Raw genomic sequence first — 45,295 nt, forward strand, 5'->3', positions numbered from 1 at the left:
CAGTGGCGGCCGGCAGCTTGAACGATGAAGGCGCCCGATCGGGCCCCTTCATCGTTCAAGCTGCCGGCCGCCACTGGCCTGGTTTTACTCCGCCACAGCGGCCTGGAATTGGTCCGCCCTTTACAATCTCGGGTGCCCGTCATGGCACCTGCCTCGGTGCGTGCCGATGGAATGCGGGAAACCTTCGGTATTCCGGGTTCGGCCGGCCATGACGGCTGCCCATCACCCCGCAACCCGCACGCTAGGGGGGCTTGCGTAGGCCTCGGAACGTCGTGCGAACCTCATCGACGAACGTGGCCGGCTGCTCCCAAGCAGCGAAGTGCCCGCCCCTGGCCGCTTCGTTGAAGTGTACGAGTTGCGCGAACCGAGGCTCGGCCCATCGCTTCGAGAGGCGCAGTGTCTCGCCCGGAAACATGCTGATCCCGGTGGGCGTCGGCATCGGCTCCTGGATCGTCGCCATCCGAGGGGTCTCGCGGGCCGTCTCCCAGTAGAGGCGCGCCGCGCTCGCCCCCGCGTTGGTCAACCAATAGAGCATGATGTTGTCGATCATTCCGTCGAGGGTAAAAACCCGCTCGGGATGGCCGGAGCTATCCGATACGTCCTGGAGCATCTGATAGATCCAGGCGGCGAGACCGGTAGGTGAGTCGGCCAAGCCGTAGGCGACGGATTGCGGATGCTTGCTCTGTATCTGGGAGTAACCGGAGAGATGATCGACGTATGATTGCAGGTCGGCAAGCATCTTCCGCTCGGCGACCGTGGGGTTCGCACGCTCCGCTTCGGTCAACTCGAACTCGACGAGGTTGAGGTGTATCCCGATCAGCCCGGGAGGCCTCATGAAGCCGAGCCTCGTCGCGATCTGGGCACCGCGGTCCCCGCCCTGCGCCGCCCACCGGTCGTAGCCGAGCCTCTTCATCAGGACGATCCAAGCCCTGGCGATACGCTCGTTGTTCCATCCGGTCTCGGTCGGCTTGCCGGAGAAGCCGTGCCCCGGGAGAGACGGGATCACGACGTGGAACGCATCCGATGCCTGGCCGCCGTGGGCGACCGGATCGGTCAGCGGCCCGATGACATCGCGGAACTCCAGTACCGAACCCGGCCATCCGTGGGTCAGGAGAAGCGGAACGGCACCGGGCTCCGGCGAGCGGACATGCAGGAAGTGGATGTCGAGGCCGTCGATCCTGGTAAGCGACTGGCCGGATGCGTTGAGGAACCGTTCGCAGGCTCTCCAGTCATAGCCATTCCTCCATCGCTCGACCAACGCTCGAACGTCCGCGAGTGGCGGTCCCTGGCTCGTGTCCTCGACGGTCTCGGCGTCCGGCCATCGCGTCACGGCAAGCCGAGCCTGCAGGGCGTCCAGGTCGGACTGGGGCACAGCCAGGTGGAAAGGGCGCACGAGGTCGCCGATTGGTCTTGGCGCATCGGACGCCGCGGGCGCTTGTCCGCCCGGCGTCGCCCCGCTGGCCATGGCGGGCAGCAGGGCGACGCTGGCGGCCGTGGTGAGCGAGTGGATGAACTGGCGACGATGCATGCCTCGGCCCTCGAACGATGTTCACGTCACGCAGGCTTCATCGCCCGACGCCCGCGTCGATCCGGATGTCTCCAGCAGCGCTACATGTTGATCGTACGGACCAAGCGGACGCCCCAATCCTCGTCAGGGTTCGTGGTGCCGTCTCCGAGACGCTCCTGCATCACGGCGACGCCCAGATCCCGGCGCTTGGGCAGGCGGGACCTGTCAGCCGCGGCGAGAGCCGCCCCGATCTCGTCACGCGACAGGTCGGTGCAGTAGACGGGTGCGCCAGGCTGTTGCCGCCAAGAATCCGCAAGGGTACCGGCGTCGAACGCATCCAATCCCGTGTCCTCGACAAGCGCCATGGCGACTTGCCGGTCCCGATCACGGTCGGCCGCCACGGGGATGGCGATGCGGCCGGGCGTTCCGGCAGGTTGCCCCTTCTTGGCGAAGGACGCCGATCCAATCGCGTTCCAGGCCTTGGCTATCGGACGACGAAGCTGCTGGGTGACCCAGACGCTCTCGATCTCACCGGCCTCTATCGCGTCGATCCGGTCGTCCCGGAACGGGTAGTAGTTCGAGGTGTCGATCACCACCGTCGCTTCGGGAAGCCGCGCAATACGAGGAGCGATCTCGGGAAGGCGATTGAGTGGAATGGAGAGAATGACGACCTCGACGTCGGCGAGCACATCCTCCGCCGTCACGGCCCGAGCGCCCGAGGTGAGGATCTCCGGGTCGATGGTCTCGGGGCCTCGGGAGTTGGCCACCTTCACATCGTGCCCTGCCTTGCTCAGCTGTCGAACCAACGTCTTGCCGATGTTTCCCGTGCCGAGGATGCCGATCTTCATGCCTTGAACCCAATCCGCTTGGTTGCTGTACGGCAGGAATTAGGGGTAGGTTGATTTATCGGCAAGAACCTACCGAAAGGTGGGGTACCCACCTGGAGGTAAGTATGACCGTGGTTCGGGATTGGCAGTGTGCGGACCCGAAGCAGCAGCTCGTCTGGGCCGCCGCGACGAGCGAGGCCCTGCGGGTGCTGGAGGGGAAGTGGAAGATCGTCATCATCTTCCAGCTCTTCGCCGCGAAGGGACCGCTCCGCTTCTCGGAGCTGGAACGACGTGTCGAAGGCGTGAACCAGAAGATGCTGATCCAGCAACTCAAGGAGCTGGAGAAGGACGGCATCGTCACCCGGACGATCTTTCCCCAGGTCCCGCCGAAGGTCGAGTACGCGCTCAGCCAGATGGGGGTGGCGCTCGGGCCCTCCATCGAGGCGCTGGTCGATTGGACCCTGATGCGGCGCGAGGCGTCGGAAGGTACCTCCCAACCCCTCTGATCGCCTCCACCAAAGGCCGCGGATCCGTCAGCCCTTCACGGCTTCAGCAGGATCGTCCCGGCCGAAGCGCCTTGCTCCAACGCGGTATGGGCGGCCACGACCTCGGAGAGAGGGTAGGTCTTCCAGATCGCCGGCTTGATGATGCCGTTCGCCACGGCGGAGAAGACGTCCGCCGCCCGCTGCTGGTACTCGGCGACATCGGTGGCGTGCGTCGCCAACGATGGCCGAGTCAGGAACAGGGAGCTCTTGCCGAGCGTCGAGATCTCGACCGGCGGAGGCGCGCCCGTCGAGGCGCCGAACGAAACGAAGACCCCGCGGGCTCCGAGGCTGTCCAGCGAAGCCTGGAAGGTGTCGCGCCCGACCGCGTCGTAGACCACGTTGGCCTTCCGGCCGTCCGTGATCCTGGTGACCTCCGCGGGCAGGTCGCACGCTCCCCACACCAGGACGGCGTCGCATCCGGATGCCTTGGCGCGCGCGACGCTGGCCTCCTTCGAGACGACCCCGATCACGGTCGCGCCGAGATGCTTGGCCCAGGGGGCCATCAGTTGCCCCACGCCGCCGCCGACGCCGTAGAGCAGGACGACGGTGCCGGCCCCCACCGGATAGGTCGTCTTCAGGAGGTACTGCGCCGTGATGCCCTTGAAGAGGATCGCGGCGGCGTCCTCGAAGGTGAGCGACTCCGGGATGGGTACCAGACGTTCGGCGGCGTAGAGCCGCCCGGTGGCGTAGCTGCCAGGCCCCCCGAGGATGTAGGCGACCCGGTCCCCGACGGCGACGTTGCCGACGCCCGGGCCGACCGCGCCGACACGTCCGGCTGCCTCAAGCCCAAGCCCGCCGGGGACAGGGAGTGGCACGGCGCCCTTGCGCTGCATGACGTCGAGGTAGTTGACCCCTATGGCCTCGTGATCGACCCAGACCTCGTTCGGACCGGGGGCGGCCTGATCGACATGTTCGAGGGCCATGACCTCGGGGGGGCCGGTGCGCGTGAGTCGTATTGCCGATGCCATGTGTGCTTTCCTCGTTGTCGTGTTGATTGCGTCGTTTCCGGACCCGTACCCCGCGATCCCGGTTCAGATCGCGGATACGCACAGGGTTTGGGCGACGCCCCAGTTCGTCGGTGCCGACGGATTGGGAAGGCACTTGTTCGCGTCCTCGTCCGTGGCCGGCGGGACGACGGGCCCAGCAGACTCGCCTGGCTTCCCGACTGCCGGCGGGCACGAGGCCGCGTCACGTCCTGGAACCGACCTCGGGCGACGGTCATCTCCGATAGCCACGAAGGTGAAGGTCGCCTCGGTCACCTTCATGGTCGCCTCGCCCGCTCGCTCGCGTCGCCAAACCTCGACCTGGATGCGCAACGACGTGCGGCCGACCTTCAGGAGCCACGCGTAGAGGCTCACCTCGTCCCCGACGAAGACCGGGTGGTGGAAGGTGATCGCGTCGACGGCGACGGTCGCGCAGCGCCCCCGTGACCGCCTGGCGGCGATGTTCCCGGCCGCAAGATCCATCTGGGCCATCAGCCAGCCGCCGAAGATGTCGCCGGCCGGGTTCGTGTCGGCGGGCATCGCGACCGTCCGGATGACCGGCGCGCCGCGATCCGTCGGCTGCGTCGACCGACTGCCCGCTTCGGTGTCGGTGACTTGCTCGCTGGCCATGACCCGCTTCCTCAAAAGATGGGGCGGCGCGAGCCGCCCCATCGAGACCTCAAGTCGAGGGGCTTTCCTTCCCGCCTAGACACGGTGGAGGGACAGGTTTTCAGGTCGTCTTGAACGTATCGATGTTCCGATCCTTGGTTTCCGGAAGGAACAGCAATCCGACGATGCCGGTCATGGCGGCGATCACAATCGGGTACCACAGGCCGAAATAGATGCTGCCGGTCTGAGCGTTCATCGCGAAGATGGTGGCCGGAAGCAGGCCGCCGAACCAGCCATTGCCGATGTTGTAGGGCAGGGACATCGCCGTGTAGCGGATACGAGTCGGGAAGAGTTCCACCAGCGCCGCGGCCATCGGGCCATAGACCATCGTGACGAAGATCAGCAGCACGCAAAGTGCGCCGATGATTCTGATCGATTGTGAGCCCAGGACGTCCAGGGGGCCCGAGATCTTGACCACGGACGGGTTGGACGCCGCCGGATATCCGACCGCCGTCAACGAGGAGGACAGATCGGAGGCGAAGGTCTGCGCCGTGGGATCAATCGTCCGGTCCCCGATCCTGACCTGCGCCTTCGAGCCCGGCGCGGCGTCTTCCTGGGTGTAGGTGACCGATGAGCGAGCGAGCGCGGCCTTCGCGATGTCGCAACTGCTCTTGAACTTGCTCACCCCGGTCGGATTGAACTGGAACGAGCAATCAGCCGGATCGGCGACCACCGCGACCTTCACGCTGTTCTGTGCGCGGTACAGGTCGGGGTTCGCGACCTCGGAGAGGTACTGGAAGATCGGGAAGTAGGTGACGGCCGCAAGAAGGCATCCTGCCATCATGATCGGCTTGCGCCCGACCTTGTCCGAGAGCCAACCGAAGAAGACGAAGCCCATGAAGCAGATCGCCAGCGACCAGACCACCAGGATGTTGGCGGTGAATCCGTCGACCTTGAGGACGCTGGTCAGAAAGAAGAGGGCGTAGAACTGGCCCGAGTACCAGATGACCGCCTCGCCGGCGACCATGCCGAACAGCGCCACGAGCGCCCATTTCAGGTTCTTCCACTGGCCGAAAGCTTCCGAGATCGGCGCCTTCGAGGTGGTGCCTTCGTCCTTCATCTTCTGGAAGGCCGGGCTCTCGCTGAGCTGCGTGCGTATCCAGACGGACACCGCGAGGAGCAGGATGGAGACGAGGAACGGGATGCGCCAACCGTACGCCTGAAAGTCGGCCGCGGTCATCGATGCCTGGACCCCGAGGATGACGAACAGCGAGAGGAAAAGCCCTAGCGTCGCGGTGGTCTGGATCCAGCTGGTGTAGAACCCGCGTCGGCCCGGCGGTGCATGTTCCGCCACGTAGGTGGCGGCTCCGCCATACTCGCCGCCGAGCGCGAGTCCCTGGAGGATGCGTAGGATGACCAACACGATGGCGGCGGTGATGCCGATGCTGTCGGAGGTCGGCAGGATGCCGACGATGAACGTCGAGGCTCCCATGAGCAGGATCGTGGCCAGGAACGTATACTTCCGGCCGATCTTGTCGCCGAGCCTGCCAAAGATTAGCGCACCAAGAGGGCGAACGATGAAGCCGGCGGCGAATGCCAGAAGCGCAAATATATTCCGCGTGACCTCATCGAACTGGCTGAAGAACTTGGCGCCGATGATGACCGCCAGCGACCCGTAAAGAAAAAAGTCATACCATTCGAAAACCGTCCCTAGGGACGAGGCGAAGACGATCTTTTTATCTTCCCGCGACATCGACCGTTGGGGCGGCGCCATGACGGCGACGTGCTGTTGGCCCACGTTCATCAGCTTCCTCCATGATATGACGACTGCTATGCTGCAGCTTTTCTCCGAAGGTCACTTTTTATAAGTCTACATCCGGAGCCTCTTTCTTATTGCTTCCCTGGCAACCGAACAGACGTTTCTATCGACATGCGTTGGGCATTAATCGACTAGCGCGGCGCAGCTTTTCCGTGAATTATTTCGCATCGCTTCGAACCGGGTACAAGCTGGCGAAACGTAGTGTTTCGAAGTCTCGATGCTCAAGCGCCGCGCTATAGCTTGAGTTATCGCCTGATATCGAAATCAAGCGAAACCAAAAACAAGATCATGCTCGACAAAGGAGAGGAAAATGGCGACCATAGCCTGGATCGGGCTTGGCCTCATGGGATATCCCATGACCAATCTGATGAAAGAAGCCGGTCATACCGTGATCGGCGTCGATATCGACCCGGCGGCGCAGAAGCGGGCCCGCGAAAACGGCATCATCGTCGTCGACACCATCGCCGAGGCGTGTTCCAACGCCGATGCGGTCCTGTCGATGCTGCCGACGGGTAAGGAAGTCCGCGAGGTCATGGCGGGCCACAACAGCGGTGTCTTCGCGAACCTGAAGGCCGGAGGCGTGGTCGTCGATTGTTCGACCATCGGCATCGACAATGCCCACGAGCTCCATGCCGCCGCGGAGAAGGCGGGCGTCGCGTTCGTCGAGGCCCCCGTCTCAGGCGGCACCGAAGGTGCCGCGGCCGGCACCCTGACCTTCATGCTGGGCGGCGCCGACGAGCACATCGAGCGCGTACGTGAACTGCTCAAGCCCCTCGCAGGGTACGTCGCCCATGTCGGCGGGCCCGGCGCGGGCCAGAGCGCCAAGGTAGTGAACAACCTCATCATGGGCGTCTGCGTCGCGGTGAACTGCGAGGCCACGGATCTCGCGACACGCCTCAACCTGGATCTGAAGGCTCTCTTCGAGATCGTGATCCGCTCGTCGGGTGACAACTGGGCCTTCCGACTGTGGAACCCCGCCCCCGGCATCGTGCCCGACTCGCCGGCGTCGAAGGAGTACAAGCCCGGCTTCAAGTCCTGGCTCCTGGCCAAGGATCTCAGCCTGGCCCTGGAGGCGGGACGCAGCGTCGGGGCGAACATCGCCACGGCGGGTGCCGCCCATGCCATCCTCGAACGCCACGTGAAGGATGGCGGCGCCGACATGGATGTCACATCGCTTCTGCTCTCGCTGGCGAAGCAGTGAGAAACACCGTTCCATAGGGATGCGGCATCCCGCCCGCGGCCGGCCGACCACACGCCGGCCTCGATGGTGGGATGCCGTCAGCAACAAGCGCGTCGATGATGGGGCGGCTTAGGCTTCGGACGTGTCTCGGACGCACGCGCCATGGGACGGCGTGCGCCCGGACATCCGATCCGGCCCGTGCTCAGTCACCGGACATAGGGAGACGGCCATGTCAGCATCCAAGATGAACGTTCCTCACGAGGTTCGCCGGCAGCCCATGCTGATCAACGGCGACTGGGTCTGGTCCGCATCCGGCGAGTCCCTGACCGTCGACAATCCCGGCCGCCGGACGGTCATCGCCGAGGTGCCGCGCGGCGGCGAGGCGGACGTCGACAACGCGGTCCGTGCGGCGGGCAAGGCCTTCACGACATGGAAGAAGGTCGCTCCCATCGAGCGCGGCCGGATGCTCCTGCGGATCGCCGACGAGATCGACCGGCGCAAGGAGGAACTCGCTCGCGCAATCGCCGAGGAAACCGGCAACGCGATCCGAACCCAGGCCCGGCCGGAGGTGCAGATCGCCTCCACCATGTTCCGCTACTTCGGCGGGCTCGCAGGAGAGCTGAAGGGCGAGACGCTCCCCCTCGGGCACGACCTGCTGAGCTTCACGCAGCGCGAGCCGCTCGGCGTGGTCGCGGCTGTCATTCCGTGGAACGCCCCGCTCATGCTGGCGAGCGTAAAGATCGCGCCCGCCCTGTGCGCCGGCAACACCATGGTGATGAAGACGGCCGAGGACGCGCCGCTCGCCGTGCTGCTGCTCGCCGAGATCTGCCAGAACCACCTTCCGCCGGGCGTCATCAACATGCTGTCCGGCACCGGCACCGAATGCGGCGCCCCGCTCCTGAACCATCCGGAGGTCGCCAAGCTGTCCTTCACCGGCTCATCCGGGGTCGGCAAGATCGTGATGGAGGCAGCCGCCAAGCGCATCCTGCCGGTCTCCCTCGAACTCGGGGGCAAGAGCCCGTCCATCGTCTACCCGGACGCGAACGAGGATTGGGTGGTCGACGGGATCGTCGCTGCGATGCGATTCACGCGTCAGAGCCAATCCTGCACGGCCGGTTCGCGGCTCTTCCTGCACCGGGACATCTATGACGATTTCCTGGAGCGCCTCGCGGCCAAGACCCGGGACCTGCGGGTCGGGGACCCGCTGGACGAGGAGACCGACATCGGCTCGATCATCAACGAGCGGCAGTTCCGCAAGGTCTGCGGCTACGTGCAGGACGGTCTCGACCAGCCCGGGTCCCGCCTCGTCATGGGTGGCCTTCCGGACTTCGACGGCCCCCTCGGCGAGGGCTACTACATGCGCCCGACCGCCTTCGCCCAGGCCGGCAACGACTGGCGGCTGGCGCGCGAGGAGATCTTCGGGCCGGTGCTGGTGGCCATCCCCTGGACCGACGAGGACGAGGTGATCCGGATGGCCAACGACAGCCATTACGGCCTCGCCGCCTATATCTGGACGCACGACATCGGCCGGGCGATGCGAGCCGCCCGCGACGTCGAGGCGGGATGGGTGCAGGTGAACCAGGGCGGCGGGCAGATCGCCGGCCAATCCTACGGCGGCTACAAGCAGAGCGGCCTGGGACGCGAGTTCTCCCTGGCGGCCATGCTCGACAGCTACACGCAGGTGAAGAACATCACCGTCAATCTCACCCGTTGATGGGCGAGTTGGCGGCGGCGGACCTGTCCCGCCACCGCCAGGGAACCCTCGAAACTCCCTCTCCGGATCGGACGATACCCATGCACTTCGCGATCCACTGTCTTGACGTCGCCGACCGCTCCGTCCGGCAAGCCCACTATCCGGAGCATCGGGCCTATCTCGCTTCCAGCCCCATAAAGATCCTCGTCGCGGGGCCGATCCTCGATGAGGATGGCGAAACGCCAATCGGGAGCGTCCTCATCGTCGAGGCAGAGGATATCGAGGCGGCGCGGGCGTTCGCAAAGAACGATCCGTTCGCGGTACACGGGGCTTGGGAAAGGATCCAAGTCTGGCCGTTCAAGAAGTCGGTCGACAATCGATGACGCCAGCCATACGGCACATCGACGGATTCGGGGGCCGCTTAGACAAGGCACCGGTGCGGAAATGGGCAATAGGCTCCTCGACAACAGTTGGGACGAATACCGGTATTTCCTCGCGGTCGCTCGGACGGGGACGCTGTCCGCCGCCGCAGCGCTGCTCGGTACGGAGCATTCGACCGTGGCGCGTCACATCCGGATGCTGGAGGAAGAGCTCAGGGTACCGCTCTTCCATCGCAGCAACGTCGGCTACGAGTTGACGGAGGCGGGCCAGCGCATGCTGTCGAACGCCGAGACCATCGAGAGCGCCGTCGTATCCGCCCGCTCGACCGTGGTCGAGGAGCAGGTCATCTCGGGAACGGTGCGCGTCGGAGCGCCCGATGGCTTCGGAACCGTCTTCCTCGCGCCTCGTCTCGGCGCGCTGGTTCGAAAGCACCCCGGCCTCGACATCGAGTTGCAGGCGACGCCGCGGTTGTTCAGCCTGAACAAGCGGGAGGCCGATATTGTCATCAGCCTCTCGGCTCCCGAACAGATCCGTGTCGTGTCGCGGCGCCTGACGGATTATCGCCTCTACGTCTACGGTTCGGCCGAATACCTGCGGAGCCACGCACCCATCGAGACCGTGGAAGACCTACGGACCCATACGGTCATCGGATACATCGAGGATTTGGTCTTCGCCCCGCACCTGAATTACCTCGACGTCATCGGCCCCGGCACCGAAGCGCGCATTCGCAGCACGGGCCTGGTCGCTCAGGCCCATGCGGCGCTCGGCGGCGGGGGGCTCTGCATCCTTCCGGCCTTCATCGGTTCGACTTACCCCGCCCTGATCCCGGTCCTGCCGGACGAGGTCAACATCCTGGGCACCTTTCACATGCTCATCCACGAGGACTATCGAAAAGCCAGTCACGTCAGGGCCGTCGCCAGCTTCATTGCCGATGAGGTGAAGAAGAGCTCCGGCTTGTTCAGCGACCCCAAGCCGACCTCGCGGACCAATCTCCTGACCGGCCCGTACGGGTGAAGGGGGCCTGCGTCGGTTCGCGACGGCATCCTCGCCCGGCTCCATGACACCAGGGCGTTTGAGGTCCGGCCTCCGCCCCCGGCGGGATCGCATCGAATCCCGCGAAACGCCGAAACGTCGAATTGATCTCAGCGAAGTGGTGATGCCATGACCGAAAACCTCTACGATTTCCTCCTCCCCGCCGCTCCGGAACGGGCGTCGGCGCCGGTGCTGCTGACCGAGACGGGCGAGACCTGGACGCGCGGTCGGATCGAGGAACTGACCGGACGCATCGCGGCACTCCTGCTTGAGACCGGCGTCAGGCCGGGAGACCGCGTCGCGGCCCAGGTCGAGAAATCCGCAGCGGCGGTCTGCCTCTATCTCGCCTGCCTCAAGGCCGGGGCGGTCTATCTTCCGCTCAACACCGCCTACCCGGTGCCGGAACTCGCGCATTTCCTCGGGGATTCCGAGCCGGCCCTCATCGTCAAGGGCGCCGACTATGCGGAGATCCCCGCAGTCGCAGCGCACCTCCCGAGCTTCACCCTCCGACCGGACGGCACCGGCAGCCTCGTGGACGCCGCCAGCGCCCTGGAGCCGCTCGCCGCCTCCGCACCGCGGGATGCCGATGACCTGGCGGCGATCCTCTACACCTCGGGCACCACGGGGCGCTCGAAGGGCGCGATGATCACCCACGGCAACCTCGCCTTCATGGCGGACGCCCTTCGCTCGGCCTGGGACATCCGCGAGAGCGACGTCATGCTCCACGCCCTCCCGGTATTCCACGCCCACGGGCTGTTCATTGCCTTGAACACGATGTTGCTTGCGGGCGGGCGCATGCACTTCCTGTCCAAGTTCACGGCGGACGTTGTCCTGGAGCGGCTGCCCGCCTCGACCGTGTTCATGGGCGTGCCGACCTTCTACACCCGGCTCCTGGCCGACCCCCGCCTGGACCGGGAGGTCTGCCGAAACGTCCGCCTCTTCGTCTCCGGCTCGGCGCCGTTATCGGTGCCGACCTTCGAGGCCTTCCTGGCCAGGACCGGGCAGTCCATTCTCGAACGCTATGCGAGCACCGAGACGACGGTGATCACCACGAACCCGCTCCATGGGGAGCGTGTCCCCGGCACGGTCGGCTACGCGCTGCCAGGTGTCTCGGTGGGGATCATCGACAAGGCCGGACAGCCGCTGCCGGCCGGTGAGGTCGGCGAGATCGCCCTGAAGGGACCGAACGTCTTCAAGGGCTATTGGCGTCTCCCCGAGGCGACCGCCAAGGAGTTCACCGCCGACGGCTATTTCCGCTCCGGCGACCTCGGACGCATGGAGCCGGATGGGCGGGTCTCCATCGTCGGACGCGACAAGGACCTCATCATCTCAGGTGGCTACAACGTCTATCCCGGCGAGGTGGAGGCCGTCCTGGCCCGGATCGAGGGTGTCGCCGATTGTGCGGTCATCGGGTTGCCACACGCGGATTTCGGCGAGGGCGTCGTCGCCGTCGTCGAGCGGCAGGGCGGACGCACGGATCTGACGGCCGAGGCGATCCTGGCCGGCCTTGCGGGCCAACTCGCGAAGTACAAGGTCCCGAAGGCCGTTGTGTTGCGGGACAGCATGCCTCGGAACGCCATGGGCAAAATCCAGAAGAACGAGCTGCGTCGCCTGCACGCGGATGCCCTGGGACGCTGACTCCAGGAGCGCTGGCGGTCCATTCCACCTTGCCGCGCCGGTCGCCGGCGTTTGCAGGGGCCGGCCGGTAAGCGCCTCCGGCTTTCCTGCGCGATACGTTTGCGACGTGCGCTCCGATCTCGTCGCGGATACCTGATGTCCGCTCGTGCCGCCTCGGACGGACGAGCGTTCGACGAAGTCACCAGGGCCGATCCGGCTCCTTGGATGACCCGTAGGCCGCGCGCTCGACGGTGGAGTAGGTCGCACATGCATCGTAAATGGCCCGCCAGGGCGGGATGAGCCCCCCACGGCATGAGAGTGCTCGTGGTGTTCTAAAGGTTCAAAATTGACTGATGGTACCCATCCGAAATGTCTCTGATGGGTGGTTTCTTGCCGGTCTGCTTCTGAAGAGGTAAAAATTGAAAGCTGACTTTTGGTCGTCAGGAGATTGGGCACGGTTTGCGGCGTTCAGTTCCAAAGGCTCTAGTCCAGCTCGCGTGAGTTAAGACGTTCGGCGTTTCTCGAAAAGCCATCTCGATTGTCCTTGAGATGCCGCGACGTAGCGGCAGTCATAGTCGGAGAGCTGGAGGGCTTCCGTCATGTGCGATCCGGATTTACCCGAGAACCGTCATGAGCTCCGCAAGATGGGGCGAAGGTTTCTATCGGTAGGAGCAACGGGGACGCTCGTCAGCGGAACCTTCCTGATCCTGACCGATGATGCCTGGGCGTCCAACAGCCTGTGGTGGGGCGGCCTGTTCGGTGGGATCATGATCAGCGGCTTCGGCGTCATGATGTGGCGGGATGCCGTGTTTGCTCCGCCGCTCACGCCGGTGCAGAGGCGCTATCACGAGTTCCTACGAGAATGGGGATTTTACGATCATTCGTGATGCTGACCGTGGCGGGTCCGAAGTGCTGGTTGATGGGGGGCATGCTTGCCTGACCATCGCCAGTGACAACGGGAGCTGCGATCTGACGCTCCTTTCGATGTCATCAGGACCATTCTTCCACTGCAAGTTCGCGTTTGCCCAACGGATGATATCGTCCAAGGCCTCCGGGGATGAGACAACGGCGTCACGCGCCGCCATCCCGTCGGCGCCGCGTCCGCGGCTTCGGGGCAGCCAGACGATGGGCGGCTGCGAGAGCCGAGCGCAGGGTCGCCTCATCGACGGCAGAGAGATCGCATCTGGTCGCCCCCATCCGCCCCCATCCGCCGGGTACCGGGCGGAAAGCCTCTGGCACCAGCTCGCAGAAAAAATCGCGATGATCCGGGTCGAACATCAGGTTGATGTCGAGGGCGGCCTCATCCAGCGTCGCGAATGTCTTGCGCGGCGTCCGGAACGCGGTCCTGTGGAAGTGTGGGCCAGAGGTCACCGCCTCAAGCGTCGCGATGAGCGTCTTCACGTGTTCGATGTCGACGCCCATCGCTGCCCTCTTCCTTTCAGTCAGTGACTGATCGAAGCGACCGGTTCTCCAGTCACCCGGCGCGGCGCTCGCAGAAGCGCAGCCGGTTCCCGAACGGGTCCGCCACCTCCAGCACGTCGCCCCAGGGTGCGTGCTCGATGCCCGGCCGAGCATAGCCGTAGCGCTTGTTGGTCAGTTGGCGGTGATAGGCATGGACACCCCGCATTGGCACGAACACCGTCGAGCCAGGGCTGGCATCGCCATGGTGCTCGGACAGGTGCAGCCGCAAGCCGGCGCGGGCGACCTCCATGTATAGGGGCAGACTTGGCTCGAACCGGTGCTCGAACCCAGCCTCGAAGCCGAGGAAGCCGCAGTAGAACTCGCGCGCTTTGGCCTCGTCGAAGATACGTAGGATCGGCACCGCCTCCAGGAATCGTGGCACGTTCTCCGCAGGGCGGTCGAGGGCGGCGGAAGCGGTGTTCCAGTCGTCGTGGCCGAGGCTGGCGGCGACGAGTTCGAGGGTGGTCGCGTGCGAGACGGCGAGGTCCCGGGCGGACAGCGCGGCGCGCAGCCGCTTGGCCATAGCCTTCGCCTGGTCGACGGTCGTCATGGTACTCTCCCCAAGCCGGCGTCGGTCCGTCGGTGCTCGCATTGCCGACCCGTCGCCGGTCAGGGATCCGGTGGGGGTGGTCGTCCGCGATGCATTCACCATCCCGTTCCCGGGGCGAGCGGCAGGCAGCATCGGCCTGGCGCCAGGCTAACCGAGGTCGGTTTTAACGCCAAGACGGCCGCTCGCTCTCGGCAGACTACGACCCCGTGCTAGCGGTGATCTCCTCGAAAGACCCGCTCGCCGCGAGGCGCAGGATGCCCGCTGCGCCACCGTGTGCGTCGAGCCACCGGCTGACTTTGCAGGCGGCCCTGGCGTAGAGGCCCGCGCTCTCTGCTGTCTCTATCCAGGCCGCACGCGCGGTCGGCAGGTCGCTGCCTGGTTCCACAAGACAGCGCTCCGCGCCTGGTGCGAGGTAGCGTGGATCGTCGGACACGACCACGGCAAGCCCCTCGTCGAACCATTGCGGCACGGTGCGCGCGAGCGTTGCCCTAAGGCCGATCCGCCTATGGAGTTCGGCGTGAGCCAGCTCATGGGCCGCGATAACGGTATCGGCCCCCCGGGGTGACAGGATCAGCGCTCGGTCGAGCAGGGTGACGCCGCGCGAACCGCCGCCGAGGGGCCGGTAACAGGCCTCGGTCGCGCAGAGCAGCACGCGGGGGGACGACCGCAGGTCGCCGTAGAACTCGCGTACCCGGGCGCGCGCCGTCTCGATTGTCGCCTTGGCAGCGGCGCGACGGTCCGGAGACATGTCACCCTCGACGTAAACGCCGTCGCCCAGATCGGTGAAACCGTAGCAGGACGGGCAACCCGCGGTGGCTGCGGCCGGGTAGGTAAAATGGAGGACCGCAGTCGCGGCGGCTCCCACGATGACGAGCAGAGCGATGATTCTCTTCATCGGTTCCTCTCCCCCGTTGCGGGCAACAAGGACTGCCGGAAGGCACAGAAGTCGATCCTGCCGCGGCGCCATCTCTCGCGCCAGCCTAGCGACGGTCTCAGCCAGAAGGGGCTCACGGTGAAGTGATCCGGCCTGTCGCCATCGCCCGACCTGCCGGCCAGCTCATTCAACGTTGACCGGCAACGCCTCTGACGGCGAGCTGCCAGTAGACCGCCCCGCCCACCGCCCCGGCGACCGCGGCTTGCACCAGGTGATCGACCGTGACGGGCAACAGGCGCCCCAGGACGAGACCGATGGCGGCACCGCAGGCCATGTGGATGGCCGGGTGGCGCAGGCCCAACCGGACCGAGACGGCCAGGCACAAGAGGAAGCCCGGCATCGCGAAGACCGTCACGAACAACGTGGCCATGACGAAAGTGATTGCGACCGAGCCCCAGTCGGATGGGAACACTGGCTCGGCGACGGTTGGGGGTGAAGGCTCGACCAGCGCGGCGGACGCTCCCACCAGCATCAAGACCGTTATCGCCGCCGCCACGGCGGCGAGGTAGCCGCCGAGCACCCGCACGACCGGGTCTCGGCGTTGGTCTGTCGTGGCTCGGTTCGGCGTCGTAGCCTCCCAAGGTGTGTTCTTGGGCGACGTTAGCCCGCCATGTTACCACCGGCAAAGTCTCGGGCACGGCCGCGATGATGGTTCTGTCCGCAAGGAGCCTCGCAATGAAGCAGGCATGCCTCGCTGTCCTGATGCTCTGGTCGACGGCGGCGGCGGCGGAGGTGCCGACGCTCTGCGCGGACGCCCCGAACCAGATCGAGGGGACGCTATGCGCCAAGCGCAAGTTGGACGATGCTGAGGTCGGCCTCGCGAAGGTACAGGATGCCCTGCAGGCCAAGCTCGACCCGAACGGGCGGCGCAACCTCGACCTTGCGCAGAAAGCATGGCGGCGCTTCCGCGACCTCGAATGCCAGCTTGAGACCGGCTACGACGCTGAGCACCCCGATAGGAACGGCTCGATCATGCCCATGCTCATCGGGGAATGCGAGACCGCCATGACCGAGCGCCGGACCCACGACCTGACGGACCAGTTGGCTTGCCCGGGCGGGGACATGTCATGCGAGCGGTAAGCGTCTTGCGGCACTCGGCGACCTACCTCGGGGCATCCGCGGCATTCGCTATCGTGGCGCCGGCTGCCTACGCGGCAAGCTTTGACTGCGCCAAGGCGTCGACTGGAATGGAGCGCCTCGTCTGCGGGGATGCCGCCCTCGGTGCCCGGGACGAGATCATGGCGAGGCTTTACGCGGCCGCCCTTAAGGCCGGCAAGCGCGATGGGGTCGAGGCGCGGCAGCGAAAGTGGCTGAGGACCGCTCAGATCTGCAACGCCTCAGTCTGCCTGGCCGAGGCCTACGACAGGCGGAACGCCGAACTACAACGGTCCGAGGTAGGGACCATCGTCGGCACGGACTTCTTCAGCGAGGAGCCCAAGGGCAACCACGCGACCCTCAACGTCGTGGGGCCGGTCCACGGCTTCGCCAGCGTGTCCCTGTCGTCGACGTACATCGGGGCCGGCGGCGAGGAGGCGGGCGATGTGTTCGCCATCGGGACTGACGCCTTGTTGGACCTCCGGGAAGGGCGCGCCACCTTCTCCGATGGCCCCTGCAGGCTGGCCTTTGCGCCGCTGAATGCGGACCGTTGGGAGGTCACCCAGTCCGGCACCTGCGAACTGCCGGGCGGCACGGTATTCGCCGGCGTCTACCGTCGCCTGCCTTGACAGGACTGCGACCGGCCGCCGGTCGCCATTACGCTCGCGACCCCTGACAATCATCGGCTGACAGGCGGTCGATGATGGAAGACGCACCAGCGCGGACGCTCATCAAGGCGGGGCGGGTTCGCTGAGCGTCCGTCCGCCTGCGCCCGGCACGTCCGCTTATGAAAAGAGCCCTGAACTCGTTCTACGTCTGGCTCGGGTCGGATGCGGTCCATCTGCTTCCGGACGCAAGGCCGGGGTCCGCTTGCCACCCGCATTACCGTATCGTCGGACAGGGTCCCACCGTCGGGCACGCCATCTCGAAGCGACATCCACCGAGGGGACCGTCGCCAACGGAGAGAGGAAATCCGTGCAGCTTGGCGATGGCCGCGACAAGGCCTAGGCCGAGCCCGTTGCCCTCTGTCTGCCTGGCACGTTCCGCACGATAGAAGCGCTTGAAGACGTGGTCGCGTTCGCCTGCGGCGATGCCCGGACCGGTGTCCTCTACGGACACCACAGCGACGCCGTCGCGCCAGGCGAGACCGATACCGACGCGCCCCCCGGTCGGGGTGAACTTGATCGCATTATCGAGGAGGTTCGAGACCGCTTCGAAGATGAGGCTGCGGTCGCCCCGGACCGCAGACGCTCCCTCCTCGATGCCGATGCCGAGGGCGATGCCCTTATCGTCGGCCAAGGGTTCGAACAACTCCGCGGCCTCGCTAACCACGAGCTTTAGGTCGACCGGGCCGAAGGCGGCGCAGCGCCGTCCGTGCTCGATCTCGCCGATGCGCAGGACCGCCGTGACCATCTCCAACGTCTGGTCGATCCAGATCAGCCCTTGGTCCACCGCCTGCCGCAGTTCCTCGACGTCGCGGGCTTGATCCCGGCCTCGCTCAAGACGCAGCCTCAAGCGCGTGAGCGGCGTCCGGAGATCGTGGGCGACGGCGTCGCCAACCCCGCGCACCTCCTCCATGAGGCGCTCGATCTCGTCGAGCATTACGTTGACGTCCCGTGCCAGACGGTCGAACTCGTCCCCGGCCTCGCCGACCGGTAGGCGCTGGCGCAGGTCACCCCGCATCACCCGCGCGACCGCCGCCTCCGTGGATGCCAAGCGTCGCCGGGCGCGTCCGGCGAGCAGGACGCCTCCGAGGATGGAGAAGGCCAGGGTCGGGACGAGGGCGAGGCCGAGCGCCCGGATCACCGTGGCCTTGGCGCGGTCGATCTCGTCGGTATCGTGGGCCACGACCACCACGGTCCCGTCCTCAAGGGACCGGGCGGCCGACCAGAGCTCCTCGTGCAGGCGCCGTCCCGCGATGGCCACCTGCGTGCCGATCCGGTGGACCTCGCCGTCGAGGGGCAGTTCCGGTGGGCGGGCGTCGAGGTTGCCGGCAAGCTTGCGGCCATCCGCACCGAACAGGCCGGCAAAGTGGACGCTGTGCAGGTCCTCGCTGACCCACGTCTCGATGCGAGCGGCTGCCTTGGCCGTATCCCCGGCGGCGTACCGGGCCTCGTGGCGTAGGACCTCGGCGAGCTCGTCCTGCATGAACGCCGCGGTCTGCCAGTACACGAAGGCGAAGAGCAGCAGCGAGAGGAGCGTCGACCACAGGGCGATGCCCAGGGCCCACCGGAACGCGAAGGAACGGACGAGCCTAGACATCGGGGGTCAGGGTGAAGCCCTCTCCCCGGACGTTCTGGATCAGCATCGGCTCGCCTTCGGCCTCAAGCTTCCTGCGCAGGCGTCCGACATGAACGTCGATGAGGTTGGATTTAGGCGCGAAGCGATAGTTCCAGACTTCCTCGAACATCATCGCCCGGGTCACGACCTGCCCTGGCCGCCGCATGAGGTATTCGAGCAGCTTGAGCTCGCGCGGCAGCAAGTCGAGATCGCGCACGCCCCTGCGACCGGTGCTGGCGATGAGGTCGAGCTCCAAGGTCCCGACCCTGAGGACCGTCTCGCGGGAGTCCGTCGGCCGCCGCAGCAAGGCCTCGATCCGGGCCGCGAGTTCGGCGAGGACGAAGGGCTTGCCGAGGTAGTCGTCCCCCCCGGCGCGCAGGCCGCGGATGCGCTCATCGACGTCGCCGAGCGCGCTCAGGACGAGTGCGGGCGTCCGGTCTCCGGCGGCGCGCAGGTCACGCAACAGGGTGAGCCCGTCCAGGCCGGGAAGCATCCGGTCGAGGAGGATGGCGTTCCAGATCCCCGAACGGGCCGCATCCGCGCCTGCGGGCCCGGTAGCAGCCCATGCAACCTCATGCCCACGCCCCTGCAGGTCGGCGAGGATCTCCTCGGCCGTCGCGGCGTCGTCTTCGATCAGCAGCAGCTTCGCCAACCCGGTGCACTCCCGGGCTCACGCCCCTGTCCCGTTGCATGATGTGGTTCGGAGCCGGCCTCGGGACCACGAGTGTGAACGCGAATTTAATGGCGGGTGCGGTCGCACGCCCTATGTCTTAGAATAACTCTAATCTGGTTTGGATCGATATCTTGCTGAGGGAGGCGGAGACCGACATGCCCGGGACCGGCGATGCCGAGATCGTCGACCGTGGCGGTGTGCGCACGTCGGTGAATGCCGCTGCATCGGGCACGACGGAAACACCCATCGGCTCCGAGGCACCCGGTCCCGCATCCACGAAGATCGGGTTCCGTTCGCGGTGGGTCTTGGTCGTTTGTCTGGCCGCGCTCGGGTTGGCCGGCTGGTGGTATCGCGACGCTGTCCGGCCTTATGTCGAACCGCTTCTCCAGACGGTCGGGTTGGCGCCGGCGGCGCCAGATGCTCCGACGACGACCCCTGCCGCCTCAGAGCAGCCGACCGATGACAACGTCGTCCGGCTCGATGCCGACGGCCAGGGCCGCCTCGGACTGGCCTTCGGGCAATCCGAGACTCGCCGGATCATCCTACCCGTACGAACCCCCGGCATGGTCGCCTTCGACGAGCGTCGGGTTACCCGCCTGAAGCCCCGCACCTCGGGTCGGGTTCTCAGCCTCTCTGTGCAGCCCGGCGACCGGGTGAAGGCCGGCCAGACGCTGGCCACCCTCGATGCCTCCGGCGTTCTCGATGCGCGCAACGGCCTCGCCGCGGCGCAGGCCAGCCTCGGCGAGGCGCAGGCGACGGAGAAGGTCGCCGAGATCAATCTCAAGCGCGGCAGCGACCTTGTTCGGATCGGCGGCGTCGCCCAAGCCGAGGTCGACCGGCGGCAGGTCGAGCTCGCCAAGGCGCATGCCGCGACCCTGTCCGCAAAATCGCAGGTCGACCTCTACCGCGCGCAGTACGAGCGCCTCGCCCCCGCGCCCGGACAGGCCCCCGGCACCAGCGCCATCGTCTCGCCGATCGACGGCGTGGTCACGGCAGCCGGGATCACCTTGGGCGAAGTGGTCGACACCAACCGCGACGCCTTCACGGTCGCCGACCCCTCGCAGATCCAGGTTCTCGCCAACCTCTACGGCCACGACATCGCCACTGTGAAGGCCGGCGACCGGGCGACCATCGAGGCCCCTGTAACGGCCCATCCCCGCTTCGAGGGACGGGTACGCTCGGTCAACGCCGCCATCGACCCGATGACCAACACCGCCCCGGCCCGCATCGAGATCGCCAACCCCGATGGGAGCTTGCGCGCCAACATGTTCGTGTCCGTCGAGATCGCCGCCGACCTCGGGCGCGAGGGCGTCACGGTGCCGGCCGGTGCGATCCAACAGACCGAGGGCGGCCCCATCGCCTTCGTGCGGACCGGCGACGACCGCTTCGAGAAGCGGGACCTCAAGCTCGGTATCCAGCGTGCCGACTGGGTCGAGGTGACGTCCGGCGTGGCGGCGGGTGAGACGGTGGCGACGCAGGGAAGCTTCGGCCTCAAGGCCATCCTGATGCGCGCGCTCCTCGGCTCGACGGACTAAGGCCGCCATGAACGCTTGGTTCGCCCTCCTCATCCGCCGCCGCTGGCTCGTCGTGATCCTGGCGCTCGCCGGGGCGGTCGGCGGCATCGTCAACCTCGAAGGCCTGTCCATCGACGCGGTCCCGGATGTGTCGCCCAAGCAGGTGATGGTCCTGACCCTCTCGCCGGGCCTCGGGCCGCTTGAGGTCGAACGCCTCGTGAGCTTCCCCGTCGAGAACGCGATGGCCGGGGCGCCGGGCCTGTCGGGCATCCGCTCGACCTCGCGCTACGGCGTCTCCGCGGTCTACGTCACCTTCGACGACGCCATGTCGATCACCGAGGCGCGCTCGCAGGTGTTCCAGCGACTGCCCTTGGCCAAGACCATGATGCCGGCCGGCGTCGGTGATCCCGAGATGGGGCCGATGGCAACGGGCTTAGGCGAGATCTACCAGTTCGAGGTGCGCGGCCCGGGCTACTCGCCGATGGCCTTGAAGCGCATCCTGCAATGGACCATCGCGCCGAAGCTCAAGCTGACCCCCGGCATCGCCGACGTGAACGTCTACGGCGGACAGATGCCGACCTACGAGGTCCGCATCGCCGCCGAGAGCCTGCACCGCTACGGCGTGACCATGGCTCAGGTCTACACGGCGCTTGGCGAGAACAACGCCGCACGTGGTGGCGCCTACATCGAGCACAACGACCAGCAGGAGGTCATCCGCGGCCTCGGACTGGCCAAGGACACGAAGGACCTTGCCAACATCGTCGTGACCACGGGCCCCGGCGGGGTGCCGGTAACGGTCGCGACCCTTGGCGAGGTGGTGGAAGCCCCGAAGGTGCGTCTCGGCGCCGTGACGCACGATGCGGCGGGCGAGACCGTCGTCGGCATCGCCATGATGCAGCAGGGCGAGAACGCCAGCGCCGTGGTCGTGGCCGTGAAGCAGACCATCGAGACCCTGCGCCCGCAGCTGCCGCCGGGCGTCGACATCGTGCCGTACTACGACCGCAGCACCCTGGTGGCGCGGACCATCCGCACCGTCGAACACAACCTCATGGAGGGGGCGGTGCTCGTCATCGTCGTACTGCTCCTTCTGCTGGGCAACCTGCGGGCTGGCCTGGTGGTGGCGGCCGCCATCCCGCTGTCCATGCTGATGGCGTTCGCCGGGATGCGGCTGTTCGGGCTGTCGGGCAACCTCATGAGCCTCGGCGCCATCGACTTCGGCCTGATCGTCGACGGCGCCGTGGTGATGATCGAGAACGTCCTGCGCGCCCGCGGGGAGCACCCCGGGCGTCCGGCCGAAGAGGTCATCCGCAAGGCAACCGTCGAGGTAGCGCGCCCGATCCTGTTCGCGGTCGCCATCATCATCATGGTGTACCTGCCCATCCTCGCCCTCGAAGGGGTGGCGGGCAAGATGTTCAGGCCGATGGCGCTCACCGTGATCCTGGCGCTCGCCGGCTCGCTGGTCCTTACGATGACGCTGATGCCGGCGCTCGCCGCCATCGTGCTGGCAGGCCCTGGCATCGGCGAACGCGAGACCCGCCTCGTCCATTGGGCGCGAAGCGCCTACACGCCGGTCCTTCGGCTCGCCGAGCGCCGCACCGGCCTCACCGTCCTCGTGACGCTCGGCCTTTTTGCCGGAAGCTGTTGGCTCGCGACGCGCCTGGGGGGCGAGTTTCTGCCCAAGCTCTCGGAAGGCTCCATCGTCATCACGTCGGAGAAGCTGCCCGGCATCAACCTCGACGCCTCGCTCAAGGTCATGCACCGGATCGAGCGGACCCTGAAAAGCTTCCCAGAGGTGAAGCGGGTCGTCTCGCTGACCGGCAGCGCCGAGATCCCCACCGACCCGATGGGCGTAGAGTCCACCGATAGCTTCATCACCCTGGCCGACCCGTCGACCTGGACGACGGCGACCACCCAGGAGGGGCTCGTCGCCGCCCTCGACAAGCGCCTCCAGGCGGAGGTGCCGGGGGTGTCCTACGCGTTCTCGCAGCCGATCCAGATGCGCATGGACGACCTGCTGGAGGGCGTGCGCGGCGACGTGGCGATCAGCCTGTACGGCGACGACCTGAAGGTGCTGAAGGACAAGGCGGACGCCATCGTGCGCGCGGTCTCAGGCGTCTCGGGCGCGGCCGACGTTAAGGCCGAAGCCCAGGCCGGCATGCCGGCGCTCTCGATCCAGGTCGACCGGGCCGCGGCCGCCCGCTACGGCGTCAACGTCAGCGACGTCCTCGACGTGGTGGAGAGCATCGGCGGGCGAACCGCCGGCATGATCTACGGCGACGACAACTCCATCACCGACATCGTGGTCCGCCTGAAATCCGCCGACCGTAGCGACATCGCCCGCATTCGCGACCTGCCCGTGGGGCGCAGTGGAAAGGCGCTGGTACCGCTCTCGCTGGTCGCCTCGGTCGACGTGGCGACGGGACCGGCCCAGATCAGTCGAGAGAAGCTCCAGCGCCGGATCTCGGTCCAGGCCAACGTTCGCGGCCGCGACGTCCAGAGCTTCGTGAGGGACGCGCAAGCCGCGGTCCAGGCGCAGGTTCCCCTTCCGCCGCGGTACTCGCTGCAGTGGAGCGGGCAGTTCCAGAACTTGCAGGAGGCCACGAGCCGGCTCTCCGTCGTGGTGCCGGCTGCCATGGCCGCGATCCTCGTGCTCCTCGTGGTGATGTTCGGGGACATCCGGCTTGCGGGCCTGATCTTTCTGAACGTGCCCATCGCAGCGACCGGCGGCATCGTCGCCCTGTACCTGCGGGGGTTGCCGTTCTCGATCTCGGCGGCGATTGGATTCATCGCCACCTTCGGCATCGCCATCCTCAACGGCGTCGTGCTGACAAGCTACATCCGCGACCTCGAACGTGTCGGCCTCGACCCGCGCGAGGCAGCCTTTCGAGCTGCAGAGATGCGACTGCGGCCTGTCCTGATGACGGCTCTGGTCGCGGCACTGGGGTTCCTGCCGATGGCGCTTTCGACCAGCGCCGGCGCCGAGGTGCAGCGCCCGCTCGCGACGGTGGTGATCGGTGGCATCGTCACCGCGACGCTCCTCACCCTCGTCGTGTTGCCGGCCGTTTATCCGTACCTGGCGCATATTCGGCTTCCGTGGCGACCTCGCGGTGATACCGAGCCGGAATTGGAGGCGCATGGCGGTCGCCGGGCGGCCGCCGATGGCTAGGGGCCTTCGGGTCGCGCCGGCGACGGCCCTCGCTACCGTAATGTTGCTGTTACCGGGCATGCGATCCGCGACCGCCGCCGACTTCGATTGCGTCGGCTTCCTCAGGATGCACGGCCTGCTGCGCAGGGCTTCGACGGCTTGTGGCTTCACCGAATACAACCCGGCCATCGTGGATCGGGCCCGCATCTGCTTCGACGCCCTCGGCAGCCGCCGCGGCACCGAGGAGGTTCAATCGGGGGTAGCGGAGTTCGAACAACTACGGTCCACACGCCATCACGATGCGGTCTGCGCGATGCTGGCCGCCAAGTTTTCCATGGTCGTCCGGCCGTGAGGCCCCCATCGTTCGGGCAGATGGACGACGGCCACCCCAAGCTCAGCATGCGGGCGCTCACGAAGCTCTTATCGATGGCGTCGCCGGCCGCCTGCATTGAAGAGCCGACCGCCCCGCCGCCGTGATGCCCATTAGCGGAAAGTGGTGCGTATGCCGACGGATGATGACGGCGGCCTCGACAGGGCCGAACGGACGCGAGGGATGCTGAAGCGCATCGCGGATTTGCTCGGCTGCGATCCATCGGCGCTAGCCGATGGCGGCCCGCAAGGCCGCGGCCACGAAACGGTCGGGGCGCGGGAACTGGTTCTCGCTTTGCTCGACATCGAAGACCCGGATGAACGACGACGCGTCGTTGACCTTGCACGTGCGCTCTCGCGGTCGAGTACAAAACCCGGGCCTGATGCCCATTGAAAGGAATGGCGCGCCGGCACCTTCGCCCGCCCATCGGGCAAGAGGAGCTTAAGGTGAGAACTTGGATGACTCCCAAGTCCTAGATCACGGCTCAGCGCCGCGCCGCGCCCATCGGATGGCTACCCGGCACCAAGCGCGGGCAGCCAGAGCGCCAGCGCCGCCAGGCTGACCAGGAGGACCGGCGGGGTGATGACCAGGCCGACGCGCATGTACTGGCCCCAGGTGATGCGCTGGCCCTTGGTGTCGAGGACGTGGAGCCAGAGCAGCGTCGCCAGACTGCCGATGGGGGTGAACTTCGGGCCGAGGTCGCAGCCGATGACGTTGGCGTAGACCATCAGCTGGCGCATCAGCGGCGACAGGTCTGGGGCCTGCTGGATGGTGAGCGCGCCCACCAGCACGCTCGGCATGTTATTCATCACCGAGGACAGGATCGCGGCGGCGACCCCCGTGCCGATGGTGGCCACGAACGGTCCGTGACCCGAGAGCCAGGTCAGTCCCTGAGCCAGGTAATCGGTCAGGCCGGCGTTCTTCAGGCCGTAGACGACGAGGTACATGCCGAGGCTGAACAGCACGATCTGCCAGGGCGCACCGGCGAGGACCGTGCGGATCGGGATGGCCTGGCTTTGATTGGCCAACGCCAGCATCACGAGGGCGCCGGCGCAGGTCACCACTGAGACCGGCACGCCGAACGACGCGGTCAAGAAGTAGGCCACGAGCAGCAGGGCCAGGAGGGGGAAGGCCGCCTTGAAGACGAGCGGATCCTTGATCGCGTGGCGCGGCGCTTCGAGCTCGGCCACCGGGTACGTAGCTGGCAGATCGCGACGGTAGAACAGCCACAGCACCACCAGGGTCGCGGCCAGCGAGACGAGGTTCACCGGCACCATCACCGCGGCGTAGCGGCTGAAGGAGATGTCGAAGAAGTTCGCCGAGACGATGTTGACGAGGTTGGAGATCACCAGCGGCAGGCTGGTCGAGTCCGCGACGAACCCGCAGGCGACGATGAAGGCCAGGGCCGCCGTCGGCTTGAAGTCCAGACGCAGGAGGATCGCGAGGACGATGGGGGTGAGCAGCAGCGCCGCGCCGTCGTTGGCGAAGACCGCGGCGATGGCTGCACCGAGCAGGATCACCAGCGGGAATAGCAAGCGCCCCCGGCCCCCGCCCCAGCGGGCGATGTGCAGGGCCGCCCAGTGGAAGAACCCGGCCTCGTCGAGGAGGAGCGAGATGATGATGAGGGCGACGAAGGTGAAAGTGGCGTCCCAGACGATGTGCCAGACGACCGGGATGTCGCCGGGGTGGATCACACCGGTGGCCAGCGCCACGGCAGCCCCGATCAGGGCACTCCACCCGATCCCGAAACCCTTCGGCTGCCAGATGACGAAGACGAGGGTGACCACGAAGATGGCGAGAGCGAGCATCGGGACCGTTTCTTGTTCTTGGAAGCTCGGGACGGATCAGGCGGTGGCGACGCGCCGCCGCTGCTCGTCGATCACGCGCTCGCCGTCCTCCTTGACGAACTCGCCTTGCTGGGCCGGCAGGAGGTCGAGGACGGCCTCGGAAGGTCGGCAAAGGGCGACGCCGCTGGGGCTCACCACCAGGGGGCGGTTCAATAGGATCGGGTAAGCCTCGATGGCATCGAGAAGCCGGTCATCCGCAAGCGCCGCGTCGCCCAGGCCGAGCTCGGCATAGGGCGTGCCCTTCTCCCGCAGGAGGTCGCGCACGGTGATGCCGGCGCGCTCCGCGAGCTGGCGAACCAGGATGCGGTTCGGCGGCGTCTTGAGGTACTCGATCACGTGCGGCTCGATGCCGGCGTTGCGGATCAGGGCCAGGGTGTTGCGGGACGTGCCGCAATCCGGGTTGTGATAGATCACGACGTCCATCAGGCGGTCTCCTCGCAGCAGGCGGATAGGGCGGCGACGGCCGGGGCGCAGACCTCGGGGCGGCCCTGGCAGCAATCGCGCATCAGGAACTGGATGAGCTCGGACAGGTCGAGGTACGCGGCGCTGTAGATGATCGAGCGCCCCTCCCGCCGGGAGGTGACCAGCCCGGAATGGCTGAGCTCCTTCAGGTGGAACGACAGGTTGGTGCCCGACACGCCGACCGCCTCTGCCAGCATGCCGGCTGCCATGCCCTCCGGCCCGGCGGTGACGAGCTGGCGCACGATGCGCAGGCGATGCTCCTGCCCGAGGGCTGCGAAGGCAGCGACGGCTTGCCGTTCGTCCATCATGATGTCAATATCTCAATCATCGTCGAAACGTAGAGGAACGACACGTTTTGGACAAGCCCCGACAGCCCTTCGCTGATGGATTGCCCAACCTCAGCCAAGGGCATTTCGTGATCCCGACCGGCGCCGACCAGCAATTGGCGTCGCCGTTCACCCACGCCCCCCGCTTCCTGATCCTGTACGGTTCGCTGCGGGAGCGCTCGTTCAGCCGCTTCCTCGCCTACGAGGCGGCACGCTTGCTGGAGGCCATGGGCGGCGAAGTCCGGATCTACGACGCCCATGGCCTGCCGCTGCCCGACGACGCCACGGCCGATCACCCAAAGGTCCAGGAACTCCGGAACCTCTCGATCTGGTCGGAGGGCCACGTCTGGGTCAGCCCCGAGCGCCACGGCGCCATGACCGGGGTCATCAAGAGCCAGATCGACTGGCTGCCACTGTCGGAAGGATCGGTGCGCCCGACGCAGGGGCGGACGCTCGCCGTGATGCAGGTCTCGGGCGGGTCGCAGTCGTTCAACGCGGTCAACGGCCTGCGCGTGCTCGGGCGCTGGATGCGAATGATCACCATTCCCAACCAGTCCTCGGTCCCGATGGCCTACAAGGAGTTCGACGACGCCGGCCGGATGAACGCTGGGCCGCTCTACGACCGGGTCGTCGACGTCTGCGAGGAGCTGATGAAGTTCACGCTCCTGACCCGCGAGCGGGCCGAGTACCTCGTGGACCGCTATTCCGAACGAAAAGAACAGCAGCTGGAACGGCTCAAGGCTGCAGGCGCGGACATCGGGTTCGTCAAGCGCTGAACCACCGTCGTCGGCTCAATATCCCCATGCCCCCAGCAAGGGCCAAGTCATCGGCGACGCCGGAGTAGGTCCTCCGGCGTTGCCTCTCCGGCGGGACGGACTTTCCTGGCCGTAGGGCGGTTGGACCCCGCCCGGATCGGTTTCACCGGAGGCGATGTCACACCGGGTGGGACCGCTCTCGTCTTTGTTTCGAACGTCCCCACCAGGACCGGACACAAGACGGAGCGTCACATGAAGATCGTTGTCATCGGCGGCACGGGGCTGATCGGCTCGCAGGTCGTCGCCACTCTGAAGGCCGCCGGCCATGACGCCCTCGCGGCCTCGCCGAACACCGGCGTCAACGCCGTCACGGGCGAGGGGCTCGCAGTAGCGTTGAAGGGGGCCGCCGTGGTGGTCGATGTCGCCAACTCGCCATCGTTCGCGGACGACGCGGCCATGGACTTCTTCGTCCGCGCCGGACGGAACCTCGCCGCGGCCGAGAAGGATGCCGGCGTCTCCCACCACGTCGCGCTTTCGGTCGTCGGGACTGAACTCCTGCTCGACAGCGGCTACTTCCGGGCCAAGCTTGCCCAGGAGGAACTGATCGCCTCGGCGGGCGTGCCCTGGACCCTCGTCCGCGCCACCCAGTTCTTCGAGTTCGTCGCCGCCATCGCGGGAGCCGCGCTCGTCGACGGCGTCGCGCGCGTAACCTCCGCATCGATCCAGCCGATCGCGTCGGCCGACGTGGCCGCGAAGGTCGCCGAGGCCGCGCTGGCGGCACCGAGAAACGGCATGGTCGAGATCGCCGGCCCCGAGCGGCTGCCGATGGTCGATCTGGTGAAGCGTCATTTTCAGGGCCTCGGCGAGACGCACGAGGTCCGCACGGACGACACCGCACCGTATTTCGGGGTGGTCCTCGGCGGCCCCTGGCTGACGCCCACCGGTGACGCGTGGCTTTCGGAACGGCGTTACGACGACTGGCTGGCGGCACAGCCGAAGCGCGGGGCCTGAGGCCTCCCGCCGATGGATGCAGCCTATTTTCCGGCGCTGTCTGCGCTGGCCGGGTCGGCCATCGGCGCGATGGCCTCCTTCGCGACCACTTGGCTGACGCAACACAGCCAGGAGCGCGCGACGCTCCTGGTGCAGGACCGTGCGCGACGGGAAGCACTCTACGGCGAGTTCATCCGGGAGGCGTCGACCTTGTTCGGCGACGCCTTCCAGCACGACCTCGACGACCCGGCCAAGCTGGTGAACCTCTATGCCATCGTGAACAAGATCCGGCTCTTCGGAGAGCCGGAAACGCTCCAGGAAGCCGAGCGCGTCATGCAGCGCATCGGCGAGACCTACTTCGCCCCAAACAAGGATCTCGCCGCCTTCGCCGACATTCGCCACGCCAGCGACCTCGACCCGCTCTGTGCGTTCTCGACGGTTTGCCGCAGGGAGCTGGCGATCGCCCGCCGGTGAGGCTCATTGAGGCATCGGCGCTCCCGGCAATCCACCGAACGAAACCGCCATTTTCTGGAGCTTGTCCGGGTTGCGGGTGAAGTAGATGCCGACGATCAGCCCGCCCTGGATATCCAGGGCGACGGTCTGGAGCATCCCGCCCGGCTCCAGGCTAAGGTAGCCCGGCAGGCCATCGATCCAGAGGTCCTGCAGCTTCCGGGCATACTGGATCCACGACTTGCGCACGACCCCCTCGAACATGCGCGTGACCTTGTCGATTCCGATGATGGGCCGCGGGAAGGCGAGTACCTTTCCACCTCCGTCGGAGTGCACAGCGACGGCATCGGCGAGCATGCTGCGAAGCGCTGCGACGTCGCCCGTCGTCGATGCTTCGAAGAAGGCCTTGGCGATACGCGCCCCCTCTTCTCGCTCGACGGGGAAGCGAGGGCGTGCGGATTGCACGTGTTTCCTGGCCCTTGCGGCGAGTTGACGGACCGCCGGTGGCTCTCGCTGAAGCGTCTCGGCAATCTCATCAAGCGGGACCGCGAAGACGTCGTGCAGGAGGAACGCGGCCCGCTCAAGCGGCGAGAGCCTCTCCAACGCGAGCATCAGCGTGAGCGTCAGGTCGTCGCCAGGGGCTTCGTCGGGCACCAGGGCAACGGGCTCGGGCAACCAGGTTCCGAAATAGGTCTCACGCCGGACCCTGGCGGACTTCATGACGTCCAGGCAGAGCCTTGTGACCGTCCGCGAAAGGAAGGCGCCGGCCGAGGCGACCTCGGCATGGTCGACGTGTCGCCAGCGCAGCCAAGCGTCCTGTACGACATCCTCGGCCTCGCCGAGGGACCCGAGCATGCGGTAGGCGAGCCGGATGAGCCGCGTACGCTCCTGCTCGAAGACGCGGGTCGGATCATCAATGGTCGGCATGACGGAACGACCAGACGCTGAGGGCGACTGCGATAAGCGCAGGAAGTGTCACCGCGGGAAAGTCGCGGGGTAGAACCTCCGGCCCGCAGACGCCCACCGCAACCTCCCAGAAGTGGAACAGCGCGTGGCCCGAGAGCCAGACGGCACCGACAGTCCAGAGCAGCGAGCGCGGTCCGAGTCGGAACGCGCCGTACACGAACCCACCCCCGATCAGCACGAAGATCAGGCCGATATCGCGTAGGAAGTGCTGATTGAACGGCCCTGTCGTCGTCACGCCCGGGACCGCGAAATACCATGCCTCGGGCGCGGTGAGCATGAAAACGCCGTTCCCGGCCAGTCCTGCGCCGAGGATGCCGGCGAGCACCGGAATGGCTTTGGTCATCGAGCTCTTCCCACGTGATTGGTTCACGTGAGTGACGATGCACAGCCGCCCAATGTGACATCGGATGGAAGTTTCCGCTGGGCACCTTTCAGAACCTCGGGCTCGCACAGTTCATATCACCGAACACCGGCTGCCTGACCCGATGGTCGAGCGTCGCTACGAAACATTCGATCAAGCCAGGACACGGAACCCACGGACACCCCGACCGTAACGATATCCATCGACGAACGACTGCTTTTGAGATGTCCAAATGTAGGCATCTAAGGCAACGTTGGGTCGACACCTGACGGTCCGTTCTACGACCGAGTCGGGTGGATTTTTGCCTGTCCGCTTTCGGAAGGCAATTCGCTGAAGCGGACGTCTGACGGAATCTCGAAGCGCGACAGTTCACCGCCTCAAAGCGGTCCACAGACGTGTTGTGGGATCAGTCAACAGCTTTGAAATCTTCCAGCTAAAGCGGCGCTCACCCTTCCCGCGAACGTATCGATTTCGAAACCGTGGTTCCCAAGTAAAACTGCAAAGCGCCAGCCGATCTGGCGATGGCCCGGACGCTTCCGGCCCAGATTGCGCCCTGCCTAGGCCTAACGGCAAGAAACAGGCTTTCACTGCTCCGTTGCGCCGCTAAGGAGCGTTAAAATTATCTATCGACTGCCGAGATACATATTCACGCTTATTGTAATCCCACCTATGGCAATGACAAACCATAATGCAGTGCTAACGTACGCGCCATCTCTGCTTTCATAAAATTAAGCTCAGATCATTCCACTAATATATTCGTAGAAGGGCAAAGATGTGGCGCCACTTCTATCATTGGGGAAGGCAGGCCTAGCAGGGTGGCAATCTCGATCCCGTCACTTCCACCCAGCAGATCGGCGAGGGTGTAGCCGTCCAGAACCGCGAGAAACGCCGCCAGTGCCTCGCCGAGCGCCCGCCGTAAGCGGCATGGGGCCGTGATCGCGCAGGCTCCGCCCGCGAAGCACTCGACAAGCGCGAGGTCCTCCTCGGTCTGCCGCACCACGGCCCCGACGATGATATCCGCCGGTGGCTTGGCGAGCCGGAGGCCGCCGCCACGACCCCTGGTGGTTTGGATCAATCCCAGGCGCCCGAGCTGGTGCACCACCTTCGTCAGGTGGCTCTCGGAGATGCCGTAGGCTCGGGCGATCTCGGCAATCGAGCTTTGCCTCCGCTCGTGCAAGCCCACGTAGATCAGCGTCCTGAGGGCGTAGTCGGTGTAGCGCGTCAGGCGCATGGCAGCTCCTATAAATGCATAAGATGTATCTCGGTTGCACCTTTTAAAGCAACGAGTCATAAGGTTCATCGATAATGAAGCTTATGGGAGATGCAGATGCCGAACCCGCTTGCCCCGGCCACCATCGCGCTGATCAAGGCCACCGTACCTGCTCTGGAAGGACACGGCCTCACCATCACCCAACGCATGTACGAGCGCCTTTTCGTGGACGCCGAGATGCGTGCCCTCTTCAATCAATCGCACCATGGCGAGACCGGATCTCAGCCGAAGGCGTTGGCGCAGGCCGTGCTCGCCTACGCCCGCAACATCGACAACCTCGGGGTGCTCGCGGGCGCCGTCGAGCGGATCGCCCAGAAGCACGTCGCCCTGAACATACTGCCGAAACATTACCCCCACGTGGCCAATGCCCTTCTTGGCGCGATCCAGGACGTGCTCGGCGAGGCCGCCACGCCTGAGATCTGCGCTGCCTGGGGAGAGGCCTACTGGTTCCTTGCCGAACTGCTCATCGGACGCGAGGCCACGATCTATCGCGACCTCGCAACGAAGCCCGGCGGCTGGAATGGCTGGCGCGAGTTCGTCGTCGAGAGCGTCACCCAGGAGAGCGAGACGATCCGCTCGTTCGTGTTGGTACCGTCCGACGGGCAACCGATCCTGCGACATGAGCCGGGACAGTATCTCGGCTTCCAGTTCGACCTACCCGGCCGGGGGGTGCTCAAGCGCAACTACTCCATCTCCTGCGCCCCGAACGACCGCGCCTATCGCATCACCGTGAAGCGGGAGGCATCGACGGGCGTACCGGCCGGCATCGTCTCGAACTGGCTGCATGACCATGCAGAAATGGGCACGCTGGTCAGGGCCGCTCCGCCGGCCGGGGACTTCTTCCTCGACCGAAGCACGGACGGACCGGTCGTTCTGGTCAGCGGCGGCGTCGGGCTGACCCCGATGATCAGCATGCTGGAGACGATCTCAGCCACCTCGCCGGAGCGTCCGACCTGGTTCGTCCACGGTGCCCTGAACGGACGGGTCCACGCCATGGGTGCACATGCACGGGCCCTGACGAAGGGCCATGAGAATCTGCATTCCCGCTTCTTCTATGCGGAGCCGGATGGGCAGGATCCCGCCAAAAGGCAACTCGCGGAGACGGGCCTGGTCACGGCGGAGTGGCTGGCCGCGAACACCCCGCGGGAGGAGGCGACCTACTACCTGTGCGGCCCCAAGCCCTTCCTGGCGGCGCTCGTGCACGGGCTCGGACGCCAAGGCATCCCCACCGAGCGGATCCGCTTCGAGTTCTTCGGGCCGGCCGACGAACTGGTCGAGGCGCCGAGACAAGCCGCCTGACCGCCCGCGCGCCGCGGCTCGCCGTGCGGGCCGCCTCGAACACCCCATGGGACCTCGCCGAAGCCAGGCGAGGTCCACCGGAACGGAAATCCATGAGTACCCAATCGGCATCATCCCCGGTCACCGACCGATCCGCCTGGATGGTCGTCGGCAGCGGCCTCGTCGCCCTTGCCGTCGCCATGGGCATCGGCCGCTTCGCCTTCACGCCGTTGATGCCGCTGATGATGCGTGATGGCACCCTCAGCGCTGCGGCCGGTACGGAGTGGGCCGCCGCCAACTACGGCGGATATTTCGTGGGTGCCGTCACGGCGTCCTGGTTCTCGTCCAACCCGCGCCGCGGGCTTCTGCTGAGCCTGCTCGGCGTCGCGCTGACCACGCTCTGCACCGCCGAGGTTGGTGCGGGCGGGGCGCTCGCCGGCGCCCTGCTTCGGGCCGCAGGCGGTCTCTTCAGCGCCTGGGCGTTGATCTGTGCCAGCAGTTGGTGCCTGGCGGAGTTGGCGCGGCGGCAGGTCTCGCACCTCGGAGCCTGGATCTACACGGGCGTCGGCCTCGGAATCGCGCTGGCTGGGACGTTGTCCTGGATCGGCGGTCGACAGCCGGCCGTCTGGCTTTGGTTGGAACTCGGCGCCGCCGCCGGCGCGGGCGCCCTGTTCGTCTGGATGCGTTCGCGCGGCCAGGGCGTGAGCCCGGTGCCCGTGGAGGAACGCGAAGCGACGGCAATCGCGGATACAGCCCGCGGCGGAAACCTATCCCTGGCGCTCTGCTACGGCGTCTTCGGCTTCGGCTACATCGTGCCGGCAACTTTCCTGCCCGCCATGGCGCGCGCGCTCACGCCCGACCCGCTGGTGTTCGGCCTGATGTGGCCTCTGTTCGGACTGGCCGCCGTGCTGTCCGTCGCCGCGGTGGCGCGCTGGCTGCCGCGATGGTCGCGCAAGCGGCTCTGGGCCGTGGCGCAGGGGACCCTGGCGCTCGGAACGGCATTGCCGCTGATCGCCCATGCCCTTTGGGCCATCGCCGCCTCCGCGGTCCTCGTGGGCGGCACGTTCATGGTCGTCAGCATGGCAGGCCTGCAACTCGCGCGCGAGGAGCGTCCCGACAACCCGACGCCGTTGCTGGCACGGCTGACGGCTGCCTTCGCCGCCGGTCAGATCTGCGGACCGGTTTTGATCTGGCTGATCGGGAGCAGGGAGTTGGCCAGCTGGGATGCGCTCGGAATGGTCGGCGCGGCTGCCACGGTGCTGCTGCTGCTCACCTCCGCTTGGCTGTGGCACGATGCCCGGGAGCCGACCTAGTCGTTGAAATCCGACGGACGGAACCCTTGCCTCTGGGATCGCCCCCGACCCGACCCGGTCGTGCCAACGGCTAAGGGCCCTTTCCGAAAGCGGCCAATGGTCAGCCGTCCAACAACATCGGCTTGGGATGGAAAGCAGTCTTTGACCCTTTATCCCGAAGCGGACGGGCCGTCCGCGATCACTGAGAACGCTTGCGGTCAGGCAGGCTGCGAGAGATGGGCTGACGCGCGAAGCTGCGTGCTATGTCCGCAAGAGGTCGAGCATGTTGAGGGTATCGGCGACCTTGCGCCGAGCCATCTCATTGAGCGGCAGGATTGGGCGCGGTGGTACGGCACGGCAGAGGTCGAGCAGATCAACCAGCGCGTAGATGACCCGCAAGCTTGAGAACTCTTTGAACAACTCCCAGAGGGGTTCAAGGCTGGCGTTCAGTCGTCGCGCTTCGGCTATCTCACCGGTTTGGACCGCCCTGACGATGTCCATGCCGATCTTCGGAAACAAGCCCGCGACCACGCTATACCAAGTATCTCCGCCTGCGATCAGCGCCTCTACCGAGTTCCAATCGCCGCTGTAGCCGAGCAAAAATCCTTCCGGTACCGCCTCGCGCAAGCTCCTCAGGTGCTCAGCCACGGCCTGCGGCTCCGGAGCGGGGCTTTTCACCGCGACGACACCCGAAACCCGGCTCAGACGCCCCACCAGCGCGGGACTGAACCTGAAGTGGGTGGTTCCGGGATTGTCGTAGATGCAGAGCGGCAGACCACTTTCGCGTGCCACGGTCGCGAAGTGCTCGAATACCTCATCCTCGGTGAGCGGCGTATATGACACGGCAGCGAGAAGGCCGAGATCGGCTCCGGAAGCCTTTGCGTCCTGAGCGATCTGCACCGCCTCGTCGGTCCGGAGCGCACCAACTCCGACCAGAAGCGGTACGCGCCCCGCGACCTCTTCCACGGCCACCTCGACGGCCCGTCGGCGCTCTTCGCGAGAAAGGAAGGGATAGGTGCCGGTACTGCCGAGAAGACCGATCGAGTGGACTTCCGCAGCCACTAAGGGACGGAGCAAGGCGCGCAGGGCGGTCACATCCACCTGACCTTTGGCGTCAGAAGGCGTGATCGGGAAGGCGGATAAAGTCGTCATGGATACTCCGGTAGTGGTCTTCATCCACTCCGAGTGGTCCGGTGGCCAGTGCCAATCTTGAAATTCTTACTAGACCGATTTTTGAAACTCGCTGCGCTCCCGCTTCAATGCATCCATCGTCCAGAAGCGGACAGGCAGGAAACCACCCCTCGCGGACGTTCGTAGCGGGTACCGAGCATCAGATCTGCACCGTGAGGCGGTTGGAAGCCGGTCTTGGAGGGTATCTTCGTCGGGTCAGGCCTATGCCGTCGCAAATTCAAGTCGCACACCGCCGGGCATCGAGCAGATGAAATGCCGGACGGGCGAGCCAGGCCGCATCGGTTCGGGGGCGAACTCGACCGTGACGCCGGGATAGGTCCGGATCCTTTCATGGACGGCGGCAAGGGCGGCCTCGTCGATGACCTTGAGCGCGAGGTGATGCAGCCCGACATTGGTTCGGCGGTCGAAGGGCACTGCCGTCGATGGATCGGCGACGCGCCAGAGCGTCACCATGACCGTCCCATCGGAGACGAAGACTGCGGGATAGGCGGCCACGCCGCCGACGACGGCCCATCCGAGCGCATCGACGAAGAACCGTTCTGCGGATTCGAGATCCGGCACCGCGAGCCCGACATGGTGCACTCCGACGGTGAGGGGTTGCGTCATCGCTGGTCCATCCTTGCAACGGGTCCGGGCGCGACCGGCAGCGAAAGCCGCCGGCTGCCGTGTGGGTTAGCCTATTCCATTGTCGGCATGACGAAGTCGGCGCCGGCGCGGATGCCGGTGGGCCAGCGCGTCGTGATGGTCTTCAGGCGGGTGTAGAACCGCACGCCCTCGGGGCCGTGCATGTGATGGTCGCCGAACAGCGAGGCCTTCCAGCCGCCGAAGGAGTGGAAAGCCATCGGCACCGGGATCGGCACGTTGATGCCGACCATGCCGACCTCGATCTGGTGCGCGAACTCGCGCGCCGCGTCTCCGTCGCGGGTGAAGATCGCGGTGCCGTTCCCGAACTCGTGCTCGTTGATGAGGCGGGCGGCGGTGGCGTAGTCCGGCGCACGCGTCACCGCGAGCACGGGCCCGAAGATCTCCTCCTTGTAGATCGTCATGTCCGGGGTGACCCGGTCGAACAGCGAACCGCCGATGAAGTAGCCGTCCTCGTAGCCCTGGAGCTTGAGGTCGCGGCCGTCGACCAGGAGCTCGGCACCCTCGGCCACGCCCTGGTCGATGTAGCCGCGGACCTTGTCGTGGTGCTGCTTGGTGACGAGGGGGCCCATCTCGGCCTCCGCGTCGGTGCCGGGGCCGACCTTGAGCGCGCGCACCTTCGGGATGAGCTTGGCCACCAGGGCGTCGGCGGTCTTCTCGCCCACGGGAACGACCACCGAGATCGCCATGCAGCGCTCGCCGGCCGAGCCGTAGGCGGCGCCCATCAGCGCGTCGACCGCCTGGTCCATGTCGGCGTCGGGCATGACGATCATGTGGTTCTTGGCGCCGCCGAGGCACTGGGCACGCTTACCGTTGGCCGTGGCGGTGGCGTAGATGTACCGGGCGATGGGGGTCGAGCCGACGAAGCTCACGGCGCTGACGTCGGGATTATTGAGGAGCGCGTCCACTGCCTCCTTGTCCCCCTGGACGACCTGGAACACGCCGTCGGGAAGCCCGGCTTCCTTCAGCCACTCGGCCATCAACAGGGCGGTTGAGGGGTCGCGCTCGGAGGGCTTGAGGATGAAGCAGTTCCCGCAGGCCAGAGCCACCGGGAACATCCACATCGGCACCATGGCCGGGAAGTTGAACGGCGTGATGCCGGCCACCACGCCGAGAGGCTGGCGCAGGGAATGGCTGTCGACGCGGGTGCCGACGTTCTCGGTGACCTCGCCCTTGAGGAGTTGGGGGATTCCCGTCGCGAACTCGACCACCTCAATGCCGCGCTGGATCTCGCCGGCGGCGTCGGAGAGCACCTTGCCGTGCTCGGCGGTGATGACGGCGGCCATCTCGCCGATGCGGTCCTGCAGGATGCCGAGGAATTTGTTGAGGATGCGGGCACGGCGCAACGGGGTGGTGCCCGCCCAGCCCGGGAATGCGGCGCGGGCGCTGGCCACGGCGGCGTCCACCTCGTCGCGGCTGGCCAGGGCGACGGCCCCGGTCTGCTCGCCGGTGGCGGGGTTGAAGACCGGTGCGGTGCGGCCGGAACGACCCGTGACGCGGGCGCCGCCGACGAAGTGCTCGATGGAATGAACCTGGGCCATTGTTTCCTCCCGGTACCGGCGACGCGCGTCGTCGCCTGTTTTGGTCGGCCCCTTCTCGCCCTTGGTTTTTTGCTGTTCAATGACCTTGTCCGCCGAACCGATGTGCGAAAATTCATGTCCTTGAACTGGGACCATCTTCAGGTCTTCCTCGCGGTCGCCCGGCAAGGTCAGATGCTGGAAGCCAGCCGCAAGCTCGGCCTCAACCACGCCACGGTGGCACGCCGCATCGAGGCCTTGGAAGCCACGCTCGGCACCCCCCTGTTTCATCGTCGACCCAATGGTTCGGCGCTGACCGATGCCGGCGAGCACCTGGTGCCCACGGCCGAACGGGTCGAGGCGGAGATCCTGGCGGCCCTGGCACGGCTGAGCGCGACGGAGGCCGAACCGAGCGGGACCGTTCGCATCGGCGTGCCGGACGGCCTGGGCAACCTGTTCCTGGCGCGTGAGCTCGGCCTGTTGGCGACGCGCTATACGAACCTGGTCATCGAGCTCGTCCCGTTGCCCCGTTCGTTCTCGCTCTCAAGACGCGAGGCCGATCTCGCCATCGGCCTCGACCGTCCGACGCACGGGCGCCTGACCATTTCGAAGCTCACGGATTACACGCTCGGTCTCTACGCGGCGCCGGCCTACCTCCGGCGTGCCGGGCCGGTGGCGAGCGAGGATGACCTGTCCAACCACGCCGGGGTCATCGGCGTGGACGACTACGCCTATGCGTCGGCCCTCGACTACATGGCTTTCCTGCAGGGTCGGGTCCGAAGCGTGTTCCGGTGCGCGGGTGCCATCGGTCAGTTGGAGGCGGTTCGCGCCGGGGCCGGGATCGGCATCCTCCACGACTTCGCCGTGGCCGACTGCCCGGACCTTGTCCGCGTGCTGCCGGCCATCGTCTTCCAGCGAACCTATTGGCTGCTCTCGCACCCCGACAGCCATGAGGTCCGCCGCGTCGCGGCCTGCCGCGAATTCATCACGCAGTGTGTCCGCGAGGAGAGGGGACGTTTCCTGCCCCGGGGAGCAGGGGCTATTCCGCGGCCTGAAGGCCGTTCCGGGCCGTAGCGAGTTCGAAGGCGTCCTTGGGCAAGAGATCAAAGGACTCGTAGGTGCAATCGAGGAAGCGCTCGAACGCGGCGGTGAGCAGACTGTCCCGGCGATGGACGATCAACGTCTGCGTGAAGCCCGCGCCGTCCGGAAGGGAATGGATCGAGACCCGGCCGTTGCGCTGCATTGGTTCGGCGACGACCCGTGGCAGCAACGAGATGCCCATGCCGGCCTCGACGCAGCCGATGATCCCGTCCAGGGTGCCGAACTCCATCCGGCGAACGTGCACCAGACCCTGGGCGCCGAGGAAGGACTCCAGCCGCAAGCGGTAGGAGCAACCGGTCTTGAACACCAGCACGCGCGCTTCCTGCTTGCTCGCCAGCATCGCCACGACCTCGTCGTGGCTCCTGAGCTTCGTGCCCGCGACGAGCACCAGTTCCTCCTCGAACACCGGGACGGTCGTGAGGTCGTCCTGACTGATCGGCCCGGAGACGAACGCTGCCTCGATCCTTCGATCCAAAACCGCGCCGATCAGCGCCTTGGTCGGCCCGAGCTCCAACTCGATGTCCACCTCGGGATACTTGCCGGTATAGGCCGTCAGCAGCCGGGGCAGCCGGAGCGCCGCAGTTGTTTCCATCGAACCGAGGCGCAGCGTCCCGCGTGGGGTCTCGTCGGACAGGACGGCCTGCTCGGCGTCGGCCAGCAGACGTGCCACCTGGGTGGCGTAGGGAAGCAGCCGCTCGCCGGCCCTCGTCAGCGTGACGCCCCGCGTGCCGCGATAGAACAGGGGAGTGTGCAGGGCCTGCTCCAGTGCCCGGATGCGACCGGTGACGTTGGATTGCACCGTGTTGAGAACGACCGCGGCCCGACCGATCCCGCCCGCCTCGGCGACAGCCGCGAAAAACATCAGGTCTGCACTATTCATGACATCTCAATCCGTGATGGGTGTCATCTGAAGGAATCATTATTCCTGAATTCCTCGTGCGGCTACATAATTCTTCCCAGCACCGAGTCGGCAAATCGGACCGACGGGCCCTGGGGGCAATCATGGCAATGCGAACCCGTCTGACCGAGGCGTTCGGTATCCGTCATCCCATCGTCCTCGCGCCCATGGACCCGGCTTCGGGAGGTGCCCTGGCCGCCGCGGTCAGCGCCGCCGGCGGTCTCGGTCTCATCGGCTGCGGCTACGGCAACCGCGAGCTTTTGGAGAGCGAGTTCGCCAAGGCGGGCAATCAACGCGTCGGTTGCGGGTTCATCACCTGGTCGATGGCGAACGATCCGGTGCTGCTGGACATGGCACTGGCGCACAAGCCCGCGGCGATGATGCTGTCATTCGCCGATCCCGCCCCGTTCGCCGAGAAGGTCCGTGCGGCTGGCGTCCCGCTGATCTGCCAAGTGCACAGCCTTGAGCATGCCCGTCGTGCGCTCGATGCCGGCGCCGACGTCCTGGTGGCCCAGGGTACCGACGCAGGCGGTCACGGCCTGACGACCCGGGGCACCATCACCCTCGTCCCCAGCGTGGTCGACATGGTTGCACGCGAGCGCCCGGAGGTCCTCGTGCTGGCCGCCGGCGGCATCGCCGACGGGCGCGGCATCGCCGCGGCGCTGATGCTCGGGGCGGACGGCGCGCTGCTCGGCACCCGGTTCTGGGCCACGCAGGAAGCCTTGATCCACCCCTCCGCCAAGGCGCGTGTCCTCGCGGCGACAGGCGACGAGACCGTGCGGACGTCGGTCTATGACATCGTGCGCAATCGCGCCTGGCCGGCCGCGTACACCGGCCGCCTGATGCGCAACCGGTTCATCGAGACCTGGCACGGCCGCGAGGACGAGCTGCGCGGCCTGGCGGCCGAGGAGCGCGAGAAGGTCGAGGCTGCGGACCGCAGCGGTGACCACGACGTCTCGAACGTGACCGTCGGCGAGGCAATCGGGCTCGTCAGGGACCTGCCGCCGGCGGGGGCCCTGGTCGAGCGCCTCGTCGCCGAGACCGCGGCGCAGTTGGCGTCGGTCTCCCGTACCTTGAGCGCCGCCTGATTCCTTTCAACACAACGAGGTGACACATGCCCCTTCTCCGCTTTGACCTGGTCGAGGGCCGCAGCCCCGCCGAGATCCAGACGCTGCTCGACGCGACCCATGAGGCGATGCTGGAGGCTTTCCAGGTGCCGCCCGGCGACCGCTACCAGATCGTGCACGAGCACCCGCCTAAGCACCTGATCGTCGAGGACACGGGCCTCGGCATCCCGCGGACGGACAAGTGCGTGGTCCTGCAGGTGACGACCCGGCCCCGAAGCCGGGAGATGAAGGAAGCCTTCTATCGGCTTCTCTGTGGGCGCTTGCAGGAGAAGTGCGGGATCCCGGCCACCGACGTGGTGGTCTCGATGGTCACCAACACGGATGACGACTGGTCGTTCGGACACGGACGCGCGCAGTTCCTCACCGGCGAGCTCTAACGCTGCCCGGAAGTTCCAATCGGATTTCTCATGGCCCACAGGGCTTATGACCAAGTAATAAGAAGCTGTAAAAACATGTATTGAATAGCAGTTGGCACGTGATGTGCCTTAGCGATCCACATCATCAGATCATCGGGGGCAGAACATCATGGAGCTATACAAGCCATCCCTGCGTGTGCCTGACACGCAGGACGTCAGTCTCGGGGTGATCCTTACCATCATCCTCATGGTGGCCTATTTCGGGTTCGTGGCGATGGGGGCGTTCGCGCCGGCCGTGCTGGCCAAGCCCGTCCTATCGGGCGGAACCGTCAACTGGGCGTTCGCCTATGGCTTGTTCGTCATCGTCCTCGGCGTCGTGCTGACGGGCATCTACGTGCTGGCCGTCAACCGCGCCGACGCGCGCCTGTCGGGGAAGTGAGCGCCATGCCCATGCATCGACACGCGGCCCGCGCCGCCCTCACCGTCGTGGCCCTCCCGCTCGCCACGCCGGCGTTCGCGGCGGCAGCCGAGACCTCCAGCCTCAACCTGACGGCAATCAGTCTCTTTCTTTGCTTCGTCCTGTTGACGCTTTGGATCACGTGGAAGGCCGCCCAGCGCACCAAGTCGACCGACGACTTCTACGCGGCGGGCGGGAACATCACCGGATTCCAGAACGGCCTTGCCATCGCCGGCGACGCGATGTCGGCCGGCGCCTTCCTCGGGCTCACGGCCTTGGTGTTCACCTCCGGCTTCGATGGGCTGATCTACGCCATCGGTTACACCACCGGCATGCCCATCGTGGTGTTCCTGCTGGCCGAGCGCCTGCGCAAGCTCGGACGCTACACCTTCACGGACGTGGTCTGTTCGCGGCTCAGCGAACGCCCGATCCGGATCTTCGCGGCCTGCGCCTCGCTCGTCGTGGTGGCCTTCTACCTGATCGCCCAGATGGTCGGCGCCGGGCAGTTGATCCAGTTGCTGTTCGGCCTGGACTATCTTTACGCGGAGTTCCTCGTCGGCGTGCTGATGGTCTGCTACGTCATGTTCGGCGGCATGGTCGCAACCACCTGGGTACAGATCATCAAGGCCGGCCTGCTGATGGCCGGCGCGACGCTGATCGTGTTGCTGGTGCTTGTGACCTATCGCTTCGACTTCGGGGCGCTGCTGGCGCAGGCCGCAGCGGTGCATCCCAAGGGCACTGCGATCCTGGCCCCGCAGGCCGCACCCAAGGATCCGCTCTCGGCCCTGTCCCTGGGTCTGGCGCTGATGTTCGGGACGGCGGGTTTGCCGCATATCCTGATGCGCTTCTTCACCGTGCCGGATGCCCGGGCGGCGCGCGTGTCGGTGTTCTGGGCGGCGACGTTCATGAACTACTTCTATGCCCTGGTGTTCGTCCTCGGTTTCGGCGCGCTCGTCATGACCGCCGGTAATCCGGCCTACATCGGCGTGGGCGGTGCGCTGCGCGGCGGCGGCAACATGGCGGCGATCCACCTCAGCCATGCGGTGGGCGGCGATGCGATGATGGGATTCATCTCGGCGGTCGCGTTCGCAACCATCCTGGCGGTCGTCTCCGGCCTGACGCTTGCCGGCGCCTCGGCGGTCAGCCATGACCTCTATGCCGGCGTCATCCGCCGGGGACGCCTCGACGAGAAGAGCGAGTTGCGCATCTCGCGCATCGCGACCTTCGTGCTCGGCCTGGTCGCCATCGGCCTCGGCATAGCCTTCAAGGGGCAGAACGTCGCCTACATGGTCAGCCTCGCGTTCGCGGTGGCCTGCTCCTCGACGTTCCCGGTGCTGCTGCTGGCGCTCTACTGGCGCGGGCTCACCACGACGGGTGCCGTGGTCGGCGGCACCGTCGGCCTCCTGAGCGCCCTTGGACTGACCCTGGTCGGACCGGCGGTCTGGGTGAAGGTGCTGGGCAACCCGGCGCCGTTGTTCGCCATGGACCCACCGACGCTGGTGACCCTGCCGCTGGCGTTCGCGACCTGCTGGCTGGTCTCCCGTCTCGACCGGAGCGCCCAGGCCGCCAACGACCGCGAGCGATTCGACCTGCAGCAACAGGCCGCCTGATCCGACGATCCACCCCCTTCACGTACCGGCCGCGGTCCCCACCGTGGCCGGTACGGCTTCATGCCGAAGGCATCGGTATTTCCGATGAGGGGGGTCTGCAGGAACCATTTTTCCCCGGCGGGCGCGGCGACTATAGGCCGGCCCACGCGGTCGCCTGCACCACCATGAGGCCACTACAGGGATGCGAGCATGACCTTCAAGCTGTTCGCCAGGCGGGCCATCGCGAAAAGCGTCGAGGCGCGGGTCCGCGAGATCATCTCCGCGCTCGACGAGGACAAGGTCGCCCATGATGCCGGGGCGCTTCCGGGCGAAGGCTCCGCCCCGCGTCTGATCGAACATCTGCGCACGGACGTATCGGTATCCGGCGACGCGGCGGACTGGGCCGAGATCATCGTAGGGTTCGGTTCGCTCGATCCCGGCGTTGCCGGCGAGCTTTGGGGTCTCATTGTCGTGCCGCGAACGATGCGTACGTTCAGCCCGGCCGAAGTGACGTTCGTGGACCCGACCTACCTGTCTTCGGGACGGAAGTGACGGGACCCGAGCGGTGATTGACCTCCGGATGGGCGGTCACGTCGATGGAAGGGTTGAACATCATGTCTCGAACGGTGCGCTTGACCGATCTGCTCGGGCTCAAGCACCCCATCGTGCAGGCGCCGATGGCAGGCGTCTCCACCCCGGAGCTGGCGGCGGCCGTCTCTAACGCCGGGGGGTTGGGCTCCATCGGCATCGGTGCGAGCACGGCGGAGCAGGCTCGCGGGATGATCGAGGGAACGCGGGCCCGGACCGACCGGCCATTCAACGTCAACGTCTTCTGCCATCCGTCCGCCCGGCGCGACACAGCGCGCGAGGCCGCTTGGCTGGCGCATCTGGCGCCTCTGTTCACGGAGTTCGGTGCGCCCGTGCCGGAGACCCTCAACGAGATCTACAAGAGCCATCTCGACGACGACGAGGCCCTTGAGTTGCTGCTGGAGACGCGACCGGCGGTGGTGAGCTTCCATTTCGGGCTTCCAAGGGCCAAAAGCTTGGCCGCCTTTCGCGAGGCCGGCATCAAGACCATGGCCAGCGCGACGAATCCCGACGAGGCGGCACGTATCGAGGCCGCCGGCATCGACGTCGTCATCGCCCAGGGCATCGAGGCCGGTGGGCATCGCGGCATGTTCGACACCGAAGCCCATGATCCGGGCTTGAGCACGTCCGTACTCGTCAGCTTGCTGGCGCGACGGACAAGCCTGCCGATCCTCGCCGCCGGTGGGATCATGGACGGGCGGGGTATCCGCGCCGCGCTCGAACTCGGCGCTGCCGGCGCACAATTGGGCACGGCGTTCATCCTTTGCCCGGAAAGCGCGGCCAACGATGCCTACCGCGCTGCGCTCCGAAGTCACCGAGCCTATGACACCCGCCTGACCACGGCGATTTCCGGTCGTCCGGCACGTGGCCTGGCCAATCGCTTGATCCTGCACGGCATCGCCCCCGGCTGTCCGCCGGCTTGCGATTATCCGGTCGCGTACGATGCTGCGAAATCTTTGCACGCGGCCGCGGCGGGGCGTGGGAGCGATGCCGCCGCTGCGCAATGGGCTGGACAAGGGGCGCCTCTCGCTCGTGAACTGCCGGCGGCGGAGCTCATCGCAAAGCTCGTTCAGGAGGTCCGCGGGTCTTGTCCGTAGCTGAGATGCCGCTTCGTCGCTCTTCAATCAGGGAGAAGCCGGTCGGGTAAGGATGTGACCTTCCGGACCATCGAACGGGCCAACTATTGGGTGCCGGAGGAGAACGCCAAGGCGCTCGTCAGCGCCATCACGGATTTCAAGTAGGAAGGCTTATGTCCGCTTACGGGCGACGAAAGCGTCCGGCCGAACGACTATGTTGGGTCGGGACCCGTCCGTCCGCTCTACGACTGGGATGGGTGGCAAGCGGACCTGAACCTTTTACCCCGGAGCAGACGTTGCGCCGTCGATCCACCTTGCCGCTGTTGCTCATCCAAGCTGACCTCGAAACAGCAAACGGGACCATGTTCCACCGTGTGTACCGCCGCTAGGTCGACATCGCGTCGACGATCTCGAACCATTCCGTCGCGGCGTGATATGAGCTCAGCCCTGAGAAGTGTGTCTTCGGCGGTCCGACCTTGTCATGCGTGTTCTGCTCATCGCGAGCCTAATGCTGTTCGGTTTCGTCCAGGCTGTCCTCGCC

At 66.4% G+C, this 45,295-nt stretch carries 44 protein-coding genes and 2 pseudogenes; 25 read left to right on the plus strand and 21 right to left on the minus strand.

All coding sequences use genetic code 11. The features are described from left to right. Positions 1–241: 241 nt before the first annotated feature. Both MFF13_RS01840 and MFF13_RS01845 read right to left on the minus strand, forming a co-directional pair. Positions 242–1,528, minus strand: coding sequence for an epoxide hydrolase family protein (locus tag MFF13_RS01840; RefSeq protein ID WP_238270272.1), 1,287 nt, complete (start codon positions 1,526–1,528; stop codon positions 242–244). A gap of 80 nt (positions 1,529–1,608) precedes the next feature. Further along, positions 1,609–2,391, minus strand: coding sequence for an NADPH-dependent F420 reductase (locus MFF13_RS01845; RefSeq protein WP_373322471.1), 783 nt, complete (start codon positions 2,389–2,391; stop codon positions 1,609–1,611). 68 nt (positions 2,392–2,459) lie between these two features. Between MFF13_RS01845 and MFF13_RS01850 the strand changes: the two genes are divergently transcribed. Further along, entirely contained in the window at positions 2,460–2,840 is a 381-nt protein-coding gene (locus tag MFF13_RS01850) for a winged helix-turn-helix transcriptional regulator (protein WP_238270276.1), read from the plus strand. A gap of 35 nt (positions 2,841–2,875) precedes the next feature. Here MFF13_RS01850 and MFF13_RS01855 read toward each other — a convergent pair whose 3' ends face one another. From MFF13_RS01855 to MFF13_RS01865, 3 genes and pseudogenes are all read right to left on the minus strand, one after another. Further along, positions 2,876–3,802: a quinone oxidoreductase family protein gene (locus MFF13_RS01855; RefSeq protein ID WP_238270278.1), complete on the minus strand. Its 927-nt coding sequence runs from the start codon at positions 3,800–3,802 to the stop codon at positions 2,876–2,878. Between the two features lie 273 nt (positions 3,803–4,075). Continuing rightward, positions 4,076–4,492 (minus strand): annotated as a pseudogene (locus tag MFF13_RS01860) (acyl-CoA thioesterase); the annotation flags it as partial. A gap of 100 nt (positions 4,493–4,592) precedes the next feature. Next, positions 4,593–6,275: an MFS transporter gene (locus MFF13_RS01865; RefSeq protein ID WP_373322469.1), complete on the minus strand. Its 1,683-nt coding sequence runs from the start codon at positions 6,273–6,275 to the stop codon at positions 4,593–4,595. 307 nt (positions 6,276–6,582) lie between these two features. On the opposite strand from MFF13_RS01865, the pseudogene MFF13_RS26525 reads away from it, so the two are divergent. The 6 genes and pseudogenes from MFF13_RS26525 to MFF13_RS01895 form a co-directional block, all read left to right on the plus strand. Further along, positions 6,583–7,491: pseudogene (locus tag MFF13_RS26525) on the plus strand (NAD(P)-dependent oxidoreductase); the annotation flags it as partial. A gap of 208 nt (positions 7,492–7,699) precedes the next feature. Continuing rightward, complete coding sequence (locus MFF13_RS01875; protein ID WP_238270281.1) at positions 7,700–9,184, plus strand: aldehyde dehydrogenase family protein; 1,485 nt, start codon at positions 7,700–7,702, stop codon at positions 9,182–9,184. A gap of 80 nt (positions 9,185–9,264) precedes the next feature. Further along, a complete protein-coding gene (locus tag MFF13_RS01880; protein ID WP_238270283.1) occupies positions 9,265–9,546 on the plus strand; it encodes a YciI family protein in 282 nt (93 codons plus the stop codon). A gap of 61 nt (positions 9,547–9,607) precedes the next feature. Beyond that, complete coding sequence (locus tag MFF13_RS01885; protein WP_238270285.1) at positions 9,608–10,558, plus strand: LysR family transcriptional regulator; 951 nt, start codon at positions 9,608–9,610, stop codon at positions 10,556–10,558. A gap of 147 nt (positions 10,559–10,705) precedes the next feature. Next, positions 10,706–12,214 carry an AMP-binding protein gene (locus tag MFF13_RS01890; protein WP_238270286.1) on the plus strand — a complete coding sequence of 503 codons (1,509 nt, stop codon included), beginning with the start codon at positions 10,706–10,708 and terminating at the stop codon, positions 12,212–12,214. 578 nt (positions 12,215–12,792) lie between these two features. Continuing rightward, positions 12,793–13,080 (plus strand): hypothetical protein, encoded by a 288-nt coding sequence (locus MFF13_RS01895; protein ID WP_238270288.1) that lies wholly within the window; start codon positions 12,793–12,795, stop codon positions 13,078–13,080. Between the two features lie 184 nt (positions 13,081–13,264). On the opposite strand, the gene MFF13_RS01900 is transcribed toward MFF13_RS01895, so the two are convergent. From MFF13_RS01900 to MFF13_RS01915, 4 genes are all read right to left on the minus strand, one after another. Further along, the gene (locus tag MFF13_RS01900; RefSeq protein ID WP_147813309.1) at positions 13,265–13,615 is read right to left on the minus strand and encodes an MmcQ/YjbR family DNA-binding protein; all 351 of its coding nucleotides are present in this window, start codon (positions 13,613–13,615) and stop codon (positions 13,265–13,267) included. Positions 13,616–13,667: 52 nt separating this feature from the next. Next, on the minus strand, positions 13,668–14,204 hold the full coding sequence (locus MFF13_RS01905; RefSeq protein WP_147813307.1) for a glyoxalase superfamily protein: 537 nt from the start codon (positions 14,202–14,204) through the stop codon (positions 13,668–13,670). 196 nt (positions 14,205–14,400) lie between these two features. Continuing rightward, positions 14,401–15,099, minus strand: coding sequence for a hypothetical protein (locus MFF13_RS01910; RefSeq protein ID WP_147813305.1), 699 nt, complete (start codon positions 15,097–15,099; stop codon positions 14,401–14,403). A 166-nt stretch (positions 15,100–15,265) separates the two neighbouring features. Beyond that, positions 15,266–15,664 (minus strand): hypothetical protein, encoded by a 399-nt coding sequence (locus MFF13_RS01915; protein WP_147813303.1) that lies wholly within the window; start codon positions 15,662–15,664, stop codon positions 15,266–15,268. A 149-nt stretch (positions 15,665–15,813) separates the two neighbouring features. Between MFF13_RS01915 and MFF13_RS01920 the strand changes: the two genes are divergently transcribed. Beyond that, positions 15,814–16,218, plus strand: coding sequence for a lysozyme inhibitor LprI family protein (locus tag MFF13_RS01920; protein WP_187277224.1), 405 nt, complete (start codon positions 15,814–15,816; stop codon positions 16,216–16,218). Positions 16,219–16,325: 107 nt separating this feature from the next. Further along, a complete protein-coding gene (locus MFF13_RS01925; RefSeq protein ID WP_147813299.1) occupies positions 16,326–16,862 on the plus strand; it encodes a lysozyme inhibitor LprI family protein in 537 nt (178 codons plus the stop codon). A gap of 253 nt (positions 16,863–17,115) precedes the next feature. Here the strand turns inward: MFF13_RS01925 and MFF13_RS01930 are convergent, their stop codons facing one another. Both MFF13_RS01930 and MFF13_RS01935 read right to left on the minus strand, forming a co-directional pair. Continuing rightward, on the minus strand, positions 17,116–18,495 hold the full coding sequence (locus MFF13_RS01930) for a sensor histidine kinase (RefSeq protein WP_147830836.1): 1,380 nt from the start codon (positions 18,493–18,495) through the stop codon (positions 17,116–17,118). Further along, on the minus strand, positions 18,488–19,165 hold the full coding sequence (locus tag MFF13_RS01935) for a response regulator transcription factor (RefSeq protein WP_147749982.1): 678 nt from the start codon (positions 19,163–19,165) through the stop codon (positions 18,488–18,490). The genes MFF13_RS01930 and MFF13_RS01935 overlap by 8 nt, the downstream gene beginning before the upstream one ends. 584 nt (positions 19,166–19,749) lie before the next feature. Here MFF13_RS01935 and MFF13_RS01940 point away from each other — a divergent pair. The 4 genes from MFF13_RS01940 (at position 19,750) to MFF13_RS01955 (ending at position 24,608) form a co-directional block, all read left to right on the plus strand. After that, positions 19,750–20,721: an efflux RND transporter periplasmic adaptor subunit gene (locus MFF13_RS01940; protein WP_505744294.1), complete on the plus strand. Its 972-nt coding sequence runs from the start codon at positions 19,750–19,752 to the stop codon at positions 20,719–20,721. Between the two features lie 7 nt (positions 20,722–20,728). Continuing rightward, positions 20,729–23,866, plus strand: coding sequence for an efflux RND transporter permease subunit (locus tag MFF13_RS01945; RefSeq protein ID WP_238270292.1), 3,138 nt, complete (start codon positions 20,729–20,731; stop codon positions 23,864–23,866). Then, on the plus strand, positions 23,835–24,197 hold the full coding sequence (locus tag MFF13_RS01950; protein ID WP_238270294.1) for a hypothetical protein: 363 nt from the start codon (positions 23,835–23,837) through the stop codon (positions 24,195–24,197). The genes MFF13_RS01945 and MFF13_RS01950 overlap by 32 nt, the downstream gene beginning before the upstream one ends. A 201-nt stretch (positions 24,198–24,398) precedes the next feature. Continuing rightward, positions 24,399–24,608, plus strand: a complete 210-nt coding sequence (locus tag MFF13_RS01955) for a hypothetical protein (RefSeq protein WP_238270297.1) — start codon at positions 24,399–24,401, stop codon at positions 24,606–24,608. Positions 24,609–24,727: 119 nt separating this feature from the next. Here the strand turns inward: MFF13_RS01955 and MFF13_RS01960 are convergent, their stop codons facing one another. The 3 genes from MFF13_RS01960 to MFF13_RS01970 are packed head-to-tail and all read right to left on the minus strand — an operon-like array spanning position 24,728 to position 26,829. After that, positions 24,728–26,023, minus strand: a complete 1,296-nt coding sequence (locus MFF13_RS01960) for an arsenic transporter (RefSeq protein WP_238270311.1) — start codon at positions 26,021–26,023, stop codon at positions 24,728–24,730. A 36-nt stretch (positions 26,024–26,059) separates the two neighbouring features. Further along, a complete protein-coding gene (gene arsC / locus MFF13_RS01965; RefSeq protein ID WP_238270328.1) occupies positions 26,060–26,485 on the minus strand; it encodes an arsenate reductase (glutaredoxin) in 426 nt (141 codons plus the stop codon). After that, a complete protein-coding gene (locus MFF13_RS01970; protein WP_187273726.1) occupies positions 26,485–26,829 on the minus strand; it encodes an ArsR/SmtB family transcription factor in 345 nt (114 codons plus the stop codon). Before MFF13_RS01970 ends, arsC begins: the two co-directional genes overlap by 1 nt. A 50-nt stretch (positions 26,830–26,879) precedes the next feature. Here MFF13_RS01970 and arsH point away from each other — a divergent pair, with 50 nt between their 5' ends. From arsH to MFF13_RS01985, 3 genes are all read left to right on the plus strand, one after another. After that, a complete protein-coding gene (arsH, locus tag MFF13_RS01975; RefSeq protein ID WP_283205804.1) occupies positions 26,880–27,626 on the plus strand; it encodes an arsenical resistance protein ArsH in 747 nt (248 codons plus the stop codon). A gap of 231 nt (positions 27,627–27,857) precedes the next feature. After that, complete coding sequence (locus MFF13_RS01980) at positions 27,858–28,616, plus strand: SDR family oxidoreductase (RefSeq protein WP_238270343.1); 759 nt, start codon at positions 27,858–27,860, stop codon at positions 28,614–28,616. Between the two features lie 12 nt (positions 28,617–28,628). Beyond that, positions 28,629–29,069 (plus strand): hypothetical protein, encoded by a 441-nt coding sequence (locus MFF13_RS01985; protein WP_238270345.1) that lies wholly within the window; start codon positions 28,629–28,631, stop codon positions 29,067–29,069. 3 nt (positions 29,070–29,072) lie between these two features. Here MFF13_RS01985 and MFF13_RS01990 read toward each other — a convergent pair whose 3' ends face one another. The 3 genes from MFF13_RS01990 to MFF13_RS02000 all read right to left on the minus strand — a co-directional run bounded on the left by MFF13_RS01990 (position 29,073) and on the right by MFF13_RS02000 (position 31,603). After that, positions 29,073–29,972 (minus strand): sigma-70 family RNA polymerase sigma factor, encoded by a 900-nt coding sequence (locus MFF13_RS01990; RefSeq protein WP_238270354.1) that lies wholly within the window; start codon positions 29,970–29,972, stop codon positions 29,073–29,075. Next, positions 29,959–30,354 carry a hypothetical protein gene (locus MFF13_RS01995; RefSeq protein ID WP_238270357.1) on the minus strand — a complete coding sequence of 132 codons (396 nt, stop codon included), beginning with the start codon at positions 30,352–30,354 and terminating at the stop codon, positions 29,959–29,961. The genes MFF13_RS01990 and MFF13_RS01995 overlap by 14 nt, the downstream gene beginning before the upstream one ends. Positions 30,355–31,111: 757 nt before the next feature. Then, complete coding sequence (locus MFF13_RS02000; RefSeq protein ID WP_238270371.1) at positions 31,112–31,603, minus strand: Rrf2 family transcriptional regulator; 492 nt, start codon at positions 31,601–31,603, stop codon at positions 31,112–31,114. Between the two features lie 96 nt (positions 31,604–31,699). On the opposite strand from MFF13_RS02000, the gene hmpA reads away from it, so the two are divergent. Both hmpA and MFF13_RS02010 read left to right on the plus strand, forming a co-directional pair. After that, complete coding sequence (gene hmpA, locus MFF13_RS02005) at positions 31,700–32,941, plus strand: NO-inducible flavohemoprotein (RefSeq protein ID WP_238270508.1); 1,242 nt, start codon at positions 31,700–31,702, stop codon at positions 32,939–32,941. Positions 32,942–33,081: 140 nt separating this feature from the next. After that, a complete protein-coding gene (locus tag MFF13_RS02010) occupies positions 33,082–34,233 on the plus strand; it encodes a YbfB/YjiJ family MFS transporter (protein WP_238270394.1) in 1,152 nt (383 codons plus the stop codon). Positions 34,234–34,473: 240 nt separating this feature from the next. Here the strand turns inward: MFF13_RS02010 and MFF13_RS02015 are convergent, their stop codons facing one another. The 3 genes from MFF13_RS02015 to MFF13_RS02025 all read right to left on the minus strand — a co-directional run bounded on the left by MFF13_RS02015 (position 34,474) and on the right by MFF13_RS02025 (position 37,586). Then, on the minus strand, positions 34,474–35,388 hold the full coding sequence (locus MFF13_RS02015) for a dihydrodipicolinate synthase family protein (protein ID WP_238270404.1): 915 nt from the start codon (positions 35,386–35,388) through the stop codon (positions 34,474–34,476). Positions 35,389–35,604: 216 nt separating this feature from the next. Next, a complete protein-coding gene (locus MFF13_RS02020) occupies positions 35,605–36,009 on the minus strand; it encodes a VOC family protein (RefSeq protein ID WP_238270414.1) in 405 nt (134 codons plus the stop codon). A gap of 71 nt (positions 36,010–36,080) precedes the next feature. After that, positions 36,081–37,586, minus strand: a complete 1,506-nt coding sequence (locus MFF13_RS02025; protein ID WP_238270424.1) for a CoA-acylating methylmalonate-semialdehyde dehydrogenase — start codon at positions 37,584–37,586, stop codon at positions 36,081–36,083. 120 nt (positions 37,587–37,706) lie between these two features. Between MFF13_RS02025 and MFF13_RS02030 the strand changes: the two genes are divergently transcribed. Further along, positions 37,707–38,636, plus strand: a complete 930-nt coding sequence (locus MFF13_RS02030; RefSeq protein WP_238270510.1) for a LysR family transcriptional regulator — start codon at positions 37,707–37,709, stop codon at positions 38,634–38,636. Here the strand turns inward: MFF13_RS02030 and MFF13_RS02035 are convergent. Beyond that, positions 38,602–39,543 carry a LysR family transcriptional regulator gene (locus MFF13_RS02035; RefSeq protein WP_238270434.1) on the minus strand — a complete coding sequence of 314 codons (942 nt, stop codon included), beginning with the start codon at positions 39,541–39,543 and terminating at the stop codon, positions 38,602–38,604. The genes MFF13_RS02030 and MFF13_RS02035 overlap by 35 nt on opposite strands. A 122-nt stretch (positions 39,544–39,665) precedes the next feature. Between MFF13_RS02035 and MFF13_RS02040 the strand changes: the two genes are divergently transcribed. The 6 genes from MFF13_RS02040 (at position 39,666) to MFF13_RS02065 (ending at position 44,775) form a co-directional block, all read left to right on the plus strand. Then, positions 39,666–40,649: an NAD(P)H-dependent flavin oxidoreductase gene (locus MFF13_RS02040; protein ID WP_238270512.1), complete on the plus strand. Its 984-nt coding sequence runs from the start codon at positions 39,666–39,668 to the stop codon at positions 40,647–40,649. Between the two features lie 26 nt (positions 40,650–40,675). Beyond that, entirely contained in the window at positions 40,676–41,065 is a 390-nt protein-coding gene (locus MFF13_RS02045) for a tautomerase family protein (RefSeq protein ID WP_238270449.1), read from the plus strand. Positions 41,066–41,240: 175 nt separating this feature from the next. Next, the gene (locus MFF13_RS02050) at positions 41,241–41,483 is read left to right on the plus strand and encodes a DUF485 domain-containing protein (RefSeq protein ID WP_238270470.1); all 243 of its coding nucleotides are present in this window, start codon (positions 41,241–41,243) and stop codon (positions 41,481–41,483) included. 5 nt (positions 41,484–41,488) lie between these two features. Continuing rightward, positions 41,489–43,111: a cation/acetate symporter ActP gene (gene actP, locus MFF13_RS02055; RefSeq protein WP_238270481.1), complete on the plus strand. Its 1,623-nt coding sequence runs from the start codon at positions 41,489–41,491 to the stop codon at positions 43,109–43,111. A gap of 189 nt (positions 43,112–43,300) precedes the next feature. Then, entirely contained in the window at positions 43,301–43,642 is a 342-nt protein-coding gene (locus MFF13_RS02060; RefSeq protein ID WP_238270489.1) for a hypothetical protein, read from the plus strand. Between the two features lie 80 nt (positions 43,643–43,722). Continuing rightward, a complete protein-coding gene (locus MFF13_RS02065; RefSeq protein ID WP_283205805.1) occupies positions 43,723–44,775 on the plus strand; it encodes an NAD(P)H-dependent flavin oxidoreductase in 1,053 nt (350 codons plus the stop codon). Positions 44,776–45,295 lie beyond the last annotated feature (520 nt).

Origin of the sequence: Methylobacterium cerastii (assembly GCF_022179125.1) — a bacterium.
GTDB classification, from domain to species: domain Bacteria; phylum Pseudomonadota; class Alphaproteobacteria; order Rhizobiales; family Beijerinckiaceae; genus Methylobacterium; species Methylobacterium cerastii.

What these genes read in the sequence shown, in the direction of transcription:
- MFF13_RS01840 (WP_238270272.1), bottom strand. Translation starts at nt 1,528, where the DNA reads ATGCATCGTCGCCAGTTCATCCACTCGCTCACCACGGCCGCCAGCGTC.
- MFF13_RS01850 (WP_238270276.1), top strand. Translation starts at nt 2,460, where the DNA reads ATGACCGTGGTTCGGGATTGGCAGTGTGCGGACCCGAAGCAGCAGCTC.
- MFF13_RS01855 (WP_238270278.1), bottom strand. Translation starts at nt 3,802, where the DNA reads ATGGCCCTCGAACATGTCGATCAGGCCGCCCCCGGTCCGAACGAGGTC.
- MFF13_RS01865 (WP_373322469.1), bottom strand. Translation starts at nt 6,275, where the DNA reads ATGAACGTGGGCCAACAGCACGTCGCCGTCATGGCGCCGCCCCAACGG.
- MFF13_RS01875 (WP_238270281.1), top strand. Translation starts at nt 7,700, where the DNA reads ATGTCAGCATCCAAGATGAACGTTCCTCACGAGGTTCGCCGGCAGCCC.
- MFF13_RS01880 (WP_238270283.1), top strand. Translation starts at nt 9,265, where the DNA reads ATGCACTTCGCGATCCACTGTCTTGACGTCGCCGACCGCTCCGTCCGG.
- MFF13_RS01885 (WP_238270285.1), top strand. Translation starts at nt 9,608, where the DNA reads ATGGGCAATAGGCTCCTCGACAACAGTTGGGACGAATACCGGTATTTC.
- MFF13_RS01890 (WP_238270286.1), top strand. Translation starts at nt 10,706, where the DNA reads ATGACCGAAAACCTCTACGATTTCCTCCTCCCCGCCGCTCCGGAACGG.
- MFF13_RS01895 (WP_238270288.1), top strand. Translation starts at nt 12,793, where the DNA reads ATGTGCGATCCGGATTTACCCGAGAACCGTCATGAGCTCCGCAAGATG.
- MFF13_RS01900 (WP_147813309.1), bottom strand. Translation starts at nt 13,615, where the DNA reads ATGGGCGTCGACATCGAACACGTGAAGACGCTCATCGCGACGCTTGAG.
- MFF13_RS01905 (WP_147813307.1), bottom strand. Translation starts at nt 14,204, where the DNA reads ATGACGACCGTCGACCAGGCGAAGGCTATGGCCAAGCGGCTGCGCGCC.
- MFF13_RS01910 (WP_147813305.1), bottom strand. Translation starts at nt 15,099, where the DNA reads ATGAAGAGAATCATCGCTCTGCTCGTCATCGTGGGAGCCGCCGCGACT.
- MFF13_RS01920 (WP_187277224.1), top strand. Translation starts at nt 15,814, where the DNA reads ATGAAGCAGGCATGCCTCGCTGTCCTGATGCTCTGGTCGACGGCGGCG.
- MFF13_RS01925 (WP_147813299.1), top strand. Translation starts at nt 16,326, where the DNA reads ATGGAGCGCCTCGTCTGCGGGGATGCCGCCCTCGGTGCCCGGGACGAG.
- MFF13_RS01930 (WP_147830836.1), bottom strand. Translation starts at nt 18,495, where the DNA reads ATGTCTAGGCTCGTCCGTTCCTTCGCGTTCCGGTGGGCCCTGGGCATC.
- MFF13_RS01940 (WP_505744294.1), top strand. Translation starts at nt 19,750, where the DNA reads ATGGTCGCCTTCGACGAGCGTCGGGTTACCCGCCTGAAGCCCCGCACC.
- MFF13_RS01945 (WP_238270292.1), top strand. Translation starts at nt 20,729, where the DNA reads ATGAACGCTTGGTTCGCCCTCCTCATCCGCCGCCGCTGGCTCGTCGTG.
- MFF13_RS01950 (WP_238270294.1), top strand. Translation starts at nt 23,835, where the DNA reads ATGGCGGTCGCCGGGCGGCCGCCGATGGCTAGGGGCCTTCGGGTCGCG.
- MFF13_RS01955 (WP_238270297.1), top strand. Translation starts at nt 24,399, where the DNA reads ATGCTGAAGCGCATCGCGGATTTGCTCGGCTGCGATCCATCGGCGCTA.
- MFF13_RS01960 (WP_238270311.1), bottom strand. Translation starts at nt 26,023, where the DNA reads ATGCTCGCTCTCGCCATCTTCGTGGTCACCCTCGTCTTCGTCATCTGG.
- arsC (WP_238270328.1), bottom strand. Translation starts at nt 26,485, where the DNA reads ATGGACGTCGTGATCTATCACAACCCGGATTGCGGCACGTCCCGCAAC.
- MFF13_RS01970 (WP_187273726.1), bottom strand. Translation starts at nt 26,829, where the DNA reads ATGGACGAACGGCAAGCCGTCGCTGCCTTCGCAGCCCTCGGGCAGGAG.
- MFF13_RS01980 (WP_238270343.1), top strand. Translation starts at nt 27,858, where the DNA reads ATGAAGATCGTTGTCATCGGCGGCACGGGGCTGATCGGCTCGCAGGTC.
- MFF13_RS01985 (WP_238270345.1), top strand. Translation starts at nt 28,629, where the DNA reads ATGGATGCAGCCTATTTTCCGGCGCTGTCTGCGCTGGCCGGGTCGGCC.
- MFF13_RS01990 (WP_238270354.1), bottom strand. Translation starts at nt 29,972, where the DNA reads ATGCCGACCATTGATGATCCGACCCGCGTCTTCGAGCAGGAGCGTACG.
- MFF13_RS01995 (WP_238270357.1), bottom strand. Translation starts at nt 30,354, where the DNA reads ATGACCAAAGCCATTCCGGTGCTCGCCGGCATCCTCGGCGCAGGACTG.
- MFF13_RS02000 (WP_238270371.1), bottom strand. Translation starts at nt 31,603, where the DNA reads ATGCGCCTGACGCGCTACACCGACTACGCCCTCAGGACGCTGATCTAC.
- hmpA (WP_238270508.1), top strand. Translation starts at nt 31,700, where the DNA reads ATGCCGAACCCGCTTGCCCCGGCCACCATCGCGCTGATCAAGGCCACC.
- MFF13_RS02010 (WP_238270394.1), top strand. Translation starts at nt 33,082, where the DNA reads ATGGTCGTCGGCAGCGGCCTCGTCGCCCTTGCCGTCGCCATGGGCATC.
- MFF13_RS02015 (WP_238270404.1), bottom strand. Translation starts at nt 35,388, where the DNA reads ATGAAGACCACTACCGGAGTATCCATGACGACTTTATCCGCCTTCCCG.
- MFF13_RS02020 (WP_238270414.1), bottom strand. Translation starts at nt 36,009, where the DNA reads ATGACGCAACCCCTCACCGTCGGAGTGCACCATGTCGGGCTCGCGGTG.
- MFF13_RS02025 (WP_238270424.1), bottom strand. Translation starts at nt 37,586, where the DNA reads ATGGCCCAGGTTCATTCCATCGAGCACTTCGTCGGCGGCGCCCGCGTC.
- MFF13_RS02035 (WP_238270434.1), bottom strand. Translation starts at nt 39,543, where the DNA reads ATGAATAGTGCAGACCTGATGTTTTTCGCGGCTGTCGCCGAGGCGGGC.
- MFF13_RS02040 (WP_238270512.1), top strand. Translation starts at nt 39,666, where the DNA reads ATGGCAATGCGAACCCGTCTGACCGAGGCGTTCGGTATCCGTCATCCC.
- MFF13_RS02045 (WP_238270449.1), top strand. Translation starts at nt 40,676, where the DNA reads ATGCCCCTTCTCCGCTTTGACCTGGTCGAGGGCCGCAGCCCCGCCGAG.
- actP (WP_238270481.1), top strand. Translation starts at nt 41,489, where the DNA reads ATGCCCATGCATCGACACGCGGCCCGCGCCGCCCTCACCGTCGTGGCC.
- MFF13_RS02060 (WP_238270489.1), top strand. Translation starts at nt 43,301, where the DNA reads ATGACCTTCAAGCTGTTCGCCAGGCGGGCCATCGCGAAAAGCGTCGAG.